The 57,671-nt window shown below is 38.5% G+C and carries 43 protein-coding genes and 1 tRNA gene (2 of these 44 cut by a window edge); 25 read left to right on the top strand and 19 right to left on the bottom strand.

The window, feature by feature from the left end:
* On the bottom strand, window positions 1-130 hold the 5' portion of the coding sequence (locus FJG96_RS02995; RefSeq protein WP_139412667.1) for an Hsp20 family protein. Its footprint begins 302 nt before the window's first position; only the first 130 of its 432 coding nucleotides appear in the window; its start codon is at window positions 128-130; its stop codon lies off the left edge, out of view.
* A gap of 120 nt (window positions 131-250) precedes the next feature.
* Here FJG96_RS02995 and nth point away from each other — a divergent pair, with 120 nt between their 5' ends.
* The 10 genes from nth to FJG96_RS02945 all read left to right on the top strand — a co-directional run bounded on the left by nth (window position 251) and on the right by FJG96_RS02945 (window position 11,300).
* Complete coding sequence (gene nth, locus FJG96_RS02990) at window positions 251-1,012, top strand: endonuclease III (protein WP_005774430.1); 762 nt, start codon at window positions 251-253, stop codon at window positions 1,010-1,012.
* A gap of 156 nt (window positions 1,013-1,168) precedes the next feature.
* Window positions 1,169-1,372, top strand: a complete 204-nt coding sequence (gene rpmI / locus FJG96_RS02985) for a 50S ribosomal protein L35 (protein ID WP_120100283.1) — start codon at window positions 1,169-1,171, stop codon at window positions 1,370-1,372.
* A 33-nt stretch (window positions 1,373-1,405) separates the two neighbouring features.
* On the top strand, window positions 1,406-1,807 hold the full coding sequence (rplT, locus tag FJG96_RS02980) for a 50S ribosomal protein L20 (RefSeq protein ID WP_005774428.1): 402 nt from the start codon (window positions 1,406-1,408) through the stop codon (window positions 1,805-1,807).
* Between the two features lie 92 nt (window positions 1,808-1,899).
* Window positions 1,900-2,982 carry a phenylalanine--tRNA ligase subunit alpha gene (gene pheS / locus FJG96_RS02975; RefSeq protein WP_139412666.1) on the top strand — a complete coding sequence of 361 codons (1,083 nt, stop codon included), beginning with the start codon at window positions 1,900-1,902 and terminating at the stop codon, window positions 2,980-2,982.
* 31 nt (window positions 2,983-3,013) lie between these two features.
* Window positions 3,014-5,428, top strand: a complete 2,415-nt coding sequence (gene pheT / locus FJG96_RS02970) for a phenylalanine--tRNA ligase subunit beta (protein ID WP_139412665.1) — start codon at window positions 3,014-3,016, stop codon at window positions 5,426-5,428.
* A 1,564-nt stretch (window positions 5,429-6,992) separates the two neighbouring features.
* Window positions 6,993-7,901, top strand: coding sequence for a metal ABC transporter substrate-binding protein (locus FJG96_RS02965; RefSeq protein ID WP_005774423.1), 909 nt, complete (start codon window positions 6,993-6,995; stop codon window positions 7,899-7,901).
* Entirely contained in the window at window positions 7,898-8,728 is an 831-nt protein-coding gene (locus FJG96_RS02960; RefSeq protein ID WP_139412664.1) for a manganese/iron ABC transporter ATP-binding protein, read from the top strand. Before FJG96_RS02965 ends, FJG96_RS02960 begins: the two co-directional genes overlap by 4 nt.
* Window positions 8,725-9,591: a metal ABC transporter permease gene (locus FJG96_RS02955; protein WP_139412663.1), complete on the top strand. Its 867-nt coding sequence runs from the start codon at window positions 8,725-8,727 to the stop codon at window positions 9,589-9,591. The genes FJG96_RS02960 and FJG96_RS02955 overlap by 4 nt, the downstream gene beginning before the upstream one ends.
* Window positions 9,588-10,493, top strand: coding sequence for a metal ABC transporter permease (locus FJG96_RS02950; RefSeq protein ID WP_139412662.1), 906 nt, complete (start codon window positions 9,588-9,590; stop codon window positions 10,491-10,493). The genes FJG96_RS02955 and FJG96_RS02950 overlap by 4 nt, the downstream gene beginning before the upstream one ends.
* 420 nt (window positions 10,494-10,913) lie before the next feature.
* Entirely contained in the window at window positions 10,914-11,300 is a 387-nt protein-coding gene (locus FJG96_RS02945; protein WP_139412661.1) for a YbaN family protein, read from the top strand.
* 479 nt (window positions 11,301-11,779) lie between these two features.
* Here the strand turns inward: FJG96_RS02945 and pncB are convergent, their stop codons facing one another.
* The 5 genes from pncB to aroA all read right to left on the bottom strand — a co-directional run bounded on the left by pncB (window position 11,780) and on the right by aroA (window position 25,826).
* The gene (gene pncB / locus FJG96_RS02940; protein WP_139412660.1) at window positions 11,780-13,084 is read right to left on the bottom strand and encodes a nicotinate phosphoribosyltransferase; all 1,305 of its coding nucleotides are present in this window, start codon (window positions 13,082-13,084) and stop codon (window positions 11,780-11,782) included.
* Between the two features lie 116 nt (window positions 13,085-13,200).
* Window positions 13,201-21,786, bottom strand: coding sequence for a glycoside hydrolase family 94 protein (locus FJG96_RS02935; RefSeq protein WP_139412659.1), 8,586 nt, complete (start codon window positions 21,784-21,786; stop codon window positions 13,201-13,203).
* A 231-nt stretch (window positions 21,787-22,017) separates the two neighbouring features.
* The gene (gene rpsA / locus FJG96_RS02930; RefSeq protein WP_139412658.1) at window positions 22,018-23,718 is read right to left on the bottom strand and encodes a 30S ribosomal protein S1; all 1,701 of its coding nucleotides are present in this window, start codon (window positions 23,716-23,718) and stop codon (window positions 22,018-22,020) included.
* A gap of 135 nt (window positions 23,719-23,853) precedes the next feature.
* Window positions 23,854-24,501, bottom strand: a complete 648-nt coding sequence (gene cmk / locus FJG96_RS02925) for a (d)CMP kinase (RefSeq protein WP_139412657.1) — start codon at window positions 24,499-24,501, stop codon at window positions 23,854-23,856.
* Complete coding sequence (aroA, locus tag FJG96_RS02920) at window positions 24,498-25,826, bottom strand: 3-phosphoshikimate 1-carboxyvinyltransferase (RefSeq protein ID WP_139412656.1); 1,329 nt, start codon at window positions 25,824-25,826, stop codon at window positions 24,498-24,500. Before aroA ends, cmk begins: the two co-directional genes overlap by 4 nt.
* A 186-nt stretch (window positions 25,827-26,012) precedes the next feature.
* Between aroA and FJG96_RS02915 the strand changes: the two genes are divergently transcribed.
* Both FJG96_RS02915 and FJG96_RS02910 read left to right on the top strand, forming a co-directional pair.
* Window positions 26,013-26,393, top strand: a complete 381-nt coding sequence (locus FJG96_RS02915) for a TIGR02300 family protein (RefSeq protein ID WP_100129789.1) — start codon at window positions 26,013-26,015, stop codon at window positions 26,391-26,393.
* A gap of 108 nt (window positions 26,394-26,501) precedes the next feature.
* Window positions 26,502-26,577: transfer RNA gene (locus tag FJG96_RS02910), tRNA-Ala, on the top strand.
* Window positions 26,578-27,901: 1,324 nt separating this feature from the next.
* On the opposite strand, the gene FJG96_RS02905 is transcribed toward FJG96_RS02910, so the two are convergent.
* Together FJG96_RS02905 and FJG96_RS02900 are read right to left on the bottom strand one after the other, a co-directional pair.
* Window positions 27,902-28,489, bottom strand: coding sequence for a transglycosylase SLT domain-containing protein (locus tag FJG96_RS02905; protein ID WP_139412655.1), 588 nt, complete (start codon window positions 28,487-28,489; stop codon window positions 27,902-27,904).
* Between the two features lie 113 nt (window positions 28,490-28,602).
* On the bottom strand, window positions 28,603-29,787 hold the full coding sequence (locus FJG96_RS02900) for a DNA recombination protein RmuC (RefSeq protein ID WP_139412654.1): 1,185 nt from the start codon (window positions 29,785-29,787) through the stop codon (window positions 28,603-28,605).
* A gap of 91 nt (window positions 29,788-29,878) precedes the next feature.
* On the opposite strand from FJG96_RS02900, the gene def reads away from it, so the two are divergent.
* The 3 genes from def to truA are packed head-to-tail and all read left to right on the top strand — an operon-like array spanning window position 29,879 to window position 32,089.
* A complete protein-coding gene (gene def, locus FJG96_RS02895) occupies window positions 29,879-30,415 on the top strand; it encodes a peptide deformylase (protein WP_139412653.1) in 537 nt (178 codons plus the stop codon).
* The gene (gene fmt / locus FJG96_RS02890; RefSeq protein WP_139412652.1) at window positions 30,415-31,344 is read left to right on the top strand and encodes a methionyl-tRNA formyltransferase; all 930 of its coding nucleotides are present in this window, start codon (window positions 30,415-30,417) and stop codon (window positions 31,342-31,344) included. The genes def and fmt overlap by 1 nt, the downstream gene beginning before the upstream one ends.
* A gap of 1 nt (window position 31,345) precedes the next feature.
* A complete protein-coding gene (truA, locus tag FJG96_RS02885) occupies window positions 31,346-32,089 on the top strand; it encodes a tRNA pseudouridine(38-40) synthase TruA (protein ID WP_139412651.1) in 744 nt (247 codons plus the stop codon).
* A 31-nt stretch (window positions 32,090-32,120) separates the two neighbouring features.
* Here the strand turns inward: truA and FJG96_RS02880 are convergent, their stop codons facing one another.
* Entirely contained in the window at window positions 32,121-32,984 is an 864-nt protein-coding gene (locus FJG96_RS02880) for an LOG family protein (RefSeq protein ID WP_139412650.1), read from the bottom strand.
* Between the two features lie 106 nt (window positions 32,985-33,090).
* Between FJG96_RS02880 and dapD the strand changes: the two genes are divergently transcribed.
* On the top strand, window positions 33,091-33,951 hold the full coding sequence (gene dapD / locus FJG96_RS02875) for a 2,3,4,5-tetrahydropyridine-2,6-dicarboxylate N-succinyltransferase (RefSeq protein ID WP_139412649.1): 861 nt from the start codon (window positions 33,091-33,093) through the stop codon (window positions 33,949-33,951).
* Between the two features lie 566 nt (window positions 33,952-34,517).
* Here the strand turns inward: dapD and lepA are convergent.
* From lepA to dnaK, 5 genes are all read right to left on the bottom strand, one after another.
* Window positions 34,518-36,323, bottom strand: a complete 1,806-nt coding sequence (gene lepA / locus FJG96_RS02870; protein ID WP_139412648.1) for a translation elongation factor 4 — start codon at window positions 36,321-36,323, stop codon at window positions 34,518-34,520.
* Window positions 36,324-37,140: 817 nt separating this feature from the next.
* Window positions 37,141-38,055: a DMT family transporter gene (locus tag FJG96_RS02865; protein WP_139412647.1), complete on the bottom strand. Its 915-nt coding sequence runs from the start codon at window positions 38,053-38,055 to the stop codon at window positions 37,141-37,143.
* 32 nt (window positions 38,056-38,087) lie between these two features.
* Window positions 38,088-38,993, bottom strand: a complete 906-nt coding sequence (gene argB, locus FJG96_RS02860) for an acetylglutamate kinase (protein WP_012230379.1) — start codon at window positions 38,991-38,993, stop codon at window positions 38,088-38,090.
* 1,296 nt (window positions 38,994-40,289) lie between these two features.
* Window positions 40,290-41,432 (bottom strand): molecular chaperone DnaJ, encoded by a 1,143-nt coding sequence (gene dnaJ, locus FJG96_RS02855; protein WP_139412730.1) that lies wholly within the window; start codon window positions 41,430-41,432, stop codon window positions 40,290-40,292.
* A gap of 157 nt (window positions 41,433-41,589) precedes the next feature.
* Window positions 41,590-43,482 carry a molecular chaperone DnaK gene (dnaK, locus tag FJG96_RS02850; RefSeq protein ID WP_139412646.1) on the bottom strand — a complete coding sequence of 631 codons (1,893 nt, stop codon included), beginning with the start codon at window positions 43,480-43,482 and terminating at the stop codon, window positions 41,590-41,592.
* A 1,025-nt stretch (window positions 43,483-44,507) separates the two neighbouring features.
* Between dnaK and FJG96_RS02845 the strand changes: the two genes are divergently transcribed.
* Entirely contained in the window at window positions 44,508-45,062 is a 555-nt protein-coding gene (locus FJG96_RS02845; protein WP_139412645.1) for a copper chaperone PCu(A)C, read from the top strand.
* Window positions 45,063-45,175: 113 nt separating this feature from the next.
* On the opposite strand, the gene lysM is transcribed toward FJG96_RS02845, so the two are convergent.
* Window positions 45,176-45,631 (bottom strand): peptidoglycan-binding protein LysM, encoded by a 456-nt coding sequence (lysM, locus tag FJG96_RS02840; RefSeq protein WP_139412644.1) that lies wholly within the window; start codon window positions 45,629-45,631, stop codon window positions 45,176-45,178.
* 386 nt (window positions 45,632-46,017) lie between these two features.
* Between lysM and FJG96_RS02835 the strand changes: the two genes are divergently transcribed.
* From FJG96_RS02835 to thpR, 6 genes are all read left to right on the top strand, one after another.
* Window positions 46,018-46,740: a response regulator transcription factor gene (locus FJG96_RS02835; RefSeq protein WP_039759370.1), complete on the top strand. Its 723-nt coding sequence runs from the start codon at window positions 46,018-46,020 to the stop codon at window positions 46,738-46,740.
* A 39-nt stretch (window positions 46,741-46,779) separates the two neighbouring features.
* Window positions 46,780-48,564: a sensor histidine kinase gene (locus FJG96_RS02830; RefSeq protein ID WP_139412643.1), complete on the top strand. Its 1,785-nt coding sequence runs from the start codon at window positions 46,780-46,782 to the stop codon at window positions 48,562-48,564.
* Window positions 48,565-48,585: 21 nt separating this feature from the next.
* On the top strand, window positions 48,586-49,050 hold the full coding sequence (locus FJG96_RS02825) for an HPr kinase/phosphatase C-terminal domain-containing protein (RefSeq protein ID WP_139412642.1): 465 nt from the start codon (window positions 48,586-48,588) through the stop codon (window positions 49,048-49,050).
* 135 nt (window positions 49,051-49,185) lie between these two features.
* Window positions 49,186-49,584 (top strand): PTS sugar transporter subunit IIA, encoded by a 399-nt coding sequence (locus tag FJG96_RS02820; protein WP_139412641.1) that lies wholly within the window; start codon window positions 49,186-49,188, stop codon window positions 49,582-49,584.
* A 17-nt stretch (window positions 49,585-49,601) separates the two neighbouring features.
* Entirely contained in the window at window positions 49,602-49,898 is a 297-nt protein-coding gene (locus tag FJG96_RS02815) for an HPr family phosphocarrier protein (protein ID WP_139412640.1), read from the top strand.
* Between the two features lie 539 nt (window positions 49,899-50,437).
* Complete coding sequence (thpR, locus tag FJG96_RS02810) at window positions 50,438-50,977, top strand: RNA 2',3'-cyclic phosphodiesterase (RefSeq protein ID WP_139412639.1); 540 nt, start codon at window positions 50,438-50,440, stop codon at window positions 50,975-50,977.
* Window positions 50,978-51,082: 105 nt separating this feature from the next.
* On the opposite strand, the gene grpE is transcribed toward thpR, so the two are convergent.
* Both grpE and hrcA read right to left on the bottom strand, forming a co-directional pair.
* Window positions 51,083-51,742, bottom strand: coding sequence for a nucleotide exchange factor GrpE (gene grpE / locus FJG96_RS02805; RefSeq protein WP_139412638.1), 660 nt, complete (start codon window positions 51,740-51,742; stop codon window positions 51,083-51,085).
* Window positions 51,743-51,866: 124 nt separating this feature from the next.
* The gene (hrcA, locus tag FJG96_RS02800) at window positions 51,867-52,937 is read right to left on the bottom strand and encodes a heat-inducible transcriptional repressor HrcA (protein WP_139412729.1); all 1,071 of its coding nucleotides are present in this window, start codon (window positions 52,935-52,937) and stop codon (window positions 51,867-51,869) included.
* 479 nt (window positions 52,938-53,416) lie between these two features.
* Between hrcA and rdgB the strand changes: the two genes are divergently transcribed.
* Both rdgB and hemW read left to right on the top strand, forming a co-directional pair.
* Window positions 53,417-54,064, top strand: a complete 648-nt coding sequence (gene rdgB / locus FJG96_RS02795) for an RdgB/HAM1 family non-canonical purine NTP pyrophosphatase (RefSeq protein ID WP_139412637.1) — start codon at window positions 53,417-53,419, stop codon at window positions 54,062-54,064.
* The gene (gene hemW / locus FJG96_RS02790) at window positions 54,061-55,260 is read left to right on the top strand and encodes a radical SAM family heme chaperone HemW (protein WP_139412636.1); all 1,200 of its coding nucleotides are present in this window, start codon (window positions 54,061-54,063) and stop codon (window positions 55,258-55,260) included. Before rdgB ends, hemW begins: the two co-directional genes overlap by 4 nt.
* Before the next feature lie 433 nt (window positions 55,261-55,693).
* Here the strand turns inward: hemW and dapE are convergent, their stop codons facing one another.
* Window positions 55,694-56,866: a succinyl-diaminopimelate desuccinylase gene (gene dapE, locus FJG96_RS02785; protein WP_139412635.1), complete on the bottom strand. Its 1,173-nt coding sequence runs from the start codon at window positions 56,864-56,866 to the stop codon at window positions 55,694-55,696.
* Window positions 56,867-57,089: 223 nt separating this feature from the next.
* Window positions 57,090-57,671: the 3' portion of a M48 family metallopeptidase gene (locus tag FJG96_RS02780; protein ID WP_139412634.1), read on the bottom strand. The gene runs 165 nt beyond the window's last position; 582 of the gene's 747 nt are visible here — the last part of the coding sequence; the start codon falls outside the window, past its right edge — the gene reads right to left on this strand; the stop codon is at window positions 57,090-57,092.

Genomic DNA, 57,671 nt, shown 5'->3' with positions numbered 1-57,671 from the left:
CGTTTTTATGTAAGCGTTCAATATTATAGGCTGGGTAAGCCTCATCAGCTTTACCGATACGTTGTAATATTTTTTCTACGGTTTCAAATCCTAAAAGAAAAGGATTGGAGAAAGGTGTCACATGTGTCATTCATGAGTATCCTCTTTAAAGCGGCTTGACTTAACCAAACCCTATATAAAGTGTTCGCTGCATTCTTCTCATATGGCGAGCGTGAATGATAACTTCAAGAGAGAAGATTAAGAGAGTTCCATGGCTCAAAGTAACATAAAAATACCTCGAAATACCATAAAATTATCAAAAGTGCGAAATTTATCTGGTATATTATATAATAAAGATGAAATTGCAGAAATATTTCGCCGTTTTTCTGTGCAACGCCCGACACCTAAGAGTGATCTTAACTATATAAACACTTTTACACTATTGATTGCCGTTGTTCTTTCAGCTCAAGCGACAGATGTAAGCGTTAATAAAGCGACAAAAGAACTCTTTCGCCTTGCTGATCAACCGGAAAAAATGGTTGCATTAGGAGAAGAAGAAATAGCACATCATATCCGTTCAATTGGCCTTTGGCGTGCAAAAGCACGCAATGTTTATGCACTTTGCAACTGTTTAATGGAGCAATATGGTGGTCAAGTCCCTGATACGCGTGAAGCACTTATGGCCCTTCCAGGCGTGGGGCGCAAAACAGCTAATGTCGTTTTGAATGTTGCTTTCGGTCAACCTACCTTGGCGGTCGATACACATATTTTTCGCTTAAGCAATCGTCTTGGTTTGGCACCTGGCAAAACACCAGAGATTGTTGAGAAAAAATTATTAAAAATTATACCGATTCATTATCTTCGTCATGCGCATCATTGGCTGATTTTGCATGGGCGTTACATCTGCCAAGCACGTAAAGCACAATGTAGGCAATGTATTATTGCGGATCTCTGTAAAGCCGCAAGCAAAACAAATGCTATTCCGGCACCTTTGGTTGAAATTCAAGGCAATGGAGCGCCAATTTTTTTGTAATATGCTCTTGCTATTTTATGTATACTAGCTTATGAAAACGTCTCTGGAGAACCGCCCGGCAGGGCATGCCGTGGCTGTTTAAATGCTTATTCAAGTGTTGGTCCACTTGAATGGATGAAATATTCGATTGAGTTAATTAATGTATGGAGTAGCAAAATGCCCAAGATGAAGACCAAATCATCCGCTAAAAAGCGGTTTAAAATCACTGCGTCAGGCAAAATTAAAGTAGCAGCCGCCGGTAAGCGCCACGGCATGATTAAGCGTTCGAATAAATTTATTCGCGATGCACGTGGAACAATGGTTTTGTGTGAACAAGATGCTAAAAAAGTTATTCACCATTATTTGCCGAATGGTCATTAAACCTTGCGCTTTTGATTTTGAGGAGATTATAACATGGCACGTGTGAAAAGAGGTGTGACAGCACACGCTAAGCACAAAAAAGTTCTTAAACAAGCGGAAGGCTTTTACGGTCGGCGTAAAAATACCATTCGTGCTGCTAAGGCAGCCGTTGATCGTTCAAAGCAGTATGCTTATCGTGATCGCAAAAATAGAAAGCGTACTTTCCGCGCTTTGTGGATTCAGAGAATTAATGCGGCTGTTCGTGCAGAAGGTTTAACGTATGGACGTTTTATTGATGGCTTATCGAAAGCCGGTATTGAAGTTGATCGTAAAGTTCTTTCAGATATAGCAATCTATGAGGCAGAAGCATTTTCTGCTTTAGTTGCTTCGGCGAAAAAAGCTTTAGAATATTTAAAAGACACGACGCCCAATGCTTTTGAAAGCGCTGTCAAGTAAGCCAGTCGTGTTCTCTTAAAGCATTTATTTATTCGAGGTCCCGTACTGGCTATTGCGAGTGCGGGTTTTTTTTATTAAAAATAGGCAAAAATATGAACGATATTGAGCGTCTGGAACAAGAAATTTGTTTAGCCTTAGAAGCTGCAGGTGATGAACAGGCACTTGAAACAGTGCGTATTGCAGCATTGGGTAAAAAAGGCAGCATCTCTGAAAAATTAAAAGCATTAGGAAAGATGGAGGCGAGCGAGCGCCAAAAAGTTGGCCCCGTTCTTAATGGATTAAAAAATCGCATTTTAGAATTATGGACGCAAAAGCGTGATCTTCTGAAAAGACAAGAAATGAATGCCCGTCTTTCTCGTGAAACGGTTGATATTACCTTGCCTGTTCGTTCTTCGCCTATGGAACGGGGGCGTATTCACCCTATTTCACAGGTGATTGAAGAAATTATCGCCATTTATACAAAATTGGGTTTTTCACTTGCAGAAGGACCAGATATTGAAACAGATTATTATAATTTTACGGCATTGAACTTTCCTGAAGGGCATCCAGCACGTGAAATGCATGATACCTTCTTTTTTAATGTTGATAAAATGGGAGAACGCAAATTATTGCGAACCCATACCTCGCCTGTACAAATTCGCACACTAGAAAAACAAAAAGCACCGATACGGATCATTATTCCTGGGAAAACATATCGTATGGATTCAGATGCAACGCATTCGCCCATGTTTCATCAGGTCGAAGGTCTTGTCATTGATAAAACCTCTACCATCGCCCATATGATGTGGCTGCATGAAACTTTTTGTAAAGAGTTTTTTGAAGTTGCTTCAGTAAAAATGCGTTTTCGTCCCTCTTTTTTCCCTTTTACTGAACCCTCTATGGAAGTAGATATTCAATGTGATCGTTCTGGTTCAGAAGTAAAATTTGGCGAAGGACAGGATTGGTTGGAAATTTTAGGATGTGGAATGGTGCATCCTCATGTGTTGAAAAATGTTGGTTTAGATCCCGATGAATATCAAGGCTTTGCATGGGGAATGGGTATTGATCGTATTGCCATGTTAAAATACGGCATGCCTGATTTACGCGCTTTTTTTGATGCTGATCTGCGTTGGCTAGACCATTATGGCTTTCGCTGCTTTGATATGCCCGCTTTTTTTCCTAATAGAAATGTGTGATCTTATCATCGCTTTCATGTGAGGTTTTAAAATGAAATTTACTTTGTCGTGGTTAAAAGATCACTTAGAGACAGATGCATCTTTGGATGAAATTTGTGAGAAACTCACAGCGATCGGTCTTGAGGTTGACCATGTTGATGATCGTTCTTCTTTAAAAGGTTTTGTGATTGCGAAAGTTTTAACGGCAGTAAAACATCCTGATGCAGACAAACTCCAGATTTTATCCGTAGATACAAGTTCTGGTACACCTGTTCAAGTTGTCTGTGGAGCACCAAATGCACGTGCAGGACTTGTTGGTGTTCTTGCGTTACCCAGTACTTACATTCCAGGACTCGATGTGACATTATCTGTAGGAAAAATCCGTGGTGTTGAAAGTTTTGGGATGATGTGTTCATCGGCAGAGCTTGAATTATCAGGTGAACATGATGGGATTATCGAACTTCCAGAAGATGCACCTATTGGGGGGGAATTTGCAGCTTATGCTGGTTTAGATGATCCGATCATTGATATTGGTTTGACTCCCAATCGCTCTGATTGCACAGGTGTTCGTGGCATTGCCCGTGATCTTGCCGCTGCTGGAATCGGGCAATTAAAAGAATTATCCTTATCACAATTCGATGTTACCTTTGAAACACCACTTGATGTTTCTTTGGATTTCTCGTCCAGCAAATCGTTATGCTTAGGTTTTGCTTGGCGTGAAGTGCGCAATGTTCAAAATGGTCCATCACCACAGTGGATGCAACAACGTTTGAATGCAATTGGTTTAAGACCGATTAATGCGCTTGTTGACATGACCAATTACATCAGTTTTGACCTTGGTCGTCCGCTCCATGTTTTTGATGCTGACAAAATTAAAGGGAATTTGTATGTTCGTTGTGCGTATGAAGGAGAACAACTTCAAGCACTTAATGGAAAAATCTATCATTTGAGTGTTCAGGATTGTGTTATTGCCGATGAAGAAAGTGTTGTTTCAATTGCTGGTATCATGGGTGGTGAGAGAACAAGCTGTGATGAAACAACACGGCGCGTTATTATTGAATCGGCGCTTTGGGATGCGCAAAGCATCGCACAAACAGGGCGAACATTAGGACTTATCAGTGATGCACGTTATCGGTTCGAACGGGGTGTTGATCCAGCTTTTATGGAAACAGGGCTTGAGATTGCAACAGAATTGATCTTACGTCTTTGTGGTGGTGAAATATCCAAGGCAAAAATTATTGGCTATCAGCAACAAGAAACCAAACAAATCGCTTTTCCTTTTTCTGAAATTAAACGTTTGACACATTTGGAAATAGAGCCAGCAAAAGTCATCTCTATTTTAACGAAACTTGGATTTTGCGTTGAGGGAAAAGGAGATGTCGTTACAGTAAAAGTACCATCATGGCGCCCTGATATTATGGGTAAAGCCGATTTGGTGGAAGAAGTCATGAGAATTTATGGGTTAGATAAAATTAAACCTATTCCTTTGGAAAACTTCGTAAAAGGAAAAGATCAAGTTTTAACATGCGCACAAATTCGTTCACGCGCTACCCGTTTGGCTTTGGCCCATCGCGGCATGAAAGAAGCGGTAACATGGTCTTTTATCTCCGAAAATCAAGCTCTGGCTTTTGGGGGAGGTCAAACAGAGCTTAAATTGGTCAATCCTATTGCCGCTGATATGTCAGTGATGCGTCCTTCTCTTTTACCTGGTTTGCTTATGGCAGCACAGAGAAATGCTGATCGTGGTTTTTCTGATCTTGCTTTGTTTGAAGTTTCCAGCATTTATGAAGGTGATACCCCTGATAAACAACGACGTGTTGTAAGTGGGATTCGTCGTGGCACAGAGAAATTTGAAGGGGCTGGGCGTTTTTGGAATGGAAATGCAACAGCTGTTGATGTTTTTGATGCCAAAGCAGATGCTTTAGCCGTTTTAGAAGCATGCGATATAGATGTTGGAAAAGTACAGATTGAAGTTGGAGCCCCTGATTGGTATCATCCAGGTCGTTCAGGAGTCATAAAACTTGGTTCAAAAATTATTCTTGGTTTTTTTGGTGTTTTTCATCCAGCGACCTTAGAAAAATTAGATATCAGTGGTCCTTTATGCGGCTTTGAAATTTTTCTAGATCAAATTCCAGAACCAAAGAAAAAAACAACGAAAAGCCGTTCTCCTTTGAAATTATCACCGTTTCAAATGGTGCGGCGTGATTTTGCATTTATCGTTGACAAAACGGTTGCTTCTTCTCTTATTGTTCGTGCTGCTCAGGGAGCCGATAAAAAACTTATTCATTCTGTACAGGTTTTTGATCTTTTTGAAGATCAGAGCCTTGGTGAAGATAAAAAATCTGTTGCCATTGAAATTGTTATTCAACCGATTGAACGCACTTTGACAGATAAAGACCTAGAAGAAATTGCTGCAAAAGTAATAGAAAATGTCACTAAAACGACAGGGGCTTGTCTTCGTCATTGAGTATTTTCAAATGACTTTTATAAAAACAGGAGCATTTTATGAGTGCTCCTTTATTTTTTAAAGGTTCGCAGTCTATGGAATTTTTTGAAAGAGAACTTTACGATAATTCATTCATTGATAATTTTTTTATCTTAAATAAGAATCCTCAATATTATGGGACTTATCATTTCAGATCCTCTTCGAATGAATCAAAATCTTTTATTCTCCTACCTTAAAGTAGAGCAGCTGTTTAGAAACCATAAAAAAGAAATAAAAATGCTTCTTACACAAGCTCTCAAATGCCAAAATCTGTTGCAATATGAAGAATTGATCGTGCAACAATGGGATTAAAAAAATAAAATAATGATACCGCATTTTGTAAAATCAATGACGGTGTTCAGTGGATTTCATCCCCTTTGGGGTCTGTACCTTACTGCTCAAACCCATGAAATAAATATAAGGTGTTTTGTTAAAACAAGTCGCGTGAATAACATGATAAGTCTCTGTTTTAAGCGTTCTGTTTTTGTGTGAAGAATGTGATCTCATTGAAAAATAAGAGTAAAAACATGGAGCAATACACATTCTATGAATTAAAAGATATTGTTTGAGATGCTTTAGAAAAACGCAAAAATTGCATTATAACTGTCAATAACTTGGCTAACCTGATTTACTAGCACCATCAGCAACATACTAAAATCCTTTGGATTTTCAAAATTCATTTTATGTAAAAACTGAATTAAAAAGGGAAGATCATCGGAAGATGTTTTTACTTTGTATCTTATATTCTCCTCTAAAAAAGCTGCATTTTCATTTCAGAGGTAGATCAAACAGATATACGCAATATTTTTGCTCCATTTTAGCAGATAAAAGTGAGAATTGCTTATAAGGCTTTTAAACATAATATTTTTTCAAATGTGCGCTTTTTTAAGAAACATATTTCAATGCTTCTAGGTCTATTTTACAACAGCATACGTGAATGGTATGATTAAAGCTTATTGGGAATTATCCTCTTTATGCTTAATAAAAAAAATTTTCTCCATCATACTTTCTCTGTTCTAGCTTCCATGTAGCCGACAGTCCCTTGTATTGGCGAGAGACCATAAGAAGCATTTTTATCGCTTTCTATCGTTTTTGTTCACAGGTTCACTCTGCTTGTAATGGATTAAGTAAAAGATAATCATTGATTCATAATAGAAAGGTTAAAAATGAGAAAAACCTATGATCTTCAAGTTATTAACTCAATAAAACGATACGCTATCCTTATAAATAATATATTATCATTGGGATGATATGTTGATTCAGCAGCAATAGAAAAGACACAGACTTTATGAGATAAAAAGTTCTATAAAACATAGGCTTATCAGCAACGAATGGGAAAGATATCCCAGCTTTTTATCAAATGCTTTGCAAAACAACAAAGCAATTTTTCTTTAAAATCACCCGTTTTTTTCAAGGAAAGAAAGAATTGTTTTTAAAGAACTTGAAAAGTTAATTTTTGTAAAAATCCTTCATTGCAAATGCAAAAGATAACTGTTATTGCTAAATGATAATGCAAATCATTCGCAATAAAATAAAGAGAAAATTAATGAATATAAAAAAAATTTTTACTCTCATTCTGGGAAGTTTTATTTTTCTTACTCCCAATTTAGCGGTATGTGCTAGTAAATTTAAAGCTGTTACAACATTCACCATTATTGCCGATATGGCACGAAATGTAGCTGGTGATGCTGCTGATGTTGAATCAATCACAAAACCAGGTGCTGAAATTCACGAATATCAACCCACCCCTCGTGATCTCATGCGTGCACAAGGCGCAAATCTTATCCTATGGAATGGGTTAGAGCTAGAACTTTGGTTTGAAAAGTTTTTTCAAAATATCAAGGACGTTCCAAGTGTCGTTGTCTCAAAAGGCGTTGTACCCATTACAATTGGTGAGGGCCCCTTTAGTGGCAAACCGAATCCTCATGCATGGATGTCACCGACCTCTGCTTTGATTTATGTTGATAATATTCGCGATGCCTTTGTAAAATATGATCCTGAACATGCTGCTATTTATAAAGAAAATGCTGAAATTTATAAGCAGAAGATTCGCGCCACCATTGATCCAATTAGAACTGAATTGGCAGCAGTTCCTCAAGATAAACGTTGGCTTGTAACCAGCGAGGGTGCATTTAGCTATTTAGCACGTGATTTTGATCTAAAAGAACTTTATTTATGGCCCATTAATGCGGATCAGCAAGGAACCCCGCAGCAAGTTAAGCATGTTATTGATATGGTTCGAAAATACAATATTCATGCCGTTTTTTCTGAGAGCACAATTTCTCCAGCCCCTGCAAAACAAGTCGCAAGAGAAACAGGAGCTAAATACGGTGGTGTTCTCTATGTTGATTCTCTCAGTGAGAAAAATGGTGAGGTCCCCACTTATATTGATTTATTACGTGTCACAAGTGGACGTATTAGCAAAGCCTTATTAGAGGGAGTAAAAAGCCAATGACGGAAAGTGGAATATTCGCCCAAGGGGTAACGGTAACTTATCGTAATGGACATACAGCTTTACGCGAAGTAAACTTTGAAAGTCCAAAGGGTTCTATTACAGCATTGGTTGGCGTTAATGGTTCCGGTAAATCAACATTATTTAAAGCGATTATGGGGTTTGTACGCCCCTCAAAGGGAAAAATTCGCATGTTTGATTTGCCCGTTGATGTCGCTTTGAAAAAAAACCTTATTGCTTATGTTCCTCAAAGTGAAGATGTGGATTGGAATTTTCCTGTTCTGGTTGAAGATGTTGTCTTGATGGGGCGCTATGGTCATATGAATTTCTTTCGCTATGCCAGAACACGAGATTATGAAGCTGTTCGTGTTGCCTTGGAACGCGTCGATATGTTGCCTTTTGCCAAGCGCCAGATTGGAGAACTTTCTGGTGGACAGAAAAAGCGCGTTTTTCTAGCGCGTGCTCTGGCACAAAAAGCAAAAGCTATTTTATTAGATGAACCGTTTACAGGGGTTGATGTGACAACAGAAGATAAAATCATTGCTTTGTTACAAGATCTTCGTAAAGAAGGAGCCGTAATCTTGGTCTCTACCCATAATTTAGGCTCTGTTCCGGAATTTTGTGATCATACGGTTTTAATTAAAGGAACCGTTTTAGCTTCTGGGTTAACCGAAAAAATCTTTACAAAGGAAAATCTGGAAAAAACTTTTGGAGGATCTTTGCACCACCATATTTTCGATCTTCAAGGCGCTAAAAAAAATGATGGTTTCATGGGGATAAAGCAGTCTACAGTTTGTGAGAATATTGAAAAAGTGGAGCACGTTGCATGATTTCTTTTTTGCTTGAGCCACTGAGCTACCAATATATGGTGAATGCAATGTGGGTTTCTGGATTAGTGGGGTGCGTTTGTGCCTTTCTTTCGGCTTTTTTGATGTTAAAAGGTTGGTCATTAATTGGGGATGCGCTATCCCATTCGATTGTTCCTGGTGTCGCAGGAGCTTACCTTTTAGGGTTACCTTTTTCACTTGGCGCTTTTTTTTCTGGAGGTCTTGCTGCGGCAGCTATGCTGTTTTTTAATCAGCGGACAAAACTGAAAGAAGATACCATTATTGGTCTCATTTTTTCTTCCTTTTTTGCTTTTGGATTATTTCTCAAATCATTAAAACCAATGGCTGTTAATATTGATACAATTGTTTTAGGAAATATTTTAGCAGTCAGTTCATCAGACATTATACAATTAGCTTTTATTGGTTTTTTCTCTTTATCCATATTGCTTTTGAAATGGAAAGATCTCCTTGTTTCTTTATTTGATGAAACACACGCACGTGCCATTGGATTGAACGTAAAGTTTTTAAAGATTCTCTTTTTTACACTGCTTGCTGCTTGTACTGTTGCTGCTATGCAAACGGTTGGCGCATTTTTGGTTATTTGTTTGGTCGTGACGCCTGGGGCAACAGCTTATCTTTTAAGTGATCGTTTTGTGAACATCTTGGTTATTGCAGTTATAATTGGAACATTCACAAGTATATTAGGTGTTTATGTGAGCTATTTTTTGAATGCACAAACGGGTGGTGTTGTCGTGCTTTTTCAAGCATTCTTATTTATGTTAGCTTTTATTTTTGCTCCTAAACACGGGTATATTGCTGCACGTTTACGGATGAATGCAGCAAAAAAAGGTGTGATGTTATCATGATTGATCAATTACTACTTCCTTTTCAATTTTCTTTTATGTTGAAAGGCATGCTTATTGTTATGATCCTTTCTATTCCGATGGCAATGCTTTCTTGTTTTCTTATTTTGAAAGGATGGGCCCTGTTAGGCGATGCCATTTCCCATGCCGTTTTTCCAGGTGTTGTTGTTGGTTATATGACAACACCGTGGGTGATAGCTTTTTTAGCTTCTTTGCCATTTGCTTGGTTCCAGCATATGCGTCCAGAGAATATTACAATGACTTTGATTACTTGCGGTGCTTTTGTTGCGGGTATGGTTTGTGCACTTACAACGGGTTTTTTGGGAAGCAATAGTCGTATCAAACAGGATACAGTGATGGGTGTTGTTTTTTCATCGATGTTTGGTTTAGGGCTTGTTTTGGCAACATCTATCTATAGTAGCCTAGATTTAAATCATATTCTATTTGGTAATCTGTTGGGCGTTAATTGGCTTGATATTACCCAGACAGCAATCATTTCTGCCATTGTTACTTTTATTTTAGGCGCAAAATGGCGCGATTTTATGCTGTATATTTTTGATTCAGTACAAGGTCGTGCGATGGGGTTGCGAATATCACTGCTCCACTATACCCTTCTCACAATGATTTCTCTTACAATTGTTGCAGCTTTGAAAGCTGTTGGTATTGTGCTTGTGATTTCTTTACTGATAGCGCCAGGAGCAATTGCTTATCTTGTCACAAAACGATTTTCTTTTATGTTAATGATTGCGATACTTGTTGCAGCTCTTTCTGGTTTTTTAGGGATTTATCTCAGCTTATTTATCGGCTCTGATTCTGCTTCCACAATTGTGTTGATCTTGACGTTGATTTTTATTGCCATTTTCATGACGATTTTTGTTCGTCGAAACACAGTTCAAGAAACTTGACGGTGACAACATGCATATCAGCCATGCATTTTTATATATTGTTTCTCATGCTTATTTTAATTAGAGGTTGAGCCGCTAGGTTATTTTTCCTCCTAATGTCTAGCAAGTGAATGCAGTACGTATTCTCCCCCCCCCAACGCTGCATTCTTAATTAAGAGGCTGCATTGATTTATTCTGCAGCCTTTTTATTTTTTACTTCTCTAAAATCTCTTCTTATTTCTTGAAACCGTTTAAAATAATTATCATATCGCAAAGCTATTTAGTATCTTGAAGGAACTTATGAAAGTCAAAGACACTTACACATAGAAATGTGTGGAGAGGGGAAATGGTGGAAAGGGATTATCCATTCAAATACATGAACAGTGAAACAGATACAATTTTTTGTGTAAAGTTTTACGTGGAAGAAAATAATACGAGAGAATGAAGAAATATTTCAAGATATCACATCCTTTACGCCTCTGCTACTCTATAGCAGGTTGGATAATGGTTATATTAGGTATTATCGGTGTAGTATTACCTATTATGCCAACAGTGCCTTTTTTGTTGGTTGCCTCATGGTGTTTTACGCGTTCTTCTCCACGTTTTCATCACTGGTTGAATAATCATCGTATTTTTGGTCCCCCTCTTAAACGATGGGAAGAAAGAAGAGCTATTTCTCCATTTGTTAAAATTTTTGCCGTAATGAGTATGACAGGAGGGGGATTATCCTTTTTCGTAATGGTACACCCTCCTTTATGGATTTCTTTACTCGTTGCCGTTATATTATTGTTGATTGCTATTTATATTGTGACACGTCCATCTTCATAATGATAGAAAAGACTTTATGAGAGATGTTCTTTTTAGCTTTGACTTATTTGTTAGAACAATAAGGGAGACTTTTCCTTGAAGTTTTAGATATAACCTCTCCATATTCAAAATGCATATGGAATAACAAGCTTTTTATGAACAAAGAAAATTATGTCCCCCCCTTAAAGCTCATAAAAAGTTACTTTGTAAATGATGATAAATTACATTTCATTAAAAGGCTTTATTTTTGTAAAGCATGTAAATTTCGCTAAACTTTCTTGGCATGTTAAGCCTTTTTAAGTGCCTCGTGCATATTTTTGTTTATCGAACCTTATGTAAGTAAATTGCCTATGTGAAAAGCTAGACGGAATCCGCTGGACAAGAAACCGAATGATTTACAGACCTACAAGGGTTAAGAATCTTTGTCCTTAGGATTAAGAAAAAGGTTAACCTTATCAGCTAATAGGATGAGTCAATATATTCGTTTAAAGAGCCCAAAACTACATCTTTATAGGTCTAGCAAAGCGCTTTTTATTGCCAAAAAAATTGAGATAACGTTGTATTTCTTTTGAATCACCGATCGTTTTTTCAGGATTATCTGAAAGTTTTACGGTTGGTCGACCATTGGCATGGGTCACCTTACAAACAAGGGAAAGAGCATCAAGGGTTGCTATTTCTTGAGGAGCACAACCTGTAAAGTCGTTGGTAAGATCAGTCCCCCATCCAAAACTCATGCGCACTTTTCCATGAAAATGATGATAGGTTTTTTCAATTGTATCGACATCAAGTGCATCAGAAAAAATTAAGAGTTTTTCGCGTGGGTCTTTCCCTTTTTCTTTCCACCATTGAATAATACGTTCTCCACCTTCAATAGGGGGTGCACTATCCGGTCTAAAACCCGTCCAATCTGCTACCCAATCTGGAGCATCACATAAAAATGCTTCTGTACCAAAGGTATCAGGTAAAACAATGAGAAGATTTCCACCATAATAACGGTTCCAATCTTGTAAAACTTGGTACGGAGCTCTGCGTAATTCATCATCGTTGTTGCTGAGAGCAGCAATAACCATAGGCAATTCATGCGCATTGGTTCCAAGAGCTTCTAAATCTGTATCCATGGCAAGAAGAACATTAGAAGTTCCCGTAAAAGAATGACCGATGCCTTCTTTTAATGCTTCAACACACCAGCGCTGCCATAAAAAAGAATGGCGACGCCGTGTCCCAAAGTCAGATATTTTAATATCAGGCATTTTTTTAAGGCGTTCAACTTTACTCCACATTTTTGCTTTAGCGCGTGCATAAAGTACATCAAGAGCAAAGCGATCCAGTTTTTTCATAGCAGCACGTGAGCGTAATTCACTGACGATAGCAAGAGCTGGGATTTCCCACATGGAGCTATGAGCCCATGAACCATGAAAATGCAGAATATATTGGCTATCTTTGCGGGTTAATTCATATTCTGGGAGTTGAAAATTCTCAAGCCACTGAAGAAAATCCGGTTCAAAAATTTGTTTGCGTCCATAAAATGTATTACCAGCAAGCCAAATCATTTCTTTTTTTGTAAAGCGCAAACTAAGAGCGTGATCAAGTTGGGCACGCAATTCACCCTCATCAATATCATCGGCAAGATGTATTGTTTTAGAACGATTTATGAGGGAAAAAGTAACATTAACCGTGGGATAAAGCCCCCAAATCATCTGTACCATAAGAAGTTTATAAAAATCCGTATCAAGAAGTGAACGAATAATAGGATCAAGCTTCCAAGTATGATCGTAAACACGTTTGGCAATATCCGGATGATTCATAATCCTCTTTCTTTCGGTTTCATAGAATTTAAAATTATTGTGCTCCAACAAGATCCATATAGGAATGAGAAAAACTATAACAACTCTAAGATTTTGGGCAAGAATAAAAAAGCCCTTTAGCTTTTCTGTTTTGAGGATTTAAGTATGCGTATGATTTCATGTTTTCCCGTTTTTTCCAATTTTATCCCTGTATGAACTTCGGTATATTTTTTGCCATTAACATACAGCATATTTTCAGATCCCCATTTGACTTTAATGGTATAAACAGCCTCATAAAATTTCATTTTTATTTCATATTCTGGCCAAGTAGAAGGTAAATGTGGTTTTAAAAACAGCAGATCTCCCTGACGCTGTATTCCAAGAATAGCTTGTGTTGCAGCATGATAAAACCAACCTGCTGAACCTGTATACCACGTCCAACCACCTTGTCCACGATGAGGCTCAACCGTATAAATATCTGCAGCCATCACATAAGGTTCGACACGATAAGTTTCAGGGTCTTGTCCATGATTAATAGGGTTAATTGTTGAAAATAAATGATAGGCTTTATCGCTTTCATTCATTTCAGCAAGTGCTAAAATGCTCCAAATAGCACCATGGGTGTATTGTCCACCATTTTCTCGAATGCCAGGGGGATAACCTTTTATATAACCAGGTTCGAGGGTTGTTTTATCAAAAGGAGGCCAGAAAAGACGTAAAAGTTTTCCTTGTTTATCATAGAGACGTTCAAGCATTGAAGCCATCGCTTGTTTTTGGCGCTCAAGCGGTGCCATTTGAGAAATGACAGCCCAAGATTGAGCAATGGTATCAATTTGGCATTCATCATTGATTTGAGAGCCAAGAGGCGTCCCATCATCAAAATAGCCACGTCGATACCAAGCGCCATCCCAAGCATTTTTTTCTAGAGATTTTTTCAAACGTTCAAAATATGCACTCCACATTTCAACACGGCTGTTATCACGCCGTTTTTGAGCTAAAGGAATGAATGCTTGTAATGTGCACCCAAGAAACCATCCCAACCAAGTGCTTTCGCCTTTTCCTTGCACACCGACCAAATTCATGCCATCATTCCAATCGCCACCTAAAATAAGAGGAAGACCGTGAGGCCCACAGCGTTTAATGGCAAGATCTAAAGCTAAAGCACAATGTTCATAAACTGTTGCAACCTTTGAGGATTGAGCGGGTTTAAAATAAGCATCCTGTTGCCCACTTTTGAGGACATCGCCTTCAATAAAAGGAACGAGCGTATCAAGAAAAGCATCATCGCCAGTGGTATTGACATAAAAAGCTGTTGCATAGGCAAGCCAAACGATATCATCAGAAATGTGTGTGCGAACACCCGCATTTGTTTCAGGCAACCACCAATGTTGCACATCCCCTTCAAGAAATTGATGCGCAGCTGCGTTTAACAATTGTTTATGGGCTAATTGTGGTTCTAGCAACAATAAAGACAAACTATCTTGTAACTGGTCACGAAAGCCAAATGCACCACTTGCTTGATAAAAGGCAGCACGCGCCATGATACGGCATGCGTAGACTTGATAAGGAAGCCAATGATTGACCATAATATCAAAAGAGGGATCAGGTGTTTTTACTTGGAGTGGGGAAACAAAATCACTCCAATATTGTTTTTGTTGTGTGAGCAAAGTTTCAAAATCACTTGAACGTACTTGATTGAGTAATTTTTCAGCTTCTTTTCTATTTTCAGCACTGCCAAGATAGAAAATGATTTCTTTTGTTTGACCTGGAAGAAGGTCAATATCATAAGCAAATGCTGAACAAGGATCATATCCTGTTTCAATAGTATTCGAAAGTGCCCTAGCTTTACGGATCGCGTTTGGATGTGTTATGGTTCCTGTTGCACCAATAAATTCGCTGCGATTGGTTGTGGTGCTGGTTGGCATTTCGGATGCCGATAAGAATGTGACTTGCTGAGACTTTTCAATGTGATAAGGATTTTGAATAAAATGTGCCCCCCATTTAGCCTCGTAAGAGGGAACAATGAAGGGAGCATATTTTGTTTGGGTCTTGCCTAAAACCCATTCAACATAATTATAAAGGCGTAAACTGCGTGGTTTTTCCCCTTCATTCGTGAGGAGCAGACGTGAAAAGCGAACAGGTTTCTCTAGGTCAAGTGTATGGGTTAATTCTAATGCGATTTTTGAATGTGTCGATTTAAAAGTTGAGAATCCAAAACCATGACATGCCTCATAAACAACATTTTCATCACATTCTACAGCAGAAACGGGTGAGAAACGTTTTAAAGACTGGCGATCAACCAGATAAAGTGCTTCGCCTGACCGGTTAGACGTTGGATCATTCGCCCAAGGCGTTAATTGATAATCACGGCTATTGTGAGCCCAAGTAAAGAGTGCACCTTCAGCAGAAACATGAAAACCAAATCCGTGATTAGCAATGACGTTAATCCACGGATGCGGCGTTGTGGTACGTCCATGAAGACGTATGATATAATGATTATGCTGATTAAAACCACCATAACCATTCCAATATTTTAGATCTTCTCCAGTCGTAGGGGGAAAAGATGGTTTTTGTTGGCTCGCAAGACCAATGGAAGCAAAAAGATTTTGTTCAGTTTGTGTTGTGACTTGTCTTCCTTTGTTATATTTTGAGGTGTCTAATTGATCATGAACCCCTTGATCATTTTTACGAATTGAGAGATCAAAATCATTCTCATCAAGCCGTTTAAGCTGTTCAGATAACGAGCCATTTTCGGCATCAAGAATCATGCGTGCGGATGCAAGAAGCGTTTTAAAACTTTGCTCACTCATTTGATCACGCCGAAGCGTAAAAATATGTTGGCGTACATCCGTTTCTTGCGTGTGATGTCGATAAGATTCGCATACCCATTCAAGAGCGCGTTGTGTATTTTGTATATAGGAAAATGCTTGTTCATTGAGAATAACTAAATCAACAATGAGCCCTCGCATACGCCAATATTCATGTGCTTTAAGGAGCTCACGCAGCACAGTTATATTTCCCTCGTTATTTAATCTAAGAAGACAGAGTGGATTGTCTCCTGAAATGGACATGGGCCAAAGATCAGACTGTTTTCCAAGTGTTTTTGCTAATATTTCAGAAGGAAGACGCCATGTTCGATCAAGATAGATAAGCGGCGTTGCATATTTTTGATAGACAATCGCTTCTTTAAGCGAGGTTCCGCTCTGATACAGTGCAACTTGTGAGCGTGTCCATGCCATTGAAAGTTCTTTTTGAAACATATCAGGTTGTCGATAATGTTTCATATGATGATGCAATGCTTCTTTTGTATGAGCCGCAAAAGTCCAAAAAATAAGTTCTGCTTTTCCATGGGCTGGAATTTTTATACGGCATCGCAATGACATAATAGGATCAAGAACACAACCTTGACTGTTACTAAAATGAGCATTTTGATCAAATGCAGCGGGTCGATGAATGGATCGCCCCCGACCAATAAACAATGAGCGATCCGTTTCAGCTTCTGTTTCTTGGAGAGTATCTGTTGTACTGGAAACAAAATGAGCAATATAAATTTCAGGATCATTAGGTGCGCGTTTGCGCCTTTTGGCAAAAATTGCTTTGCCTTCCTCAGCAATTTCCGTCTCTATAAACATCCGTGAAAAAACAGGATGAGCTTGGTCCATATCCATTGTTGCAAGCGCTAGTTCACCATACGAGGTTACTTCAATAAGACAGTCTTTATTTGTTGTATTCATCAGTTGAATACGTCTACCTTCACCACACCCTTCAGAGATAATAAGACATTCAAGGGTTGATTTGATACCATCAACCATTTTCGTATATTCAGCCTTTTCATCGGTAAAAATGCTGATAGCTTCTTCTTCAATAACGCGTGTTGGTTCGCTGGTCACAGACCACCACCGTCCACTATGTATATTGCGTAGGAAGAATAAAATCCCTTGTTGATCTTCTGTTGCATCAGGAATAAAGCGCGTAATCGCATAATCGTGCCAACGGCTATAGCCAGAGCCATTCGCTGTCAACATGGTCGAATAAAAGCCATGAGACAAAAGCAACGTTTCCCGTGGTTTAAGCAGCGGATTTGTAATAATGCGCAAAGGGGCAGCATCCAATGCTTGAGATTTATTGCGCATACGATTAATAGCTTTGGTGTGAATCATAGGAATAAGATGGGCAGCGCGCTCTTGTAAAAGCAATTGCGTTGCTTCCACAGCGGGATCACGATGAAAACGATCACGCATTCGTCCTTGAAAAATAACATTGTTAAGAGCAAGGATAGACATACCATGATGGTGCGCATAATAATTGCGTACAATGGCATATTTTTCCCCTGTTTTTACGCGTGAAAGGGTAAAATCAATAGAGTCATAATAACCATATGTTCCTAAAGCTCCAAGATTACGCAATCGCTTTAAATTGGTTACAGCTTTGTGAGGCACATATTGTGCTGCAAGAAAGCTGGCATAAGGAGCAATGACAGCATTGCGTGAAAGACCACGTTGAAGTCCGAGGCTTGAAACACCAAAATGAGCATATTGGTAATTCATTAAATGATCACGAGCATTAAATGCAGCCTCTGAAATACCCCATGGCAATTCCCGTGTATGAGCATATTGTATTTGACAACGAATAATCAATCGATTGGTTTGATCCAAGAGAGACCCTAAAGGTTCATGCATCACAAGAGATGGCATAAGATATTCGAACATGGATCCAGACCATGATAAAAGAGCACCTTTCCACCCTATGGGAACGAGGAGTCGACCAAGATGAAACCAATGTTTAAGTTTTATATCGCCTTTTGCGATAGCAAAAAAACTTGCAAGACGTGCCTCTGAAGCAAGGAGATCATAACAATTTTCATCAAGTTTGTTTTCTTGAACACGATATCCAATGGATAAGAGATGCCGTTTAGGCTGTTCTAAGAAATCAAATTTCATATCAAAAGCTATTTGCCTTGCCGCTATAGCTAACCTGTTTAGTTTTTTGCATAATTTTTCAGGATCATAATGAGCTGTTGCATCATGATGATAAGCATCGCAAGTTTCAATAAGGCATTTAGCCCAAGAAAGGGCACGCGCAGATTCTATCGTTTGAATTTTTTGGTCAAGTTCATTGACGAAGCGCTCAATATCGTGGGCTGCACGTGAAAGATCCCTGATGTGAGAAGGTATCGTATTTTCTTGTTCGACAAAAGTACGGACAGAGTGATGAAAACGAACAATATTTTCTTCAATTCTGTGGCGTAAAGCGCGTAGGCTTGGTTGATGATCTGGAATTTCTTTAACCGTTTCTTCAAGAATAATAAGAACATCCGATAAGCCTTCTCGATCACTTTGAAAAAGAAGAGGCGGTTTTTCAGCCCATTCCCTTAAAGCAGAAGAGAGTGTTACCAAATGACCAGCAAGATTTCCTGAATCAACGGTTGAAACATAAGTGGGCAAAAGAGGTCTGAGTGTATCCGTTGCATACCAATTATAGAGGTGACCATGGAATTTTTCCATTTTTGCAAGAGAGCGTAATGTACATTCGATACGGGTAATTGTTTCTTCAAAACCAATCCAGCCAAAATCACGTGCTGCAATAACAGAAAGGAGATAAACCCCGATATTCGTAGGGGATGTACGTTGAGCAACAAGAGGTTCAGGATCTTCTTGAAAATTATCGGGAGGCAAATAATTGCTTTGTTCATTGACAAAGGTTGCATAATAAAGCCATGTCCGTCGCGCAATAGAGCGGAGATTTTTTTTATCTTGTGAAGAAAGTTCAAGGCTATCTTGAAATGTTGAAGGTCGACTTACAACCCAAGCAATGAAAGGTGAAAAAAACCACGCTATCCCAAAAGGCAAAGCAATAAAGCTTGCAAAACTATCAAAAAAAAGAGGAAGTGTGAGGGCAAGAGCGCCAATAAGTGATGCTGGCGCCATTGTAAAAACATAGAAACGCAAACTATTGGACATTGATTTTGTTGCGGCAGAGGTTTTCCATTCAAGAAGATGCTGTTTTGAAATTGTCATACGATAGAGTGTACGAATAATCGCATCTGTCATAAAATACGCCGAATGAGCAAGAAAAGTCGTCTTAAGAAAGATATCAGCACTTGTAAGAGCGGTTCTATTCCAAATTAATTGAAAATGTCCGCGCAAGGAATGATCTATATTGGATGAAAAAAACGTTTTTAATACACATAAAATGGGAGCAATAAAGGTGCTCAGCAACAAAAATATCTGCCAAATGAATGCACTCTTTAATGGCAAAAGAGCCCATCCTGCAAACGCTGCAACTAACCACATGAGTGGTGTAAGAGAACGACGCAAATTATCCTGCATTTTCCAACGCGTCACGGAGCTTATTTGACGGCAACAAAAAAGATAGGGCAAAAGTTGCCAATCACCACGAATCCAGCGGTGATAACGCATAACATCAATATTATAAGTCGTTGGATAGTCCTCAATGACTGTGATACTACTCACCAGAGCAGTACGAGCATATCCTCCTTCTAAGAGATCATGACTGAGAACAGTATTTTCTTTAACTTTACCGTCAAGTGCTTGTTCAAATGCATCAATATGATAAAGACCTTTACCGATAAAAGTACCTTCTCCTAACAGATCTTGATAAGTATCAGAAACAGCAAAAACATAAGGATCAATACCACGGCTGGTCGAAAAAACCCGTTGGAACATTGATGTTTTTTTTCCTGTTGTCAGAGACGGAATAATGCGTGGCTGCAAAATGCTATAGCCTTTGACAACCTTTCCACTTTGCGGATCAAAAATGGGACGATTGAGTGGATGATTAAGCTTTCCAACAAGTTTTGTGACACTTTCAGGGGTAAGACGTGTATCACAATCCAGTGTCATAACAAAACGACAATCCATCGGAAGATTTGGATCAGGAGAGTAAAAACTCGTATTTTTATCGCCTCTTAAAAGCCGATTGAGTTCATGAAGTTTTCCCCGCTTTCGCTCCCATCCCATCCAACATTTTTCACCGCTATTATAAAGGCGTCGGCGATGTAAAAGGAAAAAAACAGGAAATTCATCACGATGATAACGACCATTGAGTTTATCAATACCCTTTTGTGCATAGTGCAACAAATCAAGATCATCTTGCGTTTCTCTCAAAGGTGCATCTACCCAATCTGTAATGAGTGCAAAATGGATCGCACCTTTAGGATTGGAAAGATAGTGTACTTCAAGATTGTGCACGTACGCATCAATATCATCGCGTGATGTCATCAAAGTAGGTACAACAACCATTGTCCTTGCATGTTTTGGAATACCTTCTTTATATTCATAACCAATGAGCTGTCTTGATGGAACAAACCACGAAACAACTGTATTAAAGAAGGAAAAAACCGCATCCATAGCAGGAAAAAGCGCCAATACAGTGAAGCAAAGGGACATCCATAGTGTCATGCCAGATATTTGGAAAACGGTATAGACTGCAAGCAAAAGAGTAAGCGTCAGAAAAGAGACAGGAATGGCAATGACTCTCAGTTTTAAGCAATAAAAAGCGCGTGCCCATTTTATGAGAAGAGGCGGCGTATATCCACAAGCCTTTTCAAATATGCCACGACCATCACCAACAAGATACCACCCAACAGAGGAATAATGAGGCATATCTTCAAAAGTGGGGTTTGCCATTTCTACAGATTTGTGTGCAACTTCCAGCTCACTAAGAGATGAAAAGCGTGAGATTTTTTCAATGACTTGTCGATAAATACTGCGTGAATGGGAATCAATTTCAGAAAAATCACTCTTTTTACGCAAAATAGCATCGACACAACTCACTGTTTCAAACCATACGGTCCAATCAACATCATCTATCGCTTTAAGAGCACAGATAATATTACCCATGGTTACACCATCTGCCGCTTGTCGGGTGTATTCATCGGCTGTTGCACTTTCCAAGTTACTGCCTTGACTTTCTAATTGCTTTTCAAGCCAAGTTAACGCTATGGTTGAATCGATAGATGCACTGCGCAGGCGATAGAATAAATGTGCTGAAAAAGTTGGGTCAGCAGTAAATGATTTGTATTGCGTAAAAAGAGAGTTTAGATTTGTTTTATTTTCTACAAGAGAAATTTTATCAGCTACTTGACTGGCAAGATGGCGCATCTGGCGCGCTTTTTCAATACGCACTGAAAGACGACGAACATTTTCAATGAGTAGCATTTGCATAACTGAAGGAAGAGCCCATAATTCACCAATTGTGAGCGCACAAACTTCTTGAAACCCATTGATCATAGCTGTCAGTGTTTCTTGTGAAAAGCTGCTATCGGTATGCGCAATATAAAGCCAAGTTAAAGCAAAAATGCGTGGTATTCCTGCTTTTTGTGGTGAAAGAGGAAGTTGCTTTATGAAGGACTTGGGAAAGTTACGGCGTAGTTGTTGTATGGTTTTATCAATGGTGTAATGATTATCAATGAGCCATTGCGCAGATGGCGCAATAGTTTCATCATTTCGGGCAGCAAAATCACTGGTATGAAAGGCATGAAGGATAAGTTTAGCATTTTCATTCAATCTCTTGCGAAAATCTTCTATTCCTTCATATTCAGGGAGTAAAATTTCTTTTCCAGAAGCTATATCATGCCCTAGGTCATAAAGATCTTCCTGTACTTTATAAATTGCACGAAGAGGGAAATCACTATTAATAAAATGGTCTTTTCTCTTCTTTTGAGAAAAAAAGTACTTTATGAAAGGTATTGTACACGCCATAATGTCCCATTATTATTCAATTACATCGCTTTTTATTTAAATTGTAAGCATTTTATCTGAATAGTGAACCGTTGATAAACAAAAAACAAACTTTTTGTTTTTATTTGCAAGTAGTTATAATAATTTTTAATGCAATCATTAAAAAATAAGAAAATAATTTTTTAGTAAATAAAAAGGTCACTCATTTTAGGGAGTGACCTTAATAATACCATCAATGTTAATGATTGATGATTAATCTTGTTCTTGTTTTTTCAAAGCCGCACCAAGAATATCGCCAAGAGAAGCACCTGAATCTGTAGAACCATATTGGGCAACAGCTTCTTTTTCTTCTGCAATTTCTAACGCTTTAATCGACACTGAAATTTTACGTGTTTTTTTATCAAATGCTGTGATACGCGCATCAACCTTTTGCCCAATTGCAAAACGCTCAGGACGTTGTTCATCACGATCACGCGCGAGATCAGCACGCCGAATGGTTGTTTCAAGGTTGTGGTCAATCAATTTCACATCAATGCCATTGTCGTTAACAGCAACCACTTCACAGGTTACAACAGCCCCTTTTCGCAATTCGCCAGAAGCGGCTGCTTCTCCAACTTTATCACTAGAAAGCTGCTTAATTCCAAGAGAGATACGCTCTTTTTCAATATCAACATCCAAAACCACAGCTTTAACAATATCGCCTTTGTTGTAAGTATCAATAACTTGTTCACCTGGACGGTTCCAATCAAGATCAGAGAGATGAACCATACCGTCAACATCGCCTTCAAGCCCAATAAACAAACCAAATTCTGTTTTATTTTTAACCTCTCCCTCAATTTGTGAATTGACAGGAAATTTATTGGCAAAAGCTTCCCATGGATTTTCAAATGTTTGCTTTAAGCCAAGAGAAATACGCCGTTTAGAAGGATCAATTTCAAGAACAACCACTTCTACTTCTTGTGATGTAGACAGAATTTTTCCAGGGTGAACATTTTTCTTTGTCCAGCTCATTTCAGAAACATGGATCAGTCCTTCAATCCCTGGTTCAATTTCAACAAAACCACCGTAATCCGTAATGTTGGTCACAGCACCCGTAATTTTCTTACCAATCGGATAGCGGACACTGATACTTTCCCAAGGATCACTTTCAAGCTGTTTCATTCCAAGAGAAATACGATGCGTATCTTGATTAATGCGAATAATCTGAACTTTAATCGTTTGACCAATTGTAAGCACTTCAGATGGGTGGTTCACACGCCGCCATGCCATATCTGTAACGTGCAAGAGACCATCAATCCCACCAAGGTCAACAAAGGCACCATAATCTGTAATATTTTTCACCACACCTTCAACAATTTGGTTTTCTTCAAGATTTTGTACGATTTCTGAACGTTGCTCAGCGCGGCTTTCTTCTAAGACTGTACGACGTGAGACAACAATATTGCCACGACGACGATCCATCTTCAAAATTTCAAAGGATTGTGCATTATGCATGAGAGGTGAAACATCACGAATGGGACGAATATCAACTTGGCTACGCGGCAAAAAAGCAACAGCACCATCAAGATCAACTGTAAAACCACCTTTTACTTGGCTAAAGATAACGCCCTCAACGCGTGTACCAGCATTGAATTTTTCCTCTAAACGGACCCAACTTTCTTCACGTCGTGCTTTTTCACGCGATAAAACAGCTTCGCCCATCGCATTTTCAATGCGTTCAATGTAAACCTCAACTTCATCGCCAACTTGCAAAGAACCATCTTTTGCTTTAGCTCCAAATTCTTTGAGAGGTATACGTCCTTCGACTTTAAGTCCAGCATCAATAATGGCCATGTCTTTTTCGATTGCAATAACACGACCTTTAACAACAGATCCTTCATTAAGATCATTGGTTTGAAAAGATTCTGTTAAAAGGGCTTCAAAATCCGCTGTTGTGGGATTGTATTGTGACATAAGAACTCCTAATATATACCTTATTCCTCATAAGGTATGAGCGCTAGGTTAGTGTTAACATGGGTAACTCCTTAGCCTTTTCCCTTGAATAAAGGAGGAAAAATTAGCGCTAGGCTGGGAGCCACCTTAATAAATTTATCCAATTATATGCATTTTTATGATTGGATCAATAAAAGCACATGCAATTGCAAATGTTGCTTCTATACTCAATTCTGACGTATCAAGCAAGTGGGCGTTTTTTGCCGGTTTTAGGGGGCTTTGTTTGCGCGTTATATCGCGACTGTCTCGCCATTCAAGATCACGAAGAATTTCATGATAATTTGCTTGTCCCCCTTTTTCTAAAATTTCTTGGTAGCGACGTTTGGCACGTATCTGAACATTGGCTAGAACATAAAACTTGATATCGGCATCAGGACAAACGATTGTCCCAATATCTCTTCCATCGAGCACACTTCCAGGTAAAGTTTTGGCAAAATTACGTTGTTTTTCGACAAGAATTTTGCGTACAGCAGGGTTAATCGCTATTTTTGAAGCCGCTTCACCAAGTTCATGAGAAGAAAGGAGAGCAGAATTTAAGCTATTAAAATCAAGTTCATTAGCACAAATGATAGCATTTTTTTCATCATTAAGAGCCAATTTTTGTTGTAAAAGCGCATGAGCAACACCACGATAAGTAAGCCCTGTATCCAAATGATGAAGATGATAATGTGCAGCAATTTTGCGAGCTAAGGTCCCTTTGCCCGAGGCTGCAGGTCCATCAATGGCAATAACAAAAGGCTTCAAGCGATTTTTCCCCCAAGTTGTTTTATAAAAGGAATAAATTCCGGAAAACTCGTAGCAATCATTCGTTTATCATCAATGGTAACAGGTTTTTCTGATGCAAGCCCAAAAATGAGAAAACACATCGCAATTCGATGATCAAGATGTGTAGTAACATTTCCACCCCCCAAACCTTTGGCCGAACCTTTCCCATAAACAACAAGAAAATCTTGACCTTCTTCACAGTCTACGCAATTAATTTTTAATCCTTGTGCAACAGCAGACAGCCGATCCGATTCTTTAACACGCAATTCTTCAATTCCTAGCATCACTGTTTTGCCTTCTGCAAAGGCTGCTGCAACCGCCAAAGCAGGATATTCATCAATCATCGATGGAGCACGTTCCTTCGGCACAGTAACACCTTTTAAGATCGATGATTTTATCCGTAGATCGGCAACATCTTCTCCACCTGTTTGGCGTTGATTCAAAAATTCAATTTGAGCACCCATTTCCCACAATGTTTCGATAAGTCCTATTCGAGAATTGTTTATCAAAACATTTTCAATGGTGATATCAGAATCTTCTACAACAAGGGCTGCGACAATTGGAAAAGCAGCAGAAGAAGGATCTCCGGGAATATGAATCGTTTGTCCAGTAAGATGAGGAAAACCATTAAGATGAATCAAACGCGCACCTTCTTTATCTCTTTCTATTTCAAGTTTAGCACCGAATGCTTTTAGCATTTTTTCCGTATGATCACGCGTGAGAACCGGTTCAATAACCGTTGTAATGCCAGCGGTATTCAGTCCAGCAAGGAGAACCGCTGATTTAACTTGAGAGGAAGCTATTGGGACACGATAGCGAATCGGATTAGCCATTTTGGGACCATAAATTGTTAAAGGAAGGCGATTGCCATCTGTTGCTTCAATTTCCACCCCCATAAGACGCAGTGGATCAAGGATACGTCCCATAGGACGTTTAGAGAGAGAAGCATCACCCATAAAAGTTGTTTTCATATGATAGGGACCAACCATTCCCATAACCAAACGAGCACCTGTTCCAGAGTTTCCAAAGTCTAAAGGTTTTTGTGCGGCTAAGAGACAACCATTCCCTGTTCCTCGTATGATCCAGAAGTCGTCTTTCTTAATCATATAGGCACCCATAGCCTTCATAGCAGCAGCTGTATTGAGTACATCAGCACTTTCAAGTAATCCGTGGATATATGTTTCACCATTTGCTAACCCTCCCAGTATAAGAGAGCGGTGGGAGATTGATTTATCTCCTGGTATTCGAATTTTTCCAGAGAGACTACTCGATTTATAGGCCGTTATAGGGATTGCTTTTTGCATGGAAATTCTATTTAATTCTATCTAACTTTTATGAAATTATGTATCCTTTAGCACATGCTTTAAAGGGCGTCATGAAAAAATCTACGTGGAACGGTGTATTTATCTTTGACAAAGGCATTATTTTTCGATTAAGCACCATAAAATTTATCTTTTAATGGAATAGAATTAATCAAAGAGGCACGGTTTATGGCAAAACAGGAACTTGGAACGAAACGTGTTGATCCAGAAACAGGAAAAAAATTTTACGATCTAAATCGCGACCCTATTGTGTCACCTTATACAGGAATCTCTTATCCGCGTTCTTATTTTGAGGTTGCAGCAGCTGAAGCAAACAACGAAGAGGAAGTGGATACTGAAGAGCTTGATACAGCACTTGAAAAGTCTGCTTTTATGCTTCTTGAAGAGGATGATGACGGTTCTAAAGATGACGATCTTCCTGATCTGGAAGATAGTGATGTCGATCTCGGTGATGACGACGATACATTTTTATCTCACGATGATGACGATGAAGATGATGACGTTACCGATATTCTTGGAGGCGGCGTTTCTAATGATGATGATGCTTAAAAGAAGGCATCTTTTTCATTGAATGCAAATTCTTCTTGATCTTCAATTTTTCTCGTTTTAAAAAAGTTCAAATTATAGACTGTTCTTTTGGGGAAATTTGTTTTTGTAGGGGCTATAGCTCAGCTGGGAGAGCGCTTGCATGGCATGCAAGAGGTCAGCGGTTCGATCCCGCTTAGCTCCACCAAAAGGACCAGCTCTTCTCTTAAGGAATCAATCTATAGCAGAGAATGTGTGATCAATTTAAAAAGGTTATGTGCTCTGTAACTATTAGTCCATTAGTGCACGCTTCTTTCAGCATTGTAATATATTTGTCATCATTTGTTGGATTGTGAAATTTTACTCTCATAGTAACGGAAAGTAAGTGACGTTTTTTATGCTTTTCATAGAAATAAAAAAATGTATTGTTTATCTTACACATTGTTTTAAAAACAAAATTTTAATTTCCCCCGCTACAACATTTCCACAAAATTAATATATTGGTTATGGATATCTTGTTAACAGGTGCAAGCTACCTAAAATAAAAACTCTAGAATAGGATATACTTCTCGATCATAGCGAATCAAAACTTTTTTCCAGTGTTTTTAATCTTATCAAATGACCTACCAATTAAAAAAATCCCCACTTAAATAGTGTTCACCAGCTCATTCCTGAGGTATGTTAATGCCTAAAGAACATATTGATTTATCATGATTAAATTATCTCCTCTATTCAATAATAATTCCGAACAGAGTATGCTTTTCTTATCATAAACCCTCATATATTGAATCAATGAAAATTGTTTCCTTAGCACATCATAAGCAAGGTTGAGGTATAGGAGCGAAGCGACGCTATCACACATTTTTCCCGCTCCCAATGTTACTTCATGCTAAAAGAAAATCTTGCCTTGAATATTCATTATATGAAAGCAGTATATAGCTTCCCCCTAAACAATAGGGGCGTACAACAAGATAACTTTTTAATTAATATGGAAAGTCTTCATTTCATACAATACTAAAGACTATTAGTCTTTTGGAAGGCTGTAACTATACCTTTATACGAAGCAACGTTTTTATGAAGCGACGCTCTTTCGTTTAATGCATTTCTCATTTTTTATATTGAATGTTTTTACCCTTTTTATGATGGTTGAATTGCATTTATTTTAATTGCTCTTTTATACGCTTAACAAATGAATATTCATGTCATAATCAGCCAATCATGCGCATAATGAAATTTAAAAATTTCCTTCAATAATTTCTGTCATTTCGCCCAGAGTTAAATGTTGGCGTTCAATGGAAGATAGTATCCATTGTAAATTTTTTGAATAAATATACCTTCTTAAGGAAGACAAAAATACCAAGAGTATCTTCAAATAGATTATGTCTTGCAAAAGCTTTCTGTCGCTTGAATTTATTTTAATTTGTTTCTTTAATAATCGGAAAAACGATACTGCCTTATCACCCCATAAGAAATTTTACTCTTGAACAATTTTATCCCATCAATTCCCTAATTGAGATTTTTAAAAATTTTTCCTAATGCCATCCACATCTCTTTAATTGCTGTGCATAGAGCTTAGACATCCTTGCCATACGCTGCGCTGCCTGTGAAAGCGCAGCATTAACATGTCCACCACTCCGCGCATAAGCACCATGCCCCATATGATAATTTAAATAAAGGCTATAGGCATCATCAAACCTCACCCCATTGCGCTGAACACTTTGGCGATGATACCAAGCAACAAAATCAGCAGCATCTGCAAAATTGGTACGCCATGCAAAAGACCTCCCCGTAGAGCGAAGATACATTGCCCATGTACTATCAAGCGCTTGAGAATAGCCATAAGCTGTCGACCGACGCTTCCATGGAATAAAACCAAGTAGTTTTTTTCGTGGAGGACGTGCATTGTGACGAAAGCTCGACTCCATATTAATGGTTGCCAGAATAATCGGCATAGGAATTCCATAACGCATTTCTGCTCTTTGAGATGCCTTACCCCAATTATCAAAAAAACCATTTTTTTGTGCTAGAATAGCACAAGCATTGTTTGTGTGGATGGGAGTAGTTGTTGCACACCCCCCTAGCAGAAACACCAGTGCCCCTAAAAACAAAAGGTGTCGCATATTCCCTATTCCTCTCGTTTAAGAAATAAAACAAGATAGAGATACTCAAAAATTATTACCAATCAATAAAGAACATGATCTGAACTTATCATCGTTTAGAAGCTTGCTTTGCTTTATTCTTCATCAACCAAACGCAATGTTTGCGATTGAGCCGATGTTGTCATTTTTGTTGATTCAGAGTAATTTTCTTTTAATTCGACAGTTTCAATGCGATTTGCCCGTTTCATAATTTTGGAGGAAGATATTAAAATTCCCTCTATATCTTCACCTGCTTTGTGAAAGTGCTTCTGTAGTGCGCGAACACGCATATCCATTCGTCCAAAATCTTCCATTAATTTTGCTACTTCTGATTGAATTAAATGCGCTTGTTCACGCATCCGCGCATCTTTCATAATAGTTTGAACAACTTGGACAGAGAGCATCAATAAAGACGGTGAAACAATAATCACATGAGCTCTATTGGCTTTTTGTACCAATGGCTCAAAATCCTCATAAATTGTTGCAAAAATCGATTCCGACGGTACAAAAAGAAAAGCGGTGTCATGGGTTTCTCCAGGAATTAAATATTTTTGCGCAATATCACGGATATGGACGTCCATATCGGTACGAAATTGGCGTTCTGCCTCTTGGCGCTCTTGCTCTGATGCAGCTTTACGCAGAGCATTCCAAGCCTCCAGAGGGAATTTAGCATCCACAACCAGAGATGGTGCTTTATTAGGCATATGAATAAGACAATCTGGGCGCTTTCCATTGGAAAGAACTGCCTGAAAAACATAAGCATTTGTTGGTAAGGCATCGGCAATAATAGCTTCCATCCGCCCCTGACCAAAAGTCCCCCGTGTTTGCTTATTGCTTAAAATAGATTGCAACTGAACAACTTGTCCGGTCAGTGATTGAATATTATTTTGTGCCGCATCAATCACAGCTAAACGCTCTTGCAAACGATTCAAATTTTCATAAGTAGATTTGGTCTGTACCTGAAGTGTTTGACCTATATTGGCTGTCATGCCATTAAGTTGCTCACTGAGTGATTTATTCAATTCAGCTTGCCGTTGACCAAAAATTTCCGCCATCGTTTGCATGCGCCCTTGCATTTCAGATTGTGTTTTGAGCAAAATAGTCATCTGCTCTTGTGCCTCACGAGCACGCTTGGCAACTTCACTTTCCAAAAGTGCCTTTTTTCGATGAGAATAAATTAACATAAAAAATGCTAAGCAAACGAGCATCAATAAAAGAAGAACACTCAATTTCGTAAAAGACTCATCAGCAAGTATAAAAGAAAAAAACGAATCAAACATGAGAAGTAATATAACGCCCTCATCGTAAAAAAGCGTAAGAATTTGTTATTCAATATTGACCCATACACAAGCATTGATTAATCTGTACCTTATGTCAATGAGACCTTTAGTTATTTTACCAGATCCAATTTTACGGGAAATATCCAAACCTATCGAGCATGTTGATGCAGCCCTCCAAAAGCTTGCAGATGATATGTTGGAGACCATGTATCGTGCTAAAGGCATTGGTCTTGCTGCTATTCAGATTGGTATACCACTGCGCATGTTAGTTATAGATGTTTCTGGGAATTCTGAAGGCGAGCAGAAAAATCCGTTTGTTATCATCAACCCTGAAATTTTATGGCTTTCAGAAGAACGTAATATTTACAAAGAGGGTTGTCTTTCCATTCCTGACTATTTTGCAGAAGTTGAACGCCCTAAACGTCTGCGTGTTCGCTATCAAAACCGTGAAGGAAAACAGACAGAAATTGAAGCAGATGATCTGTTGGCAACTTGCTTACAACATGAAATGGATCATTTAGATGGGCGTCTTTTTATTGATTATATCTCAAAAATCAAACGTGATATGGTGATACGAAAATTTAAAAAACGCGCAAAAGAAAAAAATACTCAGGAAGCAATTTTGTAATGGCATTACGGTTGAGTTTTATGGGAACACCCAGTTTTTCTGTTCCCATTTTGCATGCTTTATTAGATGCGGGTCATGATGTTGTCGCCGTTTATAGTCAACCTCCTCGCCCAGCAGGACGTCGTGGTCTTAAACTCATTCCCTCACCTGTGCAAAATGCAGCAGAAGAAAAATCTATTCCCGTATTCACACCTCAAACACTCAAAACAGCCGAACAGCAAGCCCAATTTGCAGCACTTTGTGTTGATGCTGCTGTTGTGGTTGCCTATGGACTCCTCTTACCAAAAGCTATTCTTGAAACACCGCGTTTTGGATGTTTTAATGCCCATGCTTCGCTTTTACCACGCTGGCGTGGTGCTGCGCCTATTCAGCGTGCAATTATGGCTGGGGATAAGAAAACTGGGATGATGATTATGAAAATGGATGAAGGGCTTGATACAGGGCCTATTGCCCTCTCACGCTCTATTCCCATCACTGATAGCACCACTACTGCTGATCTTTCAAACAAGCTTTCATATATTGGTGCAGAACTTATGGTAGAAGCTCTATCAACTCTGGAAAAAGGACAACTTAAACTGACCCCCCAATCAGAGGAAGATATAACCTATGCTGCCAAAATCAAAAAGGAAGAAACCCGTATTGATTGGACAAAACCTGCAGAAGTTATTCATAGGCATATTCGTGCGCTCTCTCCCTCTCCTGGTTGCTGGTGTAACATGAATATCGGTGGACGAGAAGAACGCGTAAAAATTCTTGGAAGTCGTTTAATAACTGGTCCTTCTCTTGAAATTGGTCGAATAGAACCAAATTCTTTGATTGTCCATTGTGGACAAGGGCGCCTTGAAATAACCCATCTGCAAAGATCTGGTGGTAAAGTCCTTGAGAGCGCAACCTTTTTGCGAGGTGCTCATATTTCTGCTGTTTTTTAATATGCCCCGTTTTAAACTTACTCTTGAATATGATGGATCAAATTATGCTGGCTGGCAGCGTCAAGCAGAGCTTCACACGGTACAAGGAGCTCTTGAACAAGCGATTTTTCGCTTTAGTGGAGAACAATTAACCATAACAACAGCAGGACGAACGGATGCAGGAGTGCATGCGACGGGACAAGTTGCGCATGTTGATTTCATAAAAAATTGGCCTTCATATACTGTACGGGATGCGCTCAATGCTCTTTTACGTCAACAGGGAGAAGCCATTTCAATCTTAAACGTAGAAAATGTCCCTGATAACTTTGATGCACGATTTTCTGCTATCAAACGCCATTATCTTTTTAAAATTCTCAATCGTCGCTCTCCACCAGCCTTAAATGCCAAACGCGTGTGGTGGTTGCCAAAGCCTCTTGATGCTGAAGCTATGCATGAAGCAGCTCAAAAGCTTGTAGGACAACATGATTTTACAACTTTCCGCTCAGCACATTGCCAAGCCAAAAGCCCTATTCGAACCCTTGAACGCCTCGATGTCCAAAGAGAAGGTGAAGAAATCTTCCTTTATGCGCGAGCCCGCTCTTTTCTTCATCATCAAATCCGTTCATTCGCAGGAAGCCTCATGGAAGTGGGGATTGGACGTTGGACAGCTCAAGATCTTGAAGCAGCTCTTCATGCTAAAGACCGTAAACGTTGTGGTGTTGTTGCTCCCCCTTCAGGACTTTATTTAACAAAAGTAGAATATTAATTATTCTACAAAGTTTCTTCTTAAAGAGCAATTAAGGAAGTTTGTAAAAAGAACGAATTTCTTTGAAAGCTTCTGCTGCTGTATTGACAAATTTTACCAAATTAACATCCGTAGGAGAGATTGTACCTTGCGAAGCTAAATATTCAAAATTGACCGCATTGCTCCAAAATTCTTTGCCAAACAATAAAATTGGTACCTGTTTCATACGTTCTGTTTGTATTAAGGTTAACGTTTCAAACAACTCATCCAAAGTCCCAAATCCTCCAGGGAAAATAGCTAATGCTTTTGCCCGTACTAAAAAATGCATTTTTCGCATCCCCAAATAGTGAAAATTGAAACACAAATGCGGAGATACATATGAATTAGGCTCTTGCTCATGTGGTAAAATAATATTCAAGCCAACCGTTGGGGCACCAACATCACAAGCGCCACGATTTCCTGCTTCCATGATCCCTGGTCCGCCCCCCGTAACAACCACAAATTCACGATATTCTGTTTTCGCCGAATAGAGAGAACACAAACGTGCAAATTCCCTTGCTTCATCGTAATGATGTGACATAGCACGCAAATTTTTCTTTTGTGTTTCATTTTTTGCAGCCCACGCTGCTTGCCCAGGTTCAGGAATACGCGCACCACCAAATAAAACAACTGTTGATTGAATATTATATTCTTGTAATGTTATTTCCGGCTTTAAAAATTCAAGACCAATACGTTGTGAGCGCAGCTCTGGACGCATCATAAAATCTTGATCGATATAGGCTAAACGATAAGTAGGTGAACACATTTGTGCTGAATTAGAAACTTTATGGATCTGTTGGAGAGCCTCCCTTGTATGAAGAAGTGGAGTCCAATTTTCTTGTTCTTCTTTTCTTTTTTCTTTACAGCCTTTTTTCATGCACATGTCCTACTTTCTCATCGTTTTATTGACTGAAAACATTTCTTCGCGTAGGTCATAGAGAATAAATCTTGAAGCTTTCAACTTGTTTAACGGAACTCTCATCATGACCCATCTCACACAACTTGAAATCATTATCGAAAAAGCATTCGATGATCGCGATTCTATCAATACTACCACAAAAGGGGAAATTCGTGAGAGTGTCGAACACATATTGAACCTTCTTGATAAAGGAGAAATCCGTGTTGCAGAACGGCAAAAAAATGGACAATGGCATGTTCATCAATGGTTGAAAAAAGCTGTTTTACTCTCTTTTCGGCTAAACCCAATGCAAATTATTACTGGTGGAATCAATGGAACATATTGGTGGGATAAAGTTCCTTCAAAATTTTCTGATTGGAAAGAAAATGATTTTCAAAAAGCGAGGTTTCGTTCCGTTCCTGGAGCAATTGTACGCCATTCTGCCTATATTGCACCAAACGTCATACTCATGCCATCCTTTATCAATCTTGGTGCTTTTGTCGATGAAGGAACAATGGTTGATACCTGGACAACCGTTGGTTCTTGTGCACAAATTGGCAAACATGTTCATCTTTCTGGTGGTGTTGGTATTGGTGGCGTTTTAGAACCTCTGCAAGCAAATCCAACAATCATTGAAGACCATTGTTTTATTGGCGCTCGCTCTGAAGTTGTTGAAGGCTGTATTATTCGTGAAGGTGCTGTTTTAGGAATGGGAGTTTTTATTGGAAAATCTACAAAGATTATTGATCGTACAACAGGTGAAACTTTTATCGGTGAAGTACCAGCCTATTCAGTTGTTATACCGGGGTCTCTTCCTGGAAAACCACTCCCTAATGGTGAAGCAGGCCCAAACCTTTATTGTGCTGTTATTGTAAAACGCGTTGATCAAAAAACACGAGAGAAAACATCCATTAATGAGCTTTTACGTGATGAGACACAATGTTGATTTATAATGCCATTTATTGTTTTTCAACTTGAACAATACTCTCAAATACAAGGAGTCTCTTATTTCAAATCCTTGCATATTAAATTAATCGCTCTCATTTCCTTGCACATCACAAACGTAAAGAGTATTTGGGTAAAACACACCTTAATAAAAGAATAAAAATGTCCTTAATAAACGCTCTCAAGCACCAAGAGCGATCATAACATTTTGAATGCGCAAAAAGTATGATGATAGTAATACGCGTCTTTATGATGTGTAAAGATGGTCATGCCAAATGATTTTTATGGCATTCACGGGGGCTTTAGCCATTATCCTTACGAACACCATTGTGAAATAAGGTCGAGTGTATTGAAAGATATTTCTCTTAAGACAAACGCGCTAATATGCAACACGAATGTATTTTGTTTAAAGCATTCTGTTTTACGTGAGCAACATGAAACAATGAAAAGATACTCTATCTAAAAGCGTGAGAACTGCACAATTTCCGTTAAAAAACACTCTTTAAAAACCTGAACCAATCAACAAAAGCAAAAGCGCAATCTAATGAGAAAATACGCCTTTTTTCATTATTTATTCATTTTAAGCGCTTGAATAAAAGCTGACTGAGGAATTTCTACCTTTCCAAATTGGCGCATCCGTTTTTTACCTTCTTTTTGCTTTTCCAAAAGTTTCCGCTTACGCGTCACATCGCCACCGTAACATTTTGCTGTTACATCTTTACGCAAAGCACGAATTGTTTCACGCGCTATAACTTTACCACCAATAGCCGCTTGAATTGGAATCTGAAACATATGCTGGGGAATAAGATCTTTTAGTTTTTCACACATGGAACGCCCGCGCTTTTCCGCAATCGTGCGGTGCACAAGCATCGATAATGCATCAATAGGTTCTCCATTCACCAAAATAGACATTTTAACTAAATCCCCCTCGGCATAATCCCTCATCTGATAATCAAAAGAAGCATACCCCTTTGAGATCGATTTTAAGCGATCATAAAAATCAAAAACAACTTCATTGAGTGGTAAATCATATGTCACCATAGCACGCGTTCCAACATAGGATAAACCAACCTGTATTCCACGCCGCTCTTGGCACAGCTCTAAAATTGACCCAAGATAGTTATCAGGAGTCATGATTGTCGCTCGGATCCACGGTTCTTCGATAGAAGAAATTTTAACCACATCAGGCATATCTGCTGGATTGTGCAACTCTTTAACAGAACCATCATTCATATTCATACGATAAACAACCGAGGGTGCTGTCGCGATTAAATCCAAATTAAATTCGCGTTCTAACCGCTCTTGAATAATTTCAAGATGAAGAAGTCCTAAAAAACCACACCGAAAACCAAACCCCAAAGCTGCAGATGTTTCCATTTCAAAAGAAAAACTCGCATCATTTAAGCGTAATTTGCCCATGGCTGCACGCAAATCATCAAAATCAGCAGCATCAATTGGAAAAAGTCCACAAAAGACAACGGGTTGCGCAGGCTTAAAACCAGGCAAAGCATTTTCACAAGGGCGACGCTCTTCAGTAATCGTATCGCCAACCCGTGTATCGGCAACCTCTTTGATAGAAGCAGTGATAAAACCAATCTCACCTGGTCCTAATTCATCAACCTGCACCATTTTAGGTGTAAACACCCCAACACGCTCAACAGGATATTTTGCCCCTGTCCCCATCATACGAATGGTTTGACCTTTTTTTAACACACCATCAATGACTCGTACCAAAACGATGACGCCAAGATATGCATCATACCAGCTATCAACCAACATTGCCTTCAAGGGACTTGCACCATCGCCTGTACGTGGAGGGGGTAATTGTGTAACAATTGCTTCCAAAACATCAGGAACACCCAAACCTGTTTTTGCTGATATTTCTACGGCCTCAGATGTATCGATGCCTATCACATCTTCAATTTGTTCTTTAACACGCTCAGGTTCTGCTGCTGGAAGATCAACTTTATTGAGTACAACAACCAATTCATGCGAATTATCAATGGCTTGATAAACATTTGCCAACGTTTGTGCCTCCACCCCTTGGCTCGCATCTACCACCAACAGAGAACCTTCACACGCTGCTAGTGACCGCGAAACTTCATAAGCAAAATCCACATGACCAGGTGTATCCATAAGATTTAAAATATAGGTTTCACCATTCTTTGCTTTATAGTGTAAACGTACTGTTTGTGCTTTAATAGTAATTCCACGTTCACGTTCAATATCCATGGAATCAAGCACTTGTTCCTTCATCTCACGTGTGTCAAGCCCTCCTGTCATTTGAATCAAACGATCCGCTAAAGTGGACTTGCCGTGATCAATATGTGCCACGATGGAAAAATTACGAATATAATTACGATCTATTGTCATATAAGGCGATTTAGCAAAGAATAACACAAAACGCAAAGACCAATTATGGCCTCTCGAGAACCTTTCAAAAGAATATTAACCCAAAAAGCTTCTCAAAACATGAACTTCTCATTGCTTAAAAAATAAGGCTTTTGTTTACTAAATTAAATACTAAAAGAACTAAAATAATCTTTTTGCATCTTGTTTGATGACTCATCGGCTGGTTAAGCCGGTACGTGTTCCACCACACACCTTGCCAACCTCCAATGTTGCGATGCTCCTTAACATTTGAAAGAATTTAGAGGAGGCATACCTTTATTTATGCAATTTTAACCACATGGCTCCCGCTTACGGCGTGTAAGCAAATGATTTAGATTAATTTAACATGAAAAACATTTGAAATGAGAAAATTTTACGGTCTTCAGAGTTCTAACTCAATATGAATAATGTTATATTATCATTATAAATCAATATATTGTATGAATATCAGGTGGACGCATATATCACTTAAACTTTCGATAAAATTTGCGAGAAATGCTTTTTTATTTGTACACAATAATTTGCTTTTCTAGTAATCTTATATAAAATAAATACATATCGGGAGAGAGAGTTTTCTTCTCAACATTTAAAACTTTAGAAATAGGCTCTATTGCGTAGAGCTTTTATGTACTTTTTATACAACTCCTTCCTTCCTCCATTAAAGATAAAAACATCAACTTTCTTCAAATTATTGGATAATACATTGATTTATAATGATCATTTATTGTTTTGCAATTTAAATGAAAACGCTGCAGGCAAAAAACGCATACAATAAAATCATCATAGGAAAGGTGCATCGCTAATCAATTTTTTCAATTGCTTTATTTTTTTTACGCCATTGTGAAGGTTGTAATTCAGCAACAATGATCCCAATCAGAATAAGCAAACCGCCCAATAAAGCTAAAGGAGATAAATGCTCTCCAGCCAAGCGCCCAACGATACCAGCCCACACTGGTTCACCTGCGTAAATGAGTGTTGCACGCGTAGGGGAAATAGATTTTTGTGCCCAATTCATCGCCAATTGAATAATAGCACTCATTAACGCTAACCCCATACCGATACTAAACCATACCCACGAAAATTCAGGAATGCTTTCACCCATCAAAGGCATACAAGAAAATGAAAAAAAACCACTAAAAAATAACTGGATAATGGTCACACGCCGACTATCAACCTTGTTGGCAAAAATTCCGATGAGTATGACTTCTCCAGCAATCGCTAAAGCGCCTAACAAAGTCAAAATCTCGCCTTTTGAAAAATCAAAACTTCCTGGCTTTTGTCCTGAAACAAGTACAAGCCCAATAAAAGCAAAAACAATACCAACCCAACAGGCAAAACGGGGAGGTTTTTTAAAAACAATCCACTGCAAGATTGGAACCATCGGAACGTAAAGCGCTGTGATAAAAGCCGACTGACTACTAATAATCGTTTGAAGTCCAGCTGCTTGCAAAGCATAACCCAAAAACATGGATAAACCAATTGCCATTCCAGCAAAAACTTCATAAGCAGTTATACCTTTTATAGAAGGCCAAAAAATTGCTCCACATATCAATGATGCAACGATAAAGCGGAATCCAACAAAAAACAGAGGACCACTATAGCGCATCGCGATGTGAACCACTAGAAATGTAATCCCCCACAATATCGTTGCAGCAAATATTGCCAATTCTGGTTTACTTAATAAAGGATATTTAAACTGTTTTATATTCGTCATGAAAGGCCTTCTCCTCCAATTTTCCGTACAATTTATGAAACAATAAGCGTTCCAACTCCCTGTTCGGTAAACAGCTCTAGTAAAACAGAATGAGGGGTTTTTCCATTTAAAATGACCACACCTTCCACACCATTTTGAAGGGCTTTCACACAAGTCTCTACTTTTGGAATCATGCCTCCTGAAATTGTTCCATTTTTGATAAGTTTCTCAGCTTCAGAAACTGTCAATTCTTTTAAAAGTTTACCCTGTTTATCCAAAACACCAGGAACATCCGTGAGGAATAAAAGACGTTTGGCCTCTAATGCACCCGCAATAGCTCCAGCAAAAATATCAGCATTAATATTATAGGTTTTTCCATCCCGACCTGGAGCCACAGGAGCAAGAACTGGTATCATTTCAGAACAAGCTAATAGATCCAGCAATGTACGATCAACTTCAATAGGCTCACCAACAAATCCCAAATCTAGAACACGTTCAATATGCGAATCAGGATCAATGACAGTTCTATAAGCCTTTTCGGCAAAAACCATATTGCCATCCTTACCACACAGCCCTATTGCCCATTCACCCTCAGCATTGATAAGAGCAACTATTTCCTTATTGATGGAACCCGCTAAAACCATTTCCACCACTTCAACGATCCGCTCATCGGTTACCCGTAAACCGTTTTCAAATCGTGATTCAATCCCCATTTTCATCAAAATTTCAGCAATTTGAGGTCCTCCACCATGAACAACAACAGGATTAATCCCCGATTGCTTTAATAGAGCAATATCACGCGCAAATGCTCGCCCCAAAGCAGGATCACCCATAGCATGACCGCCATATTTTACCACGACTGTTTCATTTTCGTATTTTTGCATATAAGGTAAAGCAGACGATAAAAATGCTGCTTGTTTTTCCAAAACATCCACAGCACTGTTTTTAGCATCATCCATTAATAGAGCCTCCTCATCACTTTTTACTATCTCTTAGTGAAATTTAGGAAAAGTGAAAACAATAAAACAAAGCTTTACTCTATCCATCCCCCTGAAAATCGTCAATTTTCCTTCAAATTACGAAAAAATAATAACGAGATGAAACAAGAAAATAACTTCCTCAATAAACTTAACAGCGAAAAATTAAACAAAATAAGCGCAAAAAACGTCACTATTTTATGATCTGATGTATAAAATTGAAGAGTAAAATTTTTAAGCTACACTGTACAATCAACTCATTTGTTTACCCTTATGGATACTTAACAATGAATAGGAATATATACAACCATTGATTTTGTAAGATAAAAATAAAATTTTTTTATCATAATAAAATTAATATATCTCCGACATAGAAAGTGCTCTTTACATCTTATCTAAAATTGAACATTCAAAAATATTAATGAAATCATTTACAATGAATGCACGTTATGGAGAATGTTTTGTCATTTTAATACTCAAATTCCAAATCAATCAAAACCATTGGCTTTCATATTAAAAAAGAAATTGGCGTATGGACACCATATAAAACTTACAATACTATTGATTTATAATCATAAGCTAGCGTTATCCGAATAAAAGTCCCTATATCTCAGAGCAGCCTGTGGTTAGGACTATGAAAATAGTACTTTATACAATCGATCATGAGAGGTTATATTATTGGGAATAAGATAGATTGCCCAACAGCTTTTGTAGTCTTACTTGATAAGTTTTTGCCATTTTAAAATTTTATGATGGAGCTTTTAAAAGGGATTTTGGGCGCTTGGCTTCTTCCTTTCCTTTAAAGAAGAAGGTTTTTTAGAGATTTTGTCTGTAAAAAAAATCTGCACTCTTATTGGTTCCACCTAATGACTCCTCATGTGATTTATTCACATAAGACTCTACGAACAAGCCTCATAACCTCGCACTTCTAAAAATACTTCATGTGTACAAGAGGCTTACATGGCTTGTATTCCCTCATTAAATGACGATCTTTTATAGCACAAAAAATAAATGCCGTTAACACTGGAAACATTATCAGTCACTCAGTGCATCCTTCTATGGATAAGTCCTTTTGAAAATGTTATAAACATGCAAAAGTAAGACTTATCCATAAAATGCAAAAAAACTCTGCGCAGCAGGAGCTTACACTAAAGTAATCGTTTCTCTTTTTTTTCAAACCAAAAGAATGCTTTTCAAAGATGATAAGACAATCGAAAGTTTAATAAAAATAACCTTCCAAAAATGTTTTCTCATTTACTTTGAAAACATGCACTTATTTTAACCGGAAATATTTTCAAAAAATTCTTTCATCCGTGAAAAAAAACCATGTGATTGTGGTGAATTCTCGTGATTTGAGAGCTTTTCAAATTTTTGCAATAGTTCACGTTGCTCTTGCGTGAGCTTCTGTGGTGTCTCAATCGTGATATGAATATACAGGTCACCCCTTGCCTGCTGACGACGCAACATGGGCATGCCTTTGCCTTTAAGACGGAATTGACGTCCATTTTGTGTCCCTTCTGGGATCTTAACACGTGCTTTAACACCATCAAGGTCAGAAACTTCAAACTCTCCTCCTAAAGCTGCTGTTACCATTGAAATAGGAACGCGACAGTGAAGATCTGCTCCTTCTCGCTGAAAAAATTCATGCGGTTTAACGGAAAGAAAAATATAAAGATCACCATTGGGACCACCACGAACACCCGCATCTCCCTCACCAGAAAGACGAATACGCGTCCCATCTTCAATACCAGCTGGAACATTCACGCTCAATGAACGTTTTTTCTCTATGCGCCGTGTCCCCTGACATTTGGGGCATGGATCTGTAATCATTTCACCACGTCCATGACATGTAGGACATGTTCTCTCTATAGAAAAAAAACCTTGTGCAGCACGCACTCGACCAGATCCATGACATGTCCCACAAACTTGCGGACTAGAGCCCTTTCTCGCTCCTGAACCTTCACAAACATCGCACGTGACAGAACTAGGAATATTAATTTCTGCAGTTTTTCCTGAAAATGCCTCTTCTAAGGTCACCTCCATATTATAACTCAAATCTGCACCACGTTCGCGACCATCACCACGCTTACGGTGCGCACCTCCCATAATCTCACCAAAAAAATCTTCAAAAATATCAGCAAATCCACCAGCGGAAGCAAAACCGCTAAAAGGATTGCCTCCCCCTTGACCACTGCTATTTTCAAAGGCTGCATGACCAAATCGGTCATAAGCAGCACGCTTTTGGGGATCTTTAAGAACTTCATAGGCTTCGCCAATTTCTTTGAATTTTCGCTCTGCCTCTTTATCCCCGGCGTTGCGATCAGGATGATATTGCATTGCCAACTTACGAAAAGCAGATTTCAATTTTTTATCATCACATTCACGAGTCACGCCAAGAATTTCATAATAGTCAACCTTCATCATGTATTCCTGATCGTTTTTCTATCATCCACCTTTATGGATAATATCACTTTTATTTATATTTTTAGCAACAAACTTGCAACTTATCTCACATAATAAAGCCCAGCCTTATATTTCAAAGGCCGGGTTTATAAATTAATCAACACACATGCTGACACTATTTCTTCTTATCATTAACTTCTTCAAAATCAGCATCGACAACATCATCATTCTTTGTCTCTGTTTCAGTATCAGCGCTCGCTGCTTGTGACGCTTCATACATAGCCTGCCCAAGCTTCATACTGACTTCTGCTAATTTTTGCATCTTTGTTGTTACTTCTTCCGTATCACTGCCTTCAAGCGCAGATTTCAAATCAGATATTGCTGTTTCAATCTGTCCCTTTTCTTCAGCTGATACTTTATCACCATATTCATTGAGTGATTTTTCCGTCGAATGAATAAGAGCTTCCGCTTGATTTCTGGCTTCAACACCTTCACGGCGTTTTTTATCCTCAGCTGCGTGCTCTTCTGCATCCTGTACCATTTTTTCAATATCAGCATCACTTAAACCACCTGATGCCTGAATACGAATTTGATGCTCTTTACCTGTTCCCTTATCTTTTGCCGAAACATTAACAATACCATTCGCATCAATATCAAAAGTAACTTCGATTTGCGGTATACCACGCGGTGCTGGGGGAATACCAACAAGATCAAATTGAGCCAATAATTTATTATCACTCGCCATTTCCCGTTCACCTTGGAAAACGCGAATCGTTACAGCACTCTGGTTATCATCAGCTGTTGAAAAAACTTGCGATTTTTTCGTCGGGATCGTGGTATTGCGCTCAATGAGACGTGTGAAAACGCCCCCCAATGTTTCAATCCCTAAGGATAAAGGAGTTACATCGAGCAGCAACACGTCTTTGACATCACCTTGTAAAACGCCCCCTTGGATGGCAGCACCCATTGCAACCACTTCATCGGGATTAACACCTTTGTGTGGATCTTTGCCAAAGAAGTTCTGCACAACTTGCTGAATCTTAGGCATACGTGTCATACCACCCACTAAAACAACTTCGTCAATCTCACCAGCTTTTAATCCAGCATCTTTCAATGCGGCTTTACAAGGCTCAATGGTACGCTGCACTAAATCATCAACGAGTGATTCAAATTTTGCCCGAGTCAATTTCATTGTTAAGTGCTTGGGACCTGATTGATCTGCCGTGATAAATGGTAAATTGATTTCTGTTTGCTGTGAGGAAGAAAGCTCAATCTTTGCTTTTTCTGCCGCTTCTTTTAAGCGCTGTAGAGCAAGTTTATCATTCTTTAGATCAATACCTTGCTCTTTTTTGAATTCATCGGCAAAATAACCAACCAAGCGCATATCAAAGTCTTCACCCCCTAAGAATGTATCTCCATTGGTTGATTTAACTTCAAAAACGCCATCTCCAATTTCAAGGACTGAAATATCAAATGTACCACCACCAAGGTCGTAAACAGCAATTGTTTTTCCATCCTTTTTGTCCAAACCGTAAGCTAAAGCAGCAGCAGTCGGCTCATTAATAATCCGTAAAACTTCAAGCCCAGCAATTTTACCCGCATCTTTAGTCGCTTGACGTTGCGCATCATTAAAATAAGCAGGAACAGTAATAACTGCTTGTTCAACTTTTTCACCAAGATAAGATTCAGCTGTTTCCTTCATTTTTTGCAAAATCATTGCTGAAATTTGCGATGGAGAATATTTCTTCCCCGCTTCTTCAACCCATGCATCACCATTGTCACCTTTAACAATTTTATAAGGCACAAGTGCTTTATCTTTTTCAACCATAGGGTCATCAAAACGGCGCCCTATCAAACGTTTCACTGCAAAAACTGTCCCTTCAGGATTTGTTACTGCCTGACGTTTAGCAGGCTGTCCAACAAGCCGCTCTCCTCCATCCGTAAAGGCAACAACGGAAGGTGTTGTTCGTGCTCCTTCTGAGTTTTCGATAACCTTTGCGTTTTTGCCATCCATAACAGCCACACAAGAGTTCGTCGTCCCCAAATCAATACCAATTACTTTTGCCATATTATAATCTCCATTCAGCAAGCTACCTCAACCTTCATAAAGCATCTTTTTAAGATAGCTCCTCATAACACTTAAAGCCCATATCCTGCTTCAAGCAACATAAATAATAATAAATCGCAAGTCGCCAACAAGCCTCGCTGCCTCGTATATAAGAACAGGATTTTATTGCTACAAGAGAATAATGAGAGAAACATCTCCAAAATAAAAAATTTCTTTTAAAATAGGTACCCTAATAACCCATAAATACCATATTTATGAAAGACTTGAGATCATCATATATTTTTCCCGCAATTCTCAACAAACATATCTGTCTATAAAAATAAACAGAATCATTGAACACGCGCTCTTGATCTCTCATCATGAAGTAAGAAATACTGACACAAAAGCTTTTTAAAAATATCGCTTAAAGGCGAATACTTATATCATAAAATATTATAAACCTCCCTTAAGACTATAAAATAGCTATCATATCTTATGAACCTGTTTTTTATGAGCCTCCTTCAAGTATTAAACGGTACTTTTCCAAATGCTCATATTGATAACGATATCATTGATCGATCTCCTCTTACAAAATTCTTCTTCTAATAGACTCATCTTTCATTACTATTTGAAAGCTGTGCTTTAAATTCACCGAAAAAGCTTTTTCTTAAATGTATCCTTCTAAAATTTGAAAATATATAATCATGCCTCTGTATATACGCTTTAAAGTACCAAGAGCTGTCGTAACACTAAGAGTTTATAAAGTTTATGATCTTTCTGTATTGTATCTTTATTCAGTAGAATAATGATGGGTCTTAAATTTTTAGCATTTACAAATACTTTTGTGAAATGAACACAGAAATGTTGAGAGATGTTTTGCCTTTGTAAACATGACTTTCTTTCTTTAATATTCAAGAATTCTATGATTTCTATTCTCATATTAAATCAATTTTATTTTAGTAATTCTTTGCTTTTATTTTAAATAAAAAATCTGCTAAAATAAAAAAACAATTTAAATTGTGAGTCTTATGAAGGAGGGTGAATCAATGGTAACATCTATTATTAAGAAAATAACAAATCTCATCTTTAAGAATACAATACATGCACTATTTCCGTATAAAAGGGTTATCGCAAATATCGTGTGTGCTCTTCTTTTTGCTGGTGTAACCCTACCAGCAAGTGCTCAGCAATATAAACTTGGTGACATAGAAATTCTCAATCCTTGGGTACGCGAAACACCTAAAGGTGCAAAAGTTAGTAGCGGTTATTTTTATATTATTAATCACAGCAATACCCCAGATCGTTTAGTTTCTATTTCCACAAATGGCGTAAAAACAACAGAAATGCATACTATGGCTGTTGTTAATGATATTATGAAAATGGAAAAAATGCATAATGGCATTGAAATTCCGGGAAATGGCGAAGTCACACTCAAGCCCGGTGGTGATCATATTATGTTTATGGGGCTTTCACAACCCTTCAAGCTAGGTGATAAAATTAGCGCAAAATTGACATTTGAGAACGCAGGAACCATTGATGTTGATTTTTCTGTAAACGCTATGAAAACAACCCCACCTTCCAAATCCACTCCTGCTCATTAAGCTCTTTTTATTATAAACACACATTTTATAAAATGAAGAAGCGTGAAATTGTTTATGCTTCTTCATTCTGTTTAATGCCATAACATAAGCAAAAAACTATTCTCTTTTATACGTTAAATATGGTCAACTTCAGGAATACGCAAAACTTGTCCAGGATAAATTTTATCAGGAGATTTTAGCATTGGTTTATTGGCTTCAAAAATAAATGTATTTTTATCACCTTGCCCTTTTCCATAAACCTCTTCAGCAATTTTCCAAAGATTATCACCAGACTTAACCTCATAAAAACGAGAAGTTTTTCTAGACGTCGTATCGATAACCTTTAATTGTTCAACATCCACAGAAGAAATACCTTGTGAATTGCCAACAACCAAAAGTGCTTTTTCAAGTGTTTCCCTATCTGGAACCTCACCGCTTAAAATAGCTTTACCGTCTTCAACTTGAATATTAACTTTTTCTGTACCCAGTTGAAAATGATCAAATGCGGCCTTAAAGTCTTTTTCTTTTGGTTCATGGTCCCCCATACCCAGCTTTTCCCCTACAGTTTTAATAAAATTAACAAATCCCATTATGACCTCCTTTCGTATAGCAGAAACAAATTTTTGTGCATATATTGCCACATTCTTGTCTTTGCTCTTAAAACACATAGGCGGATTTTCTAAACTTCAACAATCAAAACTAAACCTGTTCAATTTTGGGACAAAGATAAGAATAAACTTTGCAATAAATTTTAATAAAAAAAGCTTTTATGCAAATTTTCTCTCAAATGAAGGGATCTTAATAGACGGAGAAACATTATAAATTATGAAAGCAAAACAAGATTTTACAGGAATAACAACAGGTTTTGTACTTTGCTACAATTTGTATCATATTTGTTTTGCAAAAAAAATGTGAACTCCCATATAAATAAGTGTGGGTAATTTGCTACCACAGCAATAGAAAGGTCTAAGAAACCATGAAAGATACACCAACAATCACGCAAACGATTGTACTTGTTGATGATGATCGCAATATTTTGACATCTCTATCTTTTGCGCTTGAGACAGAAGGATATCGGGTTGAAAGCTATACAGATGGAGCATCTGCACTCAAAGGTCTCACTCTTCACCCCCCACATTTAGCTATTTTTGATATTAAAATGCCCCGAATGGATGGGATGGAGCTCTTGCGTCGTTTACGTCAAAAATCTGATCTTCCCGTTATTTTTTTGACGTCCAAAGATGATGAAATTGATGAATTATTTGGTCTTAAAATGGGAGCTGATGATTTTATTACGAAACCTTTCTCCCAACGTCTTCTCATTGAGCGCGTAAAAGCTATTTTGCGCCGTTCCAATGCCCGTAACCAACCGCTTTCTACAGGAACTGCTTCCACCTCTTCTCTTAAACGTGGAGATCTTGTAATGGATCAAGAACGTCACACCTGTACATGGAAAGATAAACCTGTTATTTTAACTGTTACGGAATTTTTGATTCTGCAAACCCTCGCACAAAGACCAGGCGTTGTAAAAAGTCGTGATGCTTTAATGGATGCTGCCTATAGTGATCAGGTCTACGTAGATGATCGCACCATTGATAGTCACATTAAGCGTCTGCGTAAAAAATTTAAACAAGTGGATGATGATTTTGCAATGATTGAAACACTTTATGGTGTAGGTTATCGTTTTCACGAGGTATAAAACTGCTTTGTCGCAAAAATTTGAACGGCAATCAAATCGATGACAGACAATTCTCAACTGGAAACTCTAAAAAAAACAGCCCCTAACGGTATATCCTCAGCGCCATTTCTTATGTTTGCTCGTTTACACCTTCGAATACAACGTCTCTTTAGACAATTGCTTTTTTCCAGTCTCACACGCCGCATTGTTATCTTAAACATTGCTGCCCTTGCCGTTCTGGTTACAGGCATTTTATACCTTAACCAATTTCGCGATGGTCTCATTGAAGCAAAAATTAAAAGTTTATGTACCCAAGGAAAAATTATCGCTGGGGCTATTGCTGCTTCTGCAACAGTAGATACAAATTCTATCCTGATCGACCCCCAAAAACTCTTAGAGTTACAGACTGGTGAAAGCGTTACACCCGCCCCTCAATCAACCGACTCTTGGGATTTCCCCATTAACCCTGAGCAAGTTGCCCCTCTTTTACGACGTCTCATCACACCTAAAACGACAAGAGCACGTATCTATGATCGTGATGCGACTTTACTTCTTGATTCGCGGGTTCTTTATTCTAGTGGAGACGTTTTTAGATATGATTTACCCCCACTTAAAACAGAACAAAATATATGGGATCGCCTTACTTCATGGTATTCAAACACATTTTATGAAAAAGGTATTGTTCTTGATAGAGAACAAACAAAAAACCGTGGTATTGCTTATCCAGAAGTCTACCGAGCATTAAACGGATCTCTTGCTACCGCCAAAAGACGTAACAGACAAGGTCAACTTATCGTTTCTGTTGCCGTTCCTGTTCAACGCTATCGCGCGGTGGTTGGCGCCCTTCTTCTTTCAACAACTGGCTCCGATATTGATAACATTGTAAAGGCTGAAAGACTGGTTATATTTAAAGTCTTTGCCGTTGTAGGCAGTGTACTTTTGGTTCTTTCGCTCTTTTTAGCCCATACGATTGCCCATCCATTAAGCAAATTATCTGCCTCTGCTAACCGAGTGCGGAATGGCAATAATCAGCGTGTAGAAATTCCTGATTTTTCAATGCGTGAAGATGAAATTGGTCATCTCTCAACCTCCATTCGTGACATGACCAATGCTCTCTATATGCGTATTGAAGCCATTGAACGCTTTGCGGCTGATGTAAGCCATGAATTAAAAAATCCTCTCACTTCCCTCCGTAGTGCTGTTGAAACCCTCCCTCTGGCTAAAAATGAAGAAGCACAAGAAAAATTGCTTGAAATTATTCAACATGATGTGCGCCGTCTTGATCGGTTGATTACAGATATTTCTGATGCATCGCGGCTCGATGCAGAGCTTGCACGAGAAACCGCAGAGATCGTTGATATGACACCGCTTTTGGAAAGTCTTGTTCATGCCGTTCAGGAAGTATACCGCAATGCGCAAACCATCGATGTAAGCCTGAATATTATCCCACGTCCTTATGGAAAACCTTATCTTGTGCTAGGACATGAGCTCCGTTTAGGGCAAGTGATTTCCAATCTTCTTGAAAATGCACGTTCCTTTATTCCTCGTAATCGTGGCAAAATTTGCATTACTATGAAAAGCCATGCTTCAACTCTTATTTTAACCATTGAAGACAATGGCCCTGGTATTCGTTCAGAAAATATTGAACGTATTTTTGAACGTTTCTATACTGATCGACCCAACGAAGATGCTTTTGGACAAAACTCTGGACTGGGCCTTTCTATTAGTCGGCAAATCATCGAAGCCCACAATGGGACAATTACAGCCGAAAATATTATTGATCCGTCACCTGGAAAATGTAAAACTGGTGCACGCTTTATTATTATGCTTCCCCTCGTTAAATAATCTTTTACCCAAGTAAAGGACATGAAAACAAAATGTGAAATACTCCACGCAAATTGCCTTCAATTGAGTGGAAAGGGGCTGTTAATTAAAGGTCCCTCGGGATCGGGAAAATCGACCCTCACCCTTGCTTTACTTGACCGCGCTGAGTGGTCAAAACGTGAAGCAAAACTCATCAGTGATGATTATACAATGCTATGTGTGGAAAATGGAAAACTTCACGGATACACGCCCGACAACTTACAGGGCGGTATTGAGATTCGTGGTGCTGGTCTTTATATGATAGAATTTCAAAAGTATACAACCATCGACTGCGTTATTTTTCTCGGACCCGAATATGAACGTTTTTCCACAAATAAAACTTTTCAATTTGAAGATTTGCACATTCCTCTTTTAAAACTTCCTTCTCTTCGTGAGGCCGATTGTACCGCCATTTGTCAAGCTATTGAAGCATTTTTGTTTAGAAAATTATGGCGCAAACCTGTTTAATTTTTTTCTAAAGATAAAAAAATCACACTTTTTGCCTTTTTTTTGCAAATTTTTCTTGGCAGCAAGACAAAGCATTGTAAAATGTCTTTCCCACCAATATGGTCGGATCTTATTAGTTAACAGGAGTTTGCGTAAATGATTGGACTCGTGCTTGTAACGCACGGTGAGCTGGCTATTGAATTTTTACATGCCGTGGAACATGTTGTTGGAACACAAGAAAAGTTCGCAACAATATGCGTCCATCCCGATGACGATATAGATCAGCGCCGAGGTGATATTATAGCCGCAGTAACCGATACAAATACAGATCATGGCGTCATCATATTAACAGATGTGTTCGGTGGAACACCATCAAATATAGCTATTCCTGCTATTGAAAAAGGACGCGTTGAAATGATTGCGGGGGTTAATTTGCCCATGCTTATTAAATTGATTTCTATTCGAAAATGCCCTGATATCTCATTATCAGACGCGTTAAGAATAGCACAAGAAGCAGGGCGTAAATATATTAATGTACCAAGTATGATTTTATAGCGGATGATACAATACTGATGCTTTCCAAAGATGCCCTCCCCTCTCAAATAAGCCGTCATTTTAATATCTGTAATAAACGTGGGTTGCATGCAAGGGCTTCTGCGAAATTTGTACAAACTGTTGATAATTTTAACGCCACTGTTGAAGTTGAAAAGGATGGAAAAATCGTTGGTGGATCATCAATTATGGGACTCATGATGCTAGCAGCTTCAGCCGGTTGTAACCTTACCATTCGTGTTTGGGGACCAGAAGCAACAGACGCCCTTAATGCTCTTGAAAAACTCATCAATAACAACTTTGGAGAGGAAAACTAGCGCCTTCTTATAATAAACAAGGATGATGATTCTAGAGAAGAAAAATTTCCATCATTATCTTGTATTTTGATTATTTTTCTCGTTTTTGTGCCAAGTTTTTTTACTTTCTTTCCTAACATTATTTCGCCAATTTAAATAATTGTTGCGTATTATGGCTGTTACCCACCTTAACTATATAATTGATATCTTTACAGAAAAGAGAATTTTGACTTGGACTGAATATGTTTTCTTTTAGGCAAGAGAAAAAATCAGAAATTGATTAACTTTCATTATTTTCTGCTAACTTTGCAGCTTTTTATAATACACAAGCAATCCCCGACTTCAAATCATTGTGATGTGGATCATGAAAACGCAGTTTTTATCGATATCATAACCATTTTCCTTACAACAAATAAGCTTTGTACATTTATAATTATGGTAAGCATTTTTTAGACATTCTTTTTCTATACTATTGCCTTATCTTTTGTAGCATTCTTCCCTTTTAATTTATCTTTTATTGCACTTGATATGATATCTTTTCATTATAAGGAGATAATATTATGGGTCGTCTATTTAGTGCTCTTCAGCTTCCTCAACAAACAACCCAACAACTTGTATTGTTGCAAAAGAGCTTACCAAATACGCAGTGGATTAATCCGCAAAATTTTCACATCACTTTGTCTTTTTTCGGTGAAGTTGAAAATGCTACAGCAGATGCACTTAAGCATGCTTTTGACACAATAAAGGTTCCTCCTTTTATGCTACAAATGAAGGATTTTGATATTTTTAGTTCAGAAAATACTTCCCCTTCTCTTGTTATTCGCATTAAACCTTGTGAAGCTCTCAGTCTTTTACACAAAAAAATGCAATGCATTCGCAGCCATTTAGGTCTAACGCCTGATAAAAGAGAATTTACGCCGCACATTACCGTTGCGCGACTGCGCGATATTAAGCCTGAAGACCTTCCTCCTTATTTGTCCTCTCGGAGTGATTTTTCATTTCCTCCCTTTGATGTTGATCATTTTGTTTTATTTTTATCGCTATCTCGCTCAAGCGATGCTCCATATATTGTAAAAGGAAGTTGGCCACTTAAAAGATAAAAGGGTGTTTGTAACACCCTTTAAAACTTTTTGAGGAAAGCCTCCATATACGCGCAATTACAGGAAATGCAGCACTTTACGCTGGAAGCTTGTTATTGATATGTTTTAAGCCGAATCAGTTTCAACAGAGGCCTCTTTTGTTCCTCCTTTGGCCACACCCACGATTGCTGGACGTAAAACCCTTTCTCCAATAATATAACCAGCCTGAACCACTTGTTGAACAGTATTATCGGGAACATCGGCATTAGGAATTTCAAACATCGCTTGATGAAAATGAGGATCAAATTTTTGTCCCTCTGGATGAATTTTCTGCACCCCATGACGTTCTAATGCTGCCATCATGGCACGTTCAGTCATTTCAACACCTTCAGCCAACGATTTCAAACCAGAATCACTTTCTCGTGAACCTTCTGGTATTGCTTCCAAAGCGCGATTGAGATTGTCAGAAACAGATAACATATCTCGCGCAAAATTAGCAATAGAGTAAGCCTTCGCATCCGCTACATCACGTGCAGTACGGCGTCGAAGATTTTCCATATCCGCAGCAAGACGTAAAAGCTGATCTTTCAACTCTTTGTTTTCATCCTGCAAAGATGCTAAAAGATCAATCTCACTACTTTCTTCTTCAACGTCTCCATGTGCTTCTGTTTTATGTGTTTTTAAAAACTCATCCGCTGCTTGTTTTAGTGTATTACGATCAGCTGGATTTTTTAAATCACAATTTTCAAATGAAGCGTCAGTAAACTTGTTTTTTTCATCAGACATAAAAATTCTATTCCTTCATAAGATTTATTATTCTCGATATCGAAATTTTACAGACAAAAATCAAGGGGTATTAATGCATATTAATACAATGAGCTTCTATAGTACAAATACTTACCTGCATCGTTTAACGCAATAACTGTGACACAAGTTGAGCTGTATAATCAACCATAGGCACAATCCTTGCATAATTAAGCCGTGTAGGACCAATAACACCTAAAGCACCAATGACTCTTTGCTGTGAATCACGATAAGGTGCTACGACTAAAGAAGAACCAGAAAGTGAAAATAACTTATTTTCTGAACCAATAAAAATCCGGACCCCTGACCCTTCATCCGTTAAATCGAGAAGCTGTGCCATACTCTCACGTGTTTCAAGATCATCAAACAAATGGCGTAACCGTTCTAAATCTTCTTCTGCTTTCACATCTTCAAGTAAATTACTGCGTCCACGAACAATGAGGTGTATTTTATGATCAGCGCCTTCTCCTCCCCAAAGAGCTAATCCTGTTTCAACAAGATGATGCGATAAATCATCAAGTGCAGCCCGTGTTTCTGCGCATAAGCGAGCAATTTCTCCTTTAGCTTCACTCAATGTACGCCCTTGAATATGAGCATTGAGAAAATTCGTTGCTTCTGTCAATTGTGCATGGGTAACCCCTTCTGGCAAATGAACAATACGATTTTCAACCTCACCTTGTTGAGTCACTAAAACGGCAAGAGCGTGCTCCCTATCAAGGCGCACAAATTCAATATGTTTCAATGTTCCTTCTTGTTTTGTTGCGAGAACAAGCCCTGCTCCACGGGAAAGATCTGAAAGAACTCGGCTTGCTTGAACAAGAAAATGTTCAACCGATTGTGCATGACCTGCCTCTTTGACTTGCATTTCAATATTTTCTCGCTCGTCGTTTGGCAAATCACCCGCTTCCATAAATGCATCAACAAAAAAGCGTAAACCCGATTGGGTTGGCATCCTCCCTGCTGAAACATGCGGGGCATAAATCAAACCGAGATGTTCAAGATCACTCATCACATTGCGAATCGTCGCAGGTGATAATGTCTGTTGCAAAAGTCGCGAAAGATTACGTGACCCTACAGGTTCACCATCATTAAGATAGGCTTCAACAATATGGCGGAAAATATCACGCGAACGCTCATCAAGATATTTTAGTTCATTATCAATAGGCTTGTGCTTCATCACAATTGTTTCACTACTTAAAAACACTCTTCTCTTATATAAGTTTTGCCAAGGTTTGGTCAAATAATCTAAAGTAGTATAAAAACATATTATCCTATTGAGCCATAAAACACCATCTTTTAAAATGATGATATAAGCATATAAATTATGCATGAGGTGTTTTTTATTAGAGCGTGTGATTGAATATTTAAGACAGAAATTGGTCTCTTTAAGAGCTTACCAAGAAGGGTTTGTTTGTTTATAAACCACTGGGAGTAGAAAATTGGATTTCTACCATAAAAAGATTTTCATAAAAAAATCGTCTCTCATATCTTTTTAATCATTGTCTTTACAAAATACGAAAAATTTTATTTGAATAAAATATCATAAAACATGTAAAATAACTCTATCATGTAAAATCAGGCAGAATGTGTGATATGAGCCTTTAAGCTGGTTCTTAGCATAAAAATAGTTTCCCTTTCATTTTCGGAGAAATCTATATGAGAAGTATAACAGATAAAAAACTTGTCATTGCGACGCATAACGCCGGCAAATTACATGAAATCACCACCTTGGTTGCACCTTTCAGTTTAATAATACAATCAGCAAAAGAGCTTGGGTTGCCAGAACCAAAAGAAACAGGAACAACATTTGAAGAAAATGCTTATATTAAAGCTTTTGCAGCAGCAAAAAAGACAGGACTTCCTGCTCTCTCTGATGATTCAGGCTTAGAGGTGGATGCATTGGATGGTGCACCGGGCATTTATACAGCTGATTGGGCAATTCAAGCCGATGGTACACGTGATTTTCCAAAAGCGATGCAAAAAATAGAAGATGAACTTCAAAAAGTCGGAGCGCGAGAAAAAAGCCAACGAAAATGCCGTTTTATATCCGTCATTTGCATTGCGTGGCCTGATACTCATGCAGATTATTTCCGCGGATGCATTGAAGGAACATTCATTTGGCCTCCACGGGGAGATAAAGGTTTTGGCTTTGATCCTATTTTTTTACCAGATGGATATGAAAATACCTTTGGAGAAATGTCAACAGAGCAAAAACACGGCTGGCAACACGATAACATTCCACCTCTTTCACATCGCGCACGAGCTTTTAAACTTTTGGCAGAAAACCTTCTGGCATTCTCATGAATGAACCTTTTGGCATTTATATTCATTGGCCCTTTTGTGCTGCTAAATGTCCCTATTGCGACTTTAATTCACATGTTCGCCTCCATGGTGTTGATCAGCCGCGTTTTGTCACCGCCTTTGAGCGCGAAATAGAAACGCAATATCAAAAAATAGGTCCACGTCATATTACGAGTATTTTTATTGGTGGGGGAACCCCCTCTCTTATGGAGCCGCAAACTGTTGATGCCCTCTTGCAAGCACTTGCAAGAAAATGGGTAATTGATGATAAAGTTGAAATTACATTGGAAGCTAATCCATCCAGTGTGGAAGCAGAACGTTTTCGCGGATACCGCGCTGCAGGTGTTAATCGCTTATCTCTAGGAATACAAGCGCTCAATGATAAAGCATTGCGCAAACTTGGCCGACTCCATAATGTAGAACAAGCTCTTTATGCCATTGATTTAGCTCGGCAAATTTTTCCACGCTTATCTTTTGATCTTATTTATGCTCGTCCCAAACAAACCCTTGAACAATGGAAATCTGAACTTGTACAAGCCATTGATTTGGCAGCAGACCATCTTTCTCTTTATCAATTAACAATCGAAGAAGGAACCGCCTTTAAACGACTTCATGATGCAGGAAGGCTTATCCTTCCCCCATCTGAGCTCGCAGCAGATCTGTATCATCTTACCCAAGAAATAACAGCTCTGTATGGACTTCCTGCCTATGAAATCTCAAACCATGCCATGCCTGGTGCTGAATCAGCACACAACCTTCTTTATTGGCGTTATCACCAATATGCAGGCTTTGGTCCAGGAGCACACGGCCGTTTTATTGAGAACATGCCAAATCATTCTTCCTCCTTTTCAAAAACATCTTTATCACACCTTGAAAACCATGAACGTTATGTCACTATTAATGAAAAGAATCCCGAACAGTGGCTTGAATTAGTCGAAAAAACAGGGCATGGCTGTATTGAAACAGAACGATTAACTCTTCAGCAACAGGCAAATGAAATGCTCCTTATGGGATTACGCCTTTGTGAAGGCTTGGAACTTACACGCTATGAAACCTTAAGTCCAAAACGTATCCCAATAGAAAAACTTATCGATTTACAAAACCAAGAATTGGTCGAAATGGTGGATAATCAACGCTTAAAAGCAACAACCAAAGGACGTATTGTTCTTGATTACGTCATCAGCCAACTTGCAAACTAGAGTTTTTATAGCGACATATTGATTTTAATGATCATCATTATCTTTCATAGCAAAAATGAAACCAAAATATCGTAAGAGTTTTTTTTAAACTATTTATAATACATTAATTATTACTTTTTAAAAATAGCGGAGTGTGTGGATACAAACTATACAAAAAACGTAAAAATACTTTTTATGAGCATTTTCAATCACCTAGAACTATCGCAATATTTTGAGATAGAAAATATATGATAGTCTAACTTTCTTTTTTAGAAGCGTAAAGGTGATGGTTCACAGAGCTGAAGGCTTTACGAGCAAAAATTCCAGCCTTAAAACTGCACACCACGTACTCTCCACTTGATATATTAACGCCTAAAACGACAATGTTTTATGGAAACAAAAGGGTTCTATGCAAAATAAGATAAAGATATCATTGAACCGAACAATTATTTCTTTATGCAAAAAAATCAACAATAAAACGCTCATAAACAGCGGTAAGCGTTTCCACTGCATCAAGGGCGACACATTCATCTACCATATGCATCGTTTGCCCTGGTAAACCAAATTCAACAACGGGGCAATAATCCTTAATAAATCGTGCATCTGAAGTTCCTCCAGACGTGGAGCATTCTGGCGCACTCCCTGTTACACTTTTAATAGCATTGGATAAAATTTGAATAAGTTTATCATTTTTGGTCAAAAAAACATCCCCTAAACTCGGAATCCATTCAAGCTGATAAGAGGGATATTGACCACTATTATTTTTTGATTGCACCAAAGCAAGGCGCTTTTCAATTTCCCCCATCAAGGTTTCCTTTGTCCAAAGATCATTATAGCGTATATTAAAACGAATCGTTGTCTGCGCTGGAATAACATTGACTGCCAAATTACCGGTATCGATGGTTGTTAGTTCTAAATTACTGGGTTGAAAATTCTCTGTCCCTTGATCTAAAGCCGTTTGTGTCAATGCTTGAATAAGCTTATTTGCCAAAGGCAAAGGATTAGCAGCCCGCTCTGGAAAAGCAACATGACCTTGGCGACCTTTCACGGTAATGACCCCAGAAATCGATCCGCGGCGACCAATTTTGATAACATCACCAACAGCCTTTACGCTTGTTGGTTCCCCTACAAGAGCAGCAGTCCATTTTTCGCCTTTTTTTTCTGCCCATTGGAGAAGTTTTACCGTACCATTAATAGCAGGCCCCTCTTCATCCCCAGTAATCAAAAGGCTTATCGTTCCTTTAATGGATTGTTTCTCAAGAACGCGCGCGAGAGCCGCAATAAAACAAGCGATACCGCCTTTCATATCAACAGCACCCCGCCCATATAATTTCCCCTGATCTATAACAGCTTCAAAAGGTGGATAAGTCCAATCTTCCAATGCACCTGGCGGTACGACATCCGTATGACCCGCAAACATAAGATGGGGTCCTTCGCTTCCCATTTTTGCATAAAGATTTTCAACATTATCTGTATTTTTATCTTTAAAAATAGGGCGCTCAACATGAAATCCCATTTTTTTCAAAAATTGTTCCAACGTTGATAAAGCCCCTGCTTCATGAGGTGTAACAGAAGGACAACGAATCAGTGCCTGTAATAGCTGAAGTGGATCTGTAAGAACAGACATAAAAACCCCTTCCCATTTGTTATAAATTATCGGAACTTAAGGGTATTACGCTGAATGGCAAAAAAGATAAAGTAAAAACATTGAAGACACTCAGCAAACCAAGCAGGGGAGGACAATCGTGCTGAGAGCTTCAATGGCTTCCTCATCATGCATGACGAAGCACACATACAACGAAACACTCAACAAAAAGTTCCGTTAAATATTGCTCTCATTTGCACGTTTTTTACGCCTCTAATTTATATGAATCAAAATTAATGGCGTGTAGTCTATGGGCATTTTCTTTCAACCAAGCACGATACGTTTTACTATCAGGGCAAAGTTTCTCACAAAGAGCCCAAAATCTTGGTCCATGATTCATTTCAACAAGATGAGCAACTTCATGAGCGACAACATACTCAACAACTTCTTTTGGAGCCATAATAAGGCGCCAAGAAAAAGAAAGACGCTTATCGATGGAACAAGATCCCCAACGACTTCTCGTGTCTTTATAGCAAATGGATTTAACTTTCCGCTCTACCTGATGAGCATAATGTGCCACCAAAGGTGTTATAATAAGTGCTGCTTGTTTTTTTAAAACATCAGCAATGCGTCTTGGAAGATATTCTAATTGACCATAAACAATAATTTGAGGCCCTTGCTCTGCATCTTCTGTAACAATTTCTGTTACTCCACGGCCTTGCTCATGCTTTATGGTATGGGAAACACCCAAGACAGGAATTGTTGCGCCCTCTTTGAGATAGGTATTTTCATGAGAAATTTGTATACGCGTAAGGCGCGTCTCAATCCAAGACCGATGTTTTTCAAT

Origin of the sequence: Bartonella mastomydis (assembly GCF_900185775.1) — a bacterium.
GTDB lineage: Bacteria > Pseudomonadota > Alphaproteobacteria > Rhizobiales > Rhizobiaceae > Bartonella > Bartonella elizabethae.
Note: the sequence above shows the minus strand (reverse complement) of the source record. Positions and strands in the feature narration are given on the sequence as shown.

Bases quoted from the DNA above. Each gene is read 5' to 3' on its own strand.
- nth (WP_005774430.1), top strand. From the start codon at position 251: ATGGCTCAAAGTAACATAAAAATACCTCGAAATACCATAAAATTATCA.
- rpmI (WP_120100283.1), top strand. From the start codon at position 1,169: ATGCCCAAGATGAAGACCAAATCATCCGCTAAAAAGCGGTTTAAAATC.
- rplT (WP_005774428.1), top strand. From the start codon at position 1,406: ATGGCACGTGTGAAAAGAGGTGTGACAGCACACGCTAAGCACAAAAAA.
- pheS (WP_139412666.1), top strand. From the start codon at position 1,900: ATGAACGATATTGAGCGTCTGGAACAAGAAATTTGTTTAGCCTTAGAA.
- pheT (WP_139412665.1), top strand. From the start codon at position 3,014: ATGAAATTTACTTTGTCGTGGTTAAAAGATCACTTAGAGACAGATGCA.
- FJG96_RS02965 (WP_005774423.1), top strand. From the start codon at position 6,993: ATGAATATAAAAAAAATTTTTACTCTCATTCTGGGAAGTTTTATTTTT.
- FJG96_RS02960 (WP_139412664.1), top strand. From the start codon at position 7,898: ATGACGGAAAGTGGAATATTCGCCCAAGGGGTAACGGTAACTTATCGT.
- FJG96_RS02955 (WP_139412663.1), top strand. From the start codon at position 8,725: ATGATTTCTTTTTTGCTTGAGCCACTGAGCTACCAATATATGGTGAAT.
- FJG96_RS02950 (WP_139412662.1), top strand. From the start codon at position 9,588: ATGATTGATCAATTACTACTTCCTTTTCAATTTTCTTTTATGTTGAAA.
- FJG96_RS02945 (WP_139412661.1), top strand. From the start codon at position 10,914: ATGAAGAAATATTTCAAGATATCACATCCTTTACGCCTCTGCTACTCT.
- pncB (WP_139412660.1), bottom strand. From the start codon at position 13,084: ATGAATCATCCGGATATTGCCAAACGTGTTTACGATCATACTTGGAAG.
- FJG96_RS02935 (WP_139412659.1), bottom strand. From the start codon at position 21,786: ATGGCGTGTACAATACCTTTCATAAAGTACTTTTTTTCTCAAAAGAAG.
- rpsA (WP_139412658.1), bottom strand. From the start codon at position 23,718: ATGTCACAATACAATCCCACAACAGCGGATTTTGAAGCCCTTTTAACA.
- aroA (WP_139412656.1), bottom strand. From the start codon at position 25,826: ATGCAAAAAGCAATCCCTATAACGGCCTATAAATCGAGTAGTCTCTCT.
- FJG96_RS02915 (WP_100129789.1), top strand. From the start codon at position 26,013: ATGGCAAAACAGGAACTTGGAACGAAACGTGTTGATCCAGAAACAGGA.
- FJG96_RS02905 (WP_139412655.1), bottom strand. From the start codon at position 28,489: ATGCGACACCTTTTGTTTTTAGGGGCACTGGTGTTTCTGCTAGGGGGG.
- FJG96_RS02900 (WP_139412654.1), bottom strand. From the start codon at position 29,787: ATGTTTGATTCGTTTTTTTCTTTTATACTTGCTGATGAGTCTTTTACG.
- def (WP_139412653.1), top strand. From the start codon at position 29,879: ATGTCAATGAGACCTTTAGTTATTTTACCAGATCCAATTTTACGGGAA.
- fmt (WP_139412652.1), top strand. From the start codon at position 30,415: ATGGCATTACGGTTGAGTTTTATGGGAACACCCAGTTTTTCTGTTCCC.
- truA (WP_139412651.1), top strand. From the start codon at position 31,346: ATGCCCCGTTTTAAACTTACTCTTGAATATGATGGATCAAATTATGCT.
- FJG96_RS02880 (WP_139412650.1), bottom strand. From the start codon at position 32,984: ATGAAAAAAGGCTGTAAAGAAAAAAGAAAAGAAGAACAAGAAAATTGG.
- dapD (WP_139412649.1), top strand. From the start codon at position 33,091: ATGACCCATCTCACACAACTTGAAATCATTATCGAAAAAGCATTCGAT.
- lepA (WP_139412648.1), bottom strand. From the start codon at position 36,323: ATGACAATAGATCGTAATTATATTCGTAATTTTTCCATCGTGGCACAT.
- FJG96_RS02865 (WP_139412647.1), bottom strand. From the start codon at position 38,055: ATGACGAATATAAAACAGTTTAAATATCCTTTATTAAGTAAACCAGAA.
- argB (WP_012230379.1), bottom strand. From the start codon at position 38,993: ATGGATGATGCTAAAAACAGTGCTGTGGATGTTTTGGAAAAACAAGCA.
- dnaJ (WP_139412730.1), bottom strand. From the start codon at position 41,432: ATGAAGGTTGACTATTATGAAATTCTTGGCGTGACTCGTGAATGTGAT.
- dnaK (WP_139412646.1), bottom strand. From the start codon at position 43,482: ATGGCAAAAGTAATTGGTATTGATTTGGGGACGACGAACTCTTGTGTG.
- FJG96_RS02845 (WP_139412645.1), top strand. From the start codon at position 44,508: ATGGTAACATCTATTATTAAGAAAATAACAAATCTCATCTTTAAGAAT.
- lysM (WP_139412644.1), bottom strand. From the start codon at position 45,631: ATGGGATTTGTTAATTTTATTAAAACTGTAGGGGAAAAGCTGGGTATG.
- FJG96_RS02835 (WP_039759370.1), top strand. From the start codon at position 46,018: ATGAAAGATACACCAACAATCACGCAAACGATTGTACTTGTTGATGAT.
- FJG96_RS02830 (WP_139412643.1), top strand. From the start codon at position 46,780: ATGACAGACAATTCTCAACTGGAAACTCTAAAAAAAACAGCCCCTAAC.
- FJG96_RS02825 (WP_139412642.1), top strand. From the start codon at position 48,586: ATGAAAACAAAATGTGAAATACTCCACGCAAATTGCCTTCAATTGAGT.
- FJG96_RS02820 (WP_139412641.1), top strand. From the start codon at position 49,186: ATGATTGGACTCGTGCTTGTAACGCACGGTGAGCTGGCTATTGAATTT.
- FJG96_RS02815 (WP_139412640.1), top strand. From the start codon at position 49,602: ATGCTTTCCAAAGATGCCCTCCCCTCTCAAATAAGCCGTCATTTTAAT.
- thpR (WP_139412639.1), top strand. From the start codon at position 50,438: ATGGGTCGTCTATTTAGTGCTCTTCAGCTTCCTCAACAAACAACCCAA.
- grpE (WP_139412638.1), bottom strand. From the start codon at position 51,742: ATGTCTGATGAAAAAAACAAGTTTACTGACGCTTCATTTGAAAATTGT.
- hrcA (WP_139412729.1), bottom strand. From the start codon at position 52,937: ATGAAGCACAAGCCTATTGATAATGAACTAAAATATCTTGATGAGCGT.
- rdgB (WP_139412637.1), top strand. From the start codon at position 53,417: ATGAGAAGTATAACAGATAAAAAACTTGTCATTGCGACGCATAACGCC.
- hemW (WP_139412636.1), top strand. From the start codon at position 54,061: ATGAATGAACCTTTTGGCATTTATATTCATTGGCCCTTTTGTGCTGCT.
- dapE (WP_139412635.1), bottom strand. From the start codon at position 56,866: ATGTCTGTTCTTACAGATCCACTTCAGCTATTACAGGCACTGATTCGT.